Source organism: Pseudomonas cedrina subsp. cedrina (assembly GCF_001983175.1).
GTDB classification, from domain to species: Bacteria; Pseudomonadota; Gammaproteobacteria; order Pseudomonadales; family Pseudomonadaceae; genus Aquipseudomonas; species Aquipseudomonas cedrina.
On record NZ_MNPW01000005.1, the window covers coordinates 230686 to 288356 of the forward strand.

Below are 57671 nucleotides of genomic sequence, written 5' to 3' on the forward strand. Positions count from 1 at the left end.
CGTTGTGCGCTGAAGGGGCTGGACAGCATGGCAAGTGCGCGGCACTCTCTGCGCTTGCCATGGATTCCGGTAACTTTCATGTTCAAGCACCTGCTGCTCGCCCTCGCCAGTACGTCCGTCCTTCTGGCTGGCCCAAGTCACGCCGATGAGCCATCCGGTGGCTCCCTGGTGCTGCTGACCGAGAATTTCCCGCCCTACAACATGGCGAAAAACGGCAAGAACTTCGCCAAGGACGAGAACATCGAAGGCATTGCCGCAGACATCGTGCGCGAGGCCTTCAAGCGTGCGGGTATTTCCTACAACCTGACCCTGCGTTTCCCTTGGGAGCGAATCTACAAACTCGCCTTGGAAAAGCCTGGCTACGGTGTGTTCGTGATGGCCCGCCTGCCGGACCGCGAAGCGCTGTTCAAATGGGTCGGCCCCCTGGGCCCGGATGACTGGGTGCTGCTGGCCAAGGCCGACAGCAAGATCCAACTGGCCGACCTTGAGCACGCTCGCCGCTACAAAGTCGGCGCCTACAAGGGCGATGCCATTGCCGAGACCCTGGAGAAACAGGGGCTCAACCCGATTGTTGCGCTGCGCGACCAGGACAACGCGCAAAAGCTGGTGGATGGGCAGATAGACCTGTGGGCCACGGGTGATCCGGCGGGCCGTTACCTGGCCCGCCAGGTCGGGGTGACCCAACTCAAGACTGTGTTGCGCTTTAACAGCGCCCAGCTTTATCTGGCGCTGAACAAAGAAGTGCCGGATGACGTGGTGGCCAGGCTGCAAGCGGCCCTCGATCAGTTACGGAGTGAGGGTGTCGTCGATCAAATCATGGCCCGTTACCTCTAGATCCGGCTGCGCTTGCGGGGTTTCTACCGTTGGGATTGCCTCATCCGGCAGCGGCTCGATGTCGGGTGACTCGCTCATATAAACGTGATCGCCATTGGTGTAGCTGACGGTCGTTGAAACCTGGCTGCCATCCTGACGCAGCAGGCAGTATTCACTGTGCAACAGGTAAGCCGCGACGGCCTTCCTCGGCGGCACATAAGTGATGATTTCCAGGGGCGAGGAATGACTCCAGCCTTTCGCGGAGCGTTGGGTATGGGTGAAATCACGATCCAGCTGCGCCGAAAAATTCAACTCAAACGCCTGTGGATGCGCAGACCACTCTTTGCTCAAGTCGACGCTGGTGTTGAATGCCAACGCCCTGGCATTCCCGCCCAGTTCGCCCTTGGCAGCCGTCCACATGAACGGCTGAGGGGTCGCCCCGGTGTTGTGTCCGAAGCCGCCGAGGCGGTGCCGGTCCGTGCGTTCGAGTCGATAGGTGGGCGAGGACTGAAGCTGTTCGACGGCGCTCAGTTCCGGGTCTTTTACACAAAACCACGGCAGCTCGCAGACTTGCAGCGTGGCGCTGCTTTCATCAGCGGGTGGGCTTTCATACCCGCTGAGCGCGGGAGGTGGCGGCAAGTCGCTCAACTGCGCGGTCAACGCCAGGCGCAGCGAGTAGGTCTCGATACCTGGCTTGGCATAAGTGTCATGGCCCAGAAAGGTACCGGGCGCCAGGTAAGCTTCACCGGCGGGCGCATCGGGAGGAGTGACCGACCAGATGCTTAAATCGTTGGCGCAGCCGCTGCCTTTATCGTTCCAGATCAGCTCGCCCACTCGCGCCGTCACGACCAGGTCTTCTCGCACACAGCGCACGGCATGGCGCGAGGGTTTGTCGTAGCCGACGCCACACACCAGCCCCATCGTGACGTAGCCCTGCGGGGCAAGCGGGCGCCAGATGGAAAAGTTGGCATGCGCTCCAGTCCCTTCATCGTGCCACACCAGATGATAGTCAACGGGCGGACGCAGCGCCGTGCCGTCGACCTTGTTCGCGTCGCTCACGACGGCGACGATCCTGCCTTGATTGATATTGCGATAGTGACCGACCGCAATATCACCCAAGGCGTAAAACGGGCTCAGTACATCCGACGTTGTGCTCGGCCGCCAGAAGCCGACGGCCTTGTGCGCGTTGGATCCCTTGTCGTTCCACAGCGGCAGGAACTCGCTGGTAAAGCTGATGAGCAGGTCGTTGAATTGCAGAGGTTTCATGGAAATCGCTCCAGTTGATTGGAGCATCAACTGTCGAGCAGTGAGCGCGTGGGCGGGCTGTATCTATCTATGCGCAGGAAGGTAGGTGCCGTTTTTGCCGTGACCCGCCATCGCCTGGTTGCTGCGCACACTGATCATCAACCTGATATCGATCCACTCCACGCCCTGGGCCTTGAGTTTGGGCAACTCGCGCTCCAGGACCGCAAGGGTTTGCGGGTAAGGGTGGCCGATCATCACCGCCGAGCCCTGTTTGTGGGCCAGCTTGATTGCGGTTTGCAGTTGGGTGGTGATCGCCGCTTCGGTGCGTTCGTCATCCAGGAATACATCCCGCGAAACATGGGCCAGACCAATCTTCTGTGCCTCTGCCGCCGCGACGGTTTGCGCGCTGGTGCGGCTGTCGACAAAGAACTTGTTGCGTCGTTGCAGCTCGCTCATCAACCAGGCCATGGCTTGTGGTTGCGCGGTCATGCGGCTGCCCATGTGGTTGTTGATGCCGGCGGTGAAGGGCACGGCCTGGAATGCAGCGTCCAGGCGCTTGCCGAGTTCTTCGATGGGAAGCTCGGGGTGCCAGGCGAACGGGCCGGTGGCCGGGTCCATGGGCATGTGCAGGATCACGATCTTGCCGGCCTTGTGCGCCTCGCGGGCAAATTCGGCGGCGTGGGGCGTGTCGGGCATGATTGCCGCGGTCACCGGCCCCGGCAGGGCCAGCACGCGACGATCCCGGGGCAGGTTTTGCCCGAGGTCGTCGATAATCAGGGTCAGGTAGGCTTTGTGCGGCGCTTCGGCCGTCGTCGCATGGGCGACGCCGGCCAGGCTGCACAGCAAGGCGATGATCAGGGCCGCGCGCATATCAACGGCTGCGCGTGATGCTCAGGCCCTTGAGCAGGCTCAGCGCCTGGGCCAATTGGTAGTCATCGTCCTGTGGCATCGGCTTGGCTTTTTTGCCGCTGCCGGTCGGTTGATCGGCGCCGCCGTTGCCATTGCCCAGATGACCTTGCAGGTCCGCCTCCTTGTAGTACTCGCTGTCGATCTCGTTGGTGATCTTGGCCTTGCGCACCTCGATGTCCGGCACGATGCCCTGGGCCTGGATCGAGCGGCCGTTCGGCGTGTAGTACAAGGCCGTGGTGATCTTCAGCGCACGCTCGTTGTTCAGCGGCAGCACGGTTTGCACCGAGCCTTTGCCGAAGCTGGTGGTGCCCATCAGTACACCGCGTTTCTGGTCTTGCAGGGCGCCGGCAACGATCTCCGAAGCCGAGGCACTGCCGCCGTTGATCAGCACCGCCAGCGGCACGTTCTCGCTCAGGTCGTTGCCGGTGGCCGAGAAGCGCAGCTCGGAGTTGGCGATGCGGCCTTTGGTGTAGACAATCAGGCCCTTGGTGATGAAGTGGTCGACCACTTCCACCGCCGACTGCAGCACGCCGCCTGGGTTGTTACGCAGGTCGAGCACGATGCCGTTGAGCTTCTTGCCGTTGTCTTTGCGCAGCTTGGCGAGGGCCTTGGCCACTTCGTCGCCGGTCTTGACCTGGAACTGGGTGATGCGGATGTAACCGTAGCCCGCCTCCAGCAACTGGCTCTTCACGCTCTTGACCACGATGGTCGCGCGGGTCAGCGTCACGTCGAACGGGTTGCCGCCGTCGCGCACCAGGGTCAGGGTGATCTTTTGGCCGATCTTGCCGCGCATCTTGTCGACGGCTTCGGTCATGGTCTGGCCACGGGTCGGCTGGCCGTTGATCTTGACGATAAAGTCACCGGCCTGGATGCCGGCCTTGGACGCCGGCGTGTCGTCGATCGGCGACACCACCTTGATGTTGCCGTCTTCGGCGCCGACTTCGATGCCCAGGCCACCGAATTCACCGCTGGTGCTTTCCTGCAGCTCGGCGAAATCTTCCGGGCCCAGGTAGGCGGAGTGCGGGTCGAGGTTGCTGAGCATGCCCTTGATGGCATTTTCCAGCAGGGTCTTGTCGTCTACGGGTTCGACATAGGCTGCCTTGATCCGGTCCATGACCTCGGCAAAGGTGCGCAGCTCGTCCAGCGGCAACGGCGCCCTAGTGGTCGCGGCAGAGGTCGCGGCCGTGGCGGCGGGTGCGGACGGTGCGGCCTGATCGGCGAAAGCCAGGGGCGCGCCGATCACCAGGGCGATCGTCAGGGCCAGCGAAGTGAGGCGGGACAAATGCAGCATGTCGAACGAACTCCTAATGTAGATGCGATCCTATCCTTGGGAACGGCACCATTGTGCGGGATCGCTCGGGCGACCCTGCTGACGAATAGCGAAGTACAGCGCCGGAGTTTCCTGGCCACCACTGTTACCGACAGTGGAGATGGACTCACCGGCTTTTACAACATCACCTGCCGACTTGAGTAATGTCTGATTGTGGCCATAAAGGCTCAAATAGCCATTACCGTGGTCGAGAATTACCAACAAACCGGCGCCGCGCAGCCAATCGGCAAACACCACACGGCCACCATGCACGGCGTGGACCGCGCTGCCGGCCGAGGCGCTGATCATCACCCCATCCCATTTCGCGCGGGTGTCGTCGCCACGGGTTTCACCAAAGCGTGCCAGTAATCGACCATCAACCGGCCATGGAAGTTTGCCGCGTGCTGAAGCAAAAGGACCGCCGAACGACTCACCGGCACTTGAAACCAGTGGGCCAGGGGCTGCATGCGCCGGTTTGCGCGGTGCCGGGGCGTCCGAGGTGGCTGCCAGCTCGGCCTCACGCTGGCGCTTTTTTTCGGCTTCCTGCTGGGCGATCAGCGCTTTCTGCCGCGCTTCCTCCGCCTCGCGTGCCTGGCGCGCCAGGGTTTCCTCGATGGTCTTGAGTACTTTGGCCAGGTCGGCCTGGTCCTGCTCGCGGGCCTGCAGCTTGGCATCGCGGGCCTTTACGTCGTCATTGAGCTTGGCCAGGGCCAGCTGGCGCTCCTTGCGCACTTTGTCCAATTCGTTGCGCTGGGTGTCGAGGGCGCTCTTCTGGTCTTGCAACTGCGACTGCTGGTTGGCGATTTCCTGCTCGACGTTGACCAACTGGCGCAGCGTCTCGTTGAAGCTTTTGAGTTGCTCCAGGCGAGCTTTGCTCAGGTAGTCGTAGTAGGTCAGGGTACGTGCGAATTTCTCGGGGTTCTGCTGGTTGAGCAGCAGCTTGAGGTATTCCTGGCGGCCGTTCTGGTAGGCGGCACGGGCCTGGATCGCGATCAAGCGTTGCTGTTCAACGCGTGCGCTCTGGAGTTTTTTTTTCTCAGCGTCGAGTCGCTCCAGTTCCGACTCGCTCTTCTTTAGTTCTTTTTGCAGCTCCTGGACCTGCTTCTCCAGCTTGCCCATTTCGGTTTCCGTGCCGCGCAGGTCTTTCTGCACCCCGGACTTTTCTTCCTGGAGCTTGCCGAGCAGCTTTTTCAGCTCGGTAATGTCCTGACGCGTAGCGTCCAACTGTTGTTGGGTTTGTGCACGCTCATCGGCAAACGCCGGTTGGAGCAGGCAGACAAGAGCAAGGGTAATCAAGGCGCGAAGCATAGAGGCGGGCGACACCAGGGAAAGGGACGGTCTAGTATGCCCGGCCCACGCTGCAAAAAAAACGCCTCAAAGCCAACTGCTTTGAGGCGTTCGTCATAAAAAGCTGTTTATGGCGATTTAATCGAGCGGTTTAGTGGTTAAACCGTCATCGAAGAAACGCTTTGAAATGCTCCGCTTGAACGGGTTGTTGCGTCCGGGAATAGACTCTCGGGCCCACTGGTCAGGTAGTTGGCACCACCGGCAATGTCCCGTATTCATGAGTTGAAAGGCCAGCAAACATGGTTGGATTATGGTTTGCCCGATCTGCGTAGCCTCGACCGGGCTCTTCGCTCCTCTGCGCTTGAGGAAATGGCTGCGGGTGAGGGAATTACCGATGCACTGCAAATTTTGGCTTCGAACCTGGGGCTCACCGATGCGGCCTGCTCTCAGGTTCATATTACTTCTCCATTGGGAGATATTTTGATCCAGCGGTCATCTCTACGGCATATCGTTGAAAAACGGCAGGATGCCAGAGAGCGATATGTAAGATTTGCTGTGGATACGTTGACAGGGCCTTTGGAAATTTGGCGCGTTGCGTACAGCAATGGATCGGCTCGGCTGGCGTTCATCGGCGCCTATGAAACCAAGCGACAAATGCTGGTGGTCGTGAATATCCAGGCAGGCAGTGTGTTATGGAATTTCATGCAGACCGATGCGAAGGCATTGAACAAGCACCGTCATGGCGAGCTGCTCTACAAGCGCTATCAGCTTTTATAACGGCCAAAGAAAAGGGCAGTTCTCTCGAACTGCCCTAAGGTACCTGCTTGATATTCATATACACACCCTCAAGCGGGGGTGTGGAGGTCTCACCCTACGCTGATGTCCAGCCATCAACGGGGTTCCTACGCCAGTTATTGCCGCTGGAGGCAACTGGTTTCGCGCTCGGGTCCATTATTGACGGGCCACTCGCTTTGAGCAACCCCCGAAATATTCAGACCAGAATCGACGTCCCCGTCATCTCCACCGGCTTCTCCAGCCCCAGCAACATCAGCATAGTCGGCGCCACATCCGCCAGCACCCCGCCTTCGCGCACCTTGAAATCACGCTTGCCGACGTAGATGAACGGCACCGGTTCGGTGGTGTGGGCGGTGTGGGCCTGGCCGGTGGATTCGTCGGACATTTGCTCGCAGTTACCGTGGTCAGCAGTGATCAACGCTTCGCCGCCAACTTTTTCCAGGGCTTCAACGATACGGCCGACGCACAGGTCCAGGCATTCCACTGCCTTGGTCGCGGCTTCCAGGTTGCCGCTGTGGCCGACCATGTCGCCGTTGGCGTAGTTGACCACGATGACGTCGAAGCGCTGGTGCTCGATGGCGTCGACGATCTTGTCGGTGACTTCCGGCGCGCTCATTTCCGGTTGCAAATCGTAGGTGGCGACTTTCGGCGACGGGATCAGGATGCGCTCTTCGCCCGGGAACGGCTCTTCGCGCCCGCCGGAGAAGAAGAAGGTCACGTGGGCGTATTTCTCGGTTTCGGCGATGCGCAGTTGGGTCTTGCCGTTTTTCGCCAGGTAGTCGCCCAGCACGTTGTCCAGGCTGCCGGCTGCAAACGCGGCCGGGGCCGGAATGCTGGCGGCGTACTGGGTCAGGCCGACGTACTGCACCTTCGGCTGGCGCGCACGTTCGAATTCCTTGAAGCCGTCTTCCACGAACACACGGCTCAGCTCGCGGGCACGGTCGGCGCGGAAGTTCATGAACACCACGGCGTCGCCGTCTTCAACCTTCACCGGCTCGCCGATGGTGGTGGCTTTGACGAACTCGTCGCTCTCGCCACGGGCGTAAGCGGCTTCCAGGCCCTCCTGGGCGGTGGCGGCGTTGAATTCGGCCTGGCCGTCGACGATCAGGTTGTAGGCCTGGGATACGCGGTCCCAGCGATTGTCGCGGTCCATGGCGAAGTAACGCCCCACGATGCTGGCGATGCGGCCCTTGCCCAGGGCGGCGAAGGTGGTATCGAGCAGTTCGATGGACGATTGCGCGCTTTTCGGCGGGGTGTCGCGGCCGTCGAGGAAGGCGTGCAGGTAGATCTTGTCGGCGCCGCGCTTGAACGCCAGTTCGGCCATGGCCACCAGGTGGTCCTGATGGCTGTGCACGCCGCCGTCGGACAACAGGCCCATGAAGTGCACGGCCTTGCCGGCCGCCACTGCTTTATCTACCGCCGCGCAGATGGTCGGGTTCTCGAAGAACTCGCCATCGCGGATCGCTTTGGTCACGCGGGTGAAGTCCTGATAGACCACTCGTCCGGCGCCCAGATTCATGTGGCCGACTTCCGAGTTGCCCATCTGGCCGTCCGGCAAGCCCACGTCCATGCCGGAGCCGGAGATCAGGCCGTTGGGAACGGTGGCGGTCAGGCGGTCCAGCACGGGCTTGCGCGCCGCGTATACCGCGTTGTCGTGGTGGCTTTCACTGTGTCCGAAGCCATCGAGAATTATCAGGACCAAAGGTTTAGGCGTGGTAGTCATAGATCCTCTCGCGGCGGTAATAAAGGAAGACAATTGAAAAGGGAGTGGCAGTTTAAAGCGAAGTTCCGACCACGTCACCGCTTTACGGGGGTTGGCCCCCCCTGGCGGCTGTGTATACTTACCGCCATTTTAACGCCCTGGAACCTCCTTGATGGTTGATCACCTGATTGCATTTGCCACTGCCCACTACCTGCTTGTGGGTGCCTTCGTCATCCTGCTCGCGCTGCTGATCGCTCATGAAATGAGCCGTGGTGGCCGCAGCCTGAGCACGGCGGAGCTGACCGCGCTGGTCAACAAGGATGAAGCCGTTGTCGTCGACATCCGCCCGGCCAAGGATTTTGCCACCGGCCATATCGTCGGTGCCCTGAATATTCCGCAGGACAAGCTGATCGCGCGCCTGGCCGAGCTGGAAAAGCACAAGGCCAAGACCATCATCCTGGTCGACGCCCAGGGCCAGCACGCCGGCACTCACGCCCGCGAGATGCTCAAGACCGGCTTCACCGCCGCCAAGCTGTCCGGTGGTATCAGCAGCTGGCGCGCCGATAATCTGCCTTTGGTGAAGTGATATGAGCCAGGTTGTCGTGTATTCCAGCGATTGGTGCCCTTACTGCATGCGGGCCAAGGCCCTGCTTGAGAAGAAGGGCGTTGCCTTCGAAGAAATCAAGGTCGACGGCAAACCCCAGGTGCGTGCCGAAATGGCCCAGAAAGCCGGCCGCACGTCGGTCCCGCAAATCTGGATCGGCGACAAGCATGTCGGTGGCTGCGATGACCTGTTTGCTTTGGAGCGCGCCGGTAAACTCGATGCGCTGCTCGCCTGAAGCCCAACCCTTATAGACCCCAAGATAGACAAGGATCTGCGATGACTGACCAACAGAATACCGAAGCAGCAGAAGCTCAAGGCCCACAGTTTTCGCTGCAGCGCATCTACGTGCGTGACCTGTCGTTCGAAGCGCCGAAAAGCCCGGCCATCTTTCGCCAGGAATGGACCCCAAGCGTTGCGCTGGACCTGAACACCCGCCAGAAAGCCCTGGAAGGCGACTTCCACGAAGTCGTGCTGACCCTGTCGGTCACCGTCAAGAACGGCGAAGAAGTGGCCTTCATCGCTGAAGTGCAACAGGCCGGTATCTTCCTGATCCAAGGTCTGGACGAAGCGTCCATGAGCCACACCCTGGGCGCGTTCTGCCCGAACATCCTGTTCCCGTATGCCCGCGAGACCCTGGACAGCCTGGTCACCCGTGGCTCGTTCCCGGCGTTGATGCTGGCTCCGGTGAACTTCGATGCTCTGTATGCGCAAGAGCTGCAGCGCATGCAAAGTGAAGGTTCGTCGACCGTTCAGTAATCTCGAACCCGACGCAGAACTAAATGTGGGAGCGGGCTTGTGTGGGAGCTGGCTTGCCTGCGATAGCATCACCGAGGTGTGCCTGACACACCGAGGTGCCTGCATCGCGGGCAAGCCCGGCTCCCACACAAGCCCGCTCCCACATTTGTTATGCGGTGTTATTTAAAACCGAGTTGGCGCCAGCCTTCATAGACGGCAACGGCTACGGTGTTCGATAAGTTCAAGCTGCGGCAACCCTCGCGCATCGGCAAGCGCAGGCGATGCCCATCAGGCAATGCATCAAGCACCTCGGCCGGCAAGCCGCGACTTTCCGGGCCAAACAGAAACGCGTCGCCCTCGGCAAAGCTGGCATCATGGAACGGCCGCGAACCCTTGGTGGTGAATGCGAACAAGCGTGGGTGCCCCAGGCTTTCCAGGCAGCTGGCCAAATCGGCATGGCGCTTGAGGGTGGCGTACTCGTGGTAGTCCAGCCCGGCGCGGCGCAGGCGCTTGTCGTCCATGTCGAAGCCCAGGGGCTCGATCAAATGCAGGTGGCAGCCACTGTTGGCGCACAGCCTGATAACGTTGCCGGTGTTCGGCGGAATTTCTGGTTGAAAAAGGATGACGTGAAACATGCACGGCTCCGAAGGCAAAGATGCGCTGCATTCTACCCCTGAAGAAGACCCGAGGCCGAAGCTATTGCCGAGGGTCATGGGTTCATTGGCGATTGTCGGCCTCATGGTCGGCCTGATGATCGGCCGCCTGACCACCCCCGACCCGGTCGAGCTGCAACAGGTCGAAACCGCAGCGGACGGCGTGGTGGTGTGGTTCAACAGCGAGCCCAAGCTGCACGGCGAGCACATCGACGGCACCGTGGCGCTGCTGTTCGACGCGCAAGGCCAGGCTGCCGGTGGGCAACTCAAGGTCAATGAAAAGGACGTGAACTGGCGTGTGCGCAAGACCGATGCGGGCCTGTTGCTGAACCTGGTGGCGGCTCGGCCCTTGCACGGAGTGTGGAGTGGGGAGGCGGTCGATGGCCGCTGGCGGTTGGAGATCCATCTCCAGGAGCAATAAAAGAGGGAGTTCCCGGCCTGCCTGTACCAGGGCTCCCAAAACGGGGTGAAGCCTTAAGGCTTCGGTGTTAAAGAGGGGATTCTCGGCCTGCCTGTACCAAGGTCCCCGAAACTGGGTGGTACTGGGGTTATTGCAGGGTGCGTGCCAGAGTTGTTGGATCGTCCCAAAAGAATCTTGCAGAAAGCACTAAGCCCCGGAATACGGGGCTTTGGTGGTTTTGGCTTTAAGGTTTTTCTGGGCGAAGCTCAGGTTTCAGGCCTTGGACCCGTGCCCAATGCCGGTTCATGGTGCATTGAAGCGGTGCATATTCTTCGTCCCGGAACAAAACCAAATGTGGGAGCTGGCTTGCCTGCGAAAGCGGTGGGTCAGCTACACATCGGGTGACTGACACTTCGCCATCGCGGGCAAGCCCGGCTCCCACATTGGATCTTCAGTGGATCAAGGGTTGGGAATCAGCCCTCAGCCCTCATCCCCCTCATCATCATCCCCACCATCAACCTTCATCCCCAACTCCTTGATCTTGCGCGTCAGGGTATTGCGGCCCCAGCCCAGCAGCACGGCGGCATCGCGGCGGCGCCCGGCGGTGTGCTTGAGGGCGGTTTCGATCATGATCCGCTCGAACGCCGGCACGGCGCTGTCCAAAAGGCTCGACTGGCCGCGTGCCAGGGCCTGGTCAGCCCATTGGCGCAGCGCCTGCTCCCAGTTGGTCACCGGTGCCGAGTCTTGTGGCAGGCTCAACAGCTCCGGCGGCAGATCGCTGATGTGCACTTCGCGCCCGGAGGCCATCACGGTAATCCAGCGGCAGGTGTTTTCCAGCTGACGCACGTTACCCGGCCATGGCAGGTTCTTGAGGTATTCCTCGGTCTCACTCTTGAGCAGCTTAGGCTCCACGGCCAGCTCCAGAGCGGCGCGGCTGAGGAAGTGGCGGGCGAGGGTCGGGATGTCTTCGCGGCGGTCCGACATACGCGGAATATGGATGCGGATCACGTTGAGACGGTGGAACAAGTCCTCACGGAACTTGCCCGCGTGCACCAGGGTTTCCAGGTTCTGGTGGGTCGCCGCGATGATGCGCACGTCGACCTTGACCGGCGTATGCCCGCCCACGCGGTAGAACTCGCCGTCCGCCAGCACCCGCAGCAGGCGCGTCTGGGTGTCGGCCGGCATGTCGCCGATTTCATCGAGGAACAGCGTGCCACCGTCGGCCTGCTCAAAGCGGCCGCGACGCAGGTTGGCCGCGCCGGTGAACGCGCCTTTTTCATGGCCGAACAGCTCGGACTCCATCAAGTCCTTCGGAATCGCCGCCATGTTCAGTGCAATGAACGGCGAGGCCGCCCGTGGACTGTGACGGTGCAGGGCGTGAGCGACCAGTTCTTTGCCGGTGCCCGACTCGCCGTTGATCAGCACCGTGATGTTGGAATGGCTCAAACGCCCGATGGCGCGAAACACTTCCTGCATCGCCGGCGCTTCACCGATGATTTCCGGCGTGCGGGTCAGTGCCGGTGGGGCTTGCTGGTTCTGCTGTTCCTGGGCGTGCTGGTTGGCGCGCTTGACCAGCGCCACCGCCTCGTCCACGTCGAACGGCTTGGGCAGGTACTCAAAGGCCCCGCCCTGATAGGACGCGACAGCGCTGTCCAGGTCCGAGTGCGCGGTCATGATGATCACCGGCAGGCGCGGGTGCTGCTCACGGATCCGCGCCAACAGGTCGAGGCCGCTGGCGCCGGGCATGCGGATGTCGGAGATGATCACGTCGGGCTGCTGGCGCGCCAGGCGGCTCATCACCCCGTCGGCGCTGTCGAAGCTCTGGGTGGTCATGCCTTCCTGTTGCAAGGCTTTCTCCAGGACCCAGCGGATAGAACGGTCGTCGTCAACGATCCAGACAGTTTCACTACGGCTCATGTCGAGGGGGCTCCTTGTTCCAATGGCAGGAAGATCGAGAACGTGGTGTGGCCAGGGTGGCTCTCACATTCGATCAGGCCCTGATGCTGGCTGATGATGTTCTGGGTAATGGCCAGGCCCAGCCCGGTACCGTCCGGGCGGCCGCTGACCATGGGAAAGAAAATGGTTTCCTGCAGTTCCGCAGGAATGCCGGGGCCGTTGTCGATGATCTCGACCTTGGTCACCAGGCGATGGCGCACATGGCCAATGGTGAATTGGCGCAGGGCGCGGGTGCGCAGGCTGATGCGGCCCAGGCGCAGCTCGTTCTGGCTGCTGATGGCCTGCATGGCGTTGCGCACGATATTGAGCACCGCCTGGATCATCTGCTCGCGGTCGATCAACACGTCGGGAATGCTCGGGTCGTAATCGCGCACCAGGGTGATGCAACCCTGGCTTTCAGCCTCGACCAGTTGACAAACACGCTCCAGCACCTCGTGAACGTTGGTCATCGCCAGGGACGGCAGCTTGTTGGAGCCGAGCATGCGGTCCACCAGGTTACGCAGGCGGTCGGCCTCTTCGATGATGACGTTGGTGTAGTCCTTGAGGTGCTCTTCCGGCAGCTCGCGGGCCAGCAACTGCGCCGCGCCACGAATGCCGCCCAGCGGGTTCTTGATCTCATGGGCCAGGCCGCGCACCAGCATCTTGCTGGTTTCCTGCTTGGACAGCTGCGCCTCTTCCTTGGTGATGCGCAGCAGGCGGTCGCGGGGATGCACTTCGAGCAGCAGCAGGGTCGCGCCATTGCTCAGGATCGGGGTCACGGCGTAGTCGACGGTCAGCGTCTGGCCGGTGAGGGCGGTGAGCATCGCTTCGCGCTTGGTGAACGGGTGAGCCTGCTCCACGGCCTGGCGCAAGGAACTCAAGGCCTCGGCCGACTCGGTGAACAATTCGCTGATGAACTGCCCATGGCTGCGCTGGCCGCTGATGGCCAGGAGCATCTCCGCCGCCGGGTTCATGTACTCAAGGCGCAGGTCGTCGTTGAGCAGGATGGTCGCGGTGGTCAGGTTGTCGAGTAACAAACGGTGCAGTGCATCGCTGATGGTCATCAGGACCTCTTTTGGAGCAAGGCGCGGGCTTGAGGCACACGCTGATACAAGGAAAATGCAAAAACCAAACCAAGGCTCCGAAAAGAAGCGCAAAGGCGCTGAAATAGGGGTTTTAAGCGCGAAACTGTGGCGTTCTGCCAGCCTTGGCGGGAAGTTTCGAACCAAAATGGTGTGAGTCGGTGGGAAGGGTGCAGGCTTGCGCACCAATATAGTGCTTTTTTTTGAGGGGCGTTCAGGAAGCAAGAATTGCATTGAATCGCCAGGAAGGTTGCGGTCAGTGTGGGAGCTGGCTTGCCTGCGATAGCGGCGGCACGTTCAAAGCCGCTATCGCAGGCAAGCCAGCTCCCACAGTGTTTGATCGGGTTTGCAGATTTAGCCTTTGAAGATGCAGAGTTCGGCCGTGGCGCGGATCATCGCCAACTGCCGCAGCGGGTCATTCAGCGGTTCATGCACCGCTTCGGCCAGCCACTTGGGGCATTGCGGGTCGGTGCGCTGCGGGGTGAAGTCCGCCAGTTGCTGCAGCAGGCTTTTTTGCAGTTGGTCCAGTTGCGGACGAATCTGCTTCACCAGGTCCGGGCGCGGATCATCAGGCGCCTTGCCCTGGAACTGCCAGTCGGACAGATGGGTGTACTGCACCAGTTTGTTCGCCTCGATCTGCGCCGAAAAAAACTGCTCGGCGGCGGCGGGGTCCAGTTTGTAGCTCGGTGCCTGGGCAACGACACTGGCGATCACCTCCTGCTCGCGCTTCTTGTCCTCTACGGGCTTGTGGCTGTCCCATTTGCTCAGGGCAACCTGGTCGGCGATCTCCAGGCGTTCGGCGATGCTGTTGAGCAGCGGCTCAAGGGTGGGCGGCGCAGCGCTCGCACTGGCGCTGACAAATAACAAAGCGAACACAAGTCGATGTTTCAAAGCGGATCTCCTGTGGGAGCTGGCTTGCCTGCGATGCAGGCAACTCGGTACATCAGGTATACCCAGCTGATGCCATCGCAGGCAAGCCAGCTCCCACATTTTTGATTGGGTTTGCAGATTGGGCAGTGTGTCAGTCAGAGGCTACCTTAACTTGCGTGCTTGCCTACAGGTGCGCCAGAATCCGCCGGCTTGTACGGCTGGCTTGTCGTCTCTAAGGTTGCTCGGTCGCTGCTCATCAGCGATCAGGTTTAGTAGCCTGAGGGTCAAGTTAAGCGTGTACCGCACCGTTCTTTATGGCGGCTGTGTGCAGGGCATCTTCGGATGCGCCGGTTTTTGCTTAACTTCCCCGGTCTACTAACCTGCGGACAGCTGCCACCTAATCGTTTAGTAGCGAGTCGATGGCGGCCTCATTCGAGGAAGTTAAGACATGTTCAAGCCAACCCCAAATCCACCCCCATCCGTCTTCACCATCGCCGCCGATATCGACGACGAAGCCCTGATGATCAACAGCTTCGAAACCTTCTCCTCGGTCAGCACCCTGTTGCTGGGCCTGTCCGAAGACCTGGACGGCAAGCACCGCGATGTCGCGCTGGCCATTCACCAATTGAGCGCCATGGGCACGCTGATGGTCAGCCGCATGCTCGACCGCCAAGCAGCCACCTGACAATTCCCAGGCAAAAAAAGACCTCCCGAGGGAGGTCTTTTCGCATCACGCCACCTTAAGCAGCGCTACCGGATCAGCAGCTGTAGTACAGCTCGTATTCCAGTGGGTGTACGAAAGTGCGAACCTTGATTTCTTCTGCGCTTTTCAGCTCGATGTAGGCATCGATGAAGTCGTCGCTGAACACGCCGCCTTTGGTCAGGAACGCACGGCCCTTGTCCAGCTCTTCCAGGGCTTCTTTCAGGCTGCCGCACACTTGTGGGATCTCTTTGGCCTCTTCAGGCGGCAGGTCGTACAAGTTTTTGTCGGCGGCGTCGCCTGGGTGGATCTTGTTCTGGATGCCGTCCAGGCCGGCCATGACCAGGGCAGCGAAGGCCAGGTATGGGTTGGCCGCCGGGTCCGGGAAGCGTGCTTCGATACGGCGAGCGCGCGGGCTGGACACGTAAGGAATACGGATCGAGGCAGAGCGGTTGCGCGCCGAGTAGGCCAGCATTACCGGCGCTTCGAAACCTGGGACCAGACGCTTGTAGGAGTTGGTCGACGGGTTGGTGAAGCCGTTCAGGGCCTTACCGTGCTTGATGATGCCGCCGATGAAGTACAGGGCGGTGTCGGACAGGCCGGCATAACCTTCGCCGGCGAAGGTGTTCTTGCCATCTTTGGCGATGGACAGGTGAACGTGCATACCCGAGCCGTTATCGCCGTACAGTGGCTTAGGCATGAAGGTCGCGGTACGGCCGTAGGCAACGGCAGTGTTGTGTACGCAGTACTTCAGGGTCTGGACTTCGTCAGCCTTGGCGACCAGGGTGTTGAACTTCACACCGATTTCGTTCTGGCCGGCAGTCGCCACTTCGTGGTGATGCACTTCGATGACCAGGCCCATGTCTTCCATGGCGTTGCACATGGAGGTACGGATTTCGTGGTCATGGTCGAACGGTGGAACCGGGAAGTAGCCGCCTTTGATACCTGGACGGTGGCCATGGTTGCCGCCTTCCACGTCCTGATCGGACATCCACGAACCTTGTTCGGAGTAGATCTTGAACATGGAGCCGGAGATGTCGGACTTGAACTTCACCTGGTCAAAAATGAAGAACTCTGGCTCCGGGCCTACGAATACGGTGTCGCCGATACCGGTCGACTTCAGGTATTCCTCGGCACGCTTGGCGATCGCACGTGGGTCGCGGTCGTAGCCTTGCATGGTCGACGGCTCGATGACGTCGCACACCAGGATCAGGGTCGGCTCTTCGGTGAACGGGTCCAGCACGGCAGTGCTGTCGTCCGGCATCAGGATCATGTCGGAGGCTTCGATGCCTTTCCAGCCGGCAATGGAGGAACCGTCGAACATTTTGCCTTCTTCGAAGAACGCATCATCCAGCGCATCGCGAGCCGGCATGGTCACGTGGTGCTGAGTGCCTTTGGTGTCCGTGAAGCGCAGATCAATCCATTTGACGTCATGATCTTTGATGAGTTGAACCGACTTCGACATAGTGTCCTCCGGGTGGCTTCGGGCTGGGGTAGTGGAGTTAGCCCTTAGAATTTGGGTGATGCCGGCGCGGATAGTCCGCCATGGCAACCTGCCTCACAAGAGAGCAAATTGCATGCCAGTGCGCCAACATGGGTTTTGTGCTCCAAAAGCGACCCTATAAAGGTGCATTGCGACAAAAGCCAAAAAATAGCGCACTGCAATGTGGCGCGACTACCTGCAAATGCACTGCTTTAGTGCGCGATGGTTGCTGTGCATATTAACTGGTTAAACCTTGAGCGATTTCCGCTATAATCCGCGCCCCCCTTTTTCGGCAGGTCCGGCACGCGCTGTTTCCATGAAATTAATCGTTAAAGTCTTCCCCGAAATCACCATCAAGAGCCGACCGGTACGGATGCGTTTCATCCGTCAGTTGGCCAAGAACATCCGTGCCGTGCTCCGCGATCTGGACCCGGCTGTGGTGGTGAATGGCGTGTGGGACAACCTCGAGCTGGAAACCCGCCTGACCGACGTCAAAGCCTTGAAGGACATGACCGAGCGCCTGAGCTGCATGCCGGGTATCGCGCATTTCCTGCAAGTAGACGAGTACCCGCTGGGTGACTTCGACGACATCACCGAAAAGTGTAAACAGCACTTCGGTAATGAGCTGGAAGGGAAGATTTTTTCAGTGCGCTGCAAGCGCGCCGGCAAGCACCCGTTCAGCTCCATGGATGTGGAGAAATACGTCGGCAGCAAGCTGCGTCGCGAATGCGGTGCCGCCGGAATTTCCCTGAAAGCGCCGCAAATTGAAGTGCGCATGGAAATTCGCGACCAACGGTTGTTTGTGATCCACAGCCAGCACAACAGCATCGGCGGCTACCCGCTGGGCGCCCTGGAACAGACCCTGGTCTTGATGTCCGGCGGTTTCGATTCCACGGTCGCGGCCTACCAGATCATGCGGCGTGGCCTGATGAGCCACTTCTGCTTCTTCAACCTGGGCGGGCGTGCACACGAATTGGGCGTGATGGAAGTGGCGCACTTTATCTGGAAGAAGTACGGCAGCTCCCAACGCGTGTTATTTGTAAGCGTACCGTTCGAAGAAGTGCTGGGCGAAATTCTCGGCAAAGTCGATAACAGTCATATGGGCGTGGTATTGAAGCGTATGATGTTGCGCGCCGCGTCCCGGATCGCCGACCAACTGCAGATCGATGCGCTGGTGACCGGTGAAGCGATCTCCCAGGTGTCCAGCCAGACGCTGCCGAACCTGTCGCTGATCGACTGCGTGACCGAAAAACTGGTGCTGCGCCCACTGATCGCCAGCCATAAACAGGACATCATCGACCTGGCAGAAGAAATCGGCACCGCCGACTTTGCCAAGCACATGCCTGAATATTGCGGGGTCATTTCGGTGAACCCCAAGACCCACGCCAAGCGCAACCGCGTGGAGTACGAAGAACAACAGTTCGACATGGCGATTCTGGAGCGTGCGCTCGAGAACGCCAAACTGGTCCCGATCGATCGTGTCATCGACGAGCTGGGCCAGGATGTGCAGATCGAAGAAGTCAGCGAAGCCCTGGCCGGCCAGATCATCATCGACATCCGTCACCCGGATGCCGCTGAAGACGAGCCGCTGGAAATTCCTGGCATCGACGTACAAACGCTGCCGTTCTATGCATTGAACGCGCGTTTCAAGGAACTGGATGACAGCCGTCAGTACCTGCTGTATTGCGACAAAGGCGTGATGAGTCGCCTGCATGCCCACCATTTGCTCAGTGAGGGGCATGCCAATGTGCGCGTTTATCGACCGAGCTAAGAGCCCGGGGCTGTTTGCCTGTGGCCTGCGTCACCGGCCCCCCGACTCTGCCGTAAAGCTGTAACGGCAAGGCCTGACTCTACTGTAAATCGCTGCCACGACCTGTCAGCACACCGAATCCTCTGATCGAGATACACAAGTGATCGAAAATCTACGTAACATCGCCATCATTGCTCACGTTGACCATGGTAAAACCACCCTGGTAGACAAACTCCTGCGTCAATCCGGCACCCTGGAGCGCAACGAGCTCAACGACGAGCGCGTGATGGACTCCAACGACCAGGAAAAAGAGCGCGGCATTACCATCCTGGCCAAGAACACCGCTATCAACTGGAACGGCTACCACATCAACATCGTGGACACCCCGGGCCACGCCGACTTCGGCGGCGAAGTAGAGCGCGTAATGTCGATGGTTGACTCCGTTCTGCTGCTGGTTGACGCTCAAGACGGCCCTATGCCGCAAACCCGTTTCGTGACCAAGAAGGCTTTCGAAGCCGGCCTGCGTCCGATCGTGTGCATCAACAAGGTTGACCGTCCAGGCGCGCGTCCGGACTGGGTTCTGGACCAGATCTTCGACCTGTTCGACAACCTCGGCGCCACTGAAGAGCAACTTGATTTCCAGGTGATCTACGCCTCGGCCCTGAACGGCATTGCCGGTCTGGAACACACCGCCATGGCGGAAGACATGACCCCGCTGTACCAGGCGATCGTTGACCACGTTCCACCACCGAAGGTTGACCGTGAAGGCCCGTTCCAGATGCAAATCTCGGCACTGGACTACAACAGCTTCCTGGGTGTTATCGGCGTTGGCCGTATTGCCCGTGGCAGCGTCAAGCCGAACACCCCGGTTGTCGCCATTGGCGCCGACGGCAAGAAGCGCAACGGTCGTATCCTGAAGCTGATGGGTCACCACGGTCTGCACCGCATCGACGTTGAAGAAGCTTTCGCCGGCGACATCGTGTGCGTGAGCGGTATGGACTCGCTGTTCATCTCCGACACCCTGTGCCAGCCGGACACCGTCGAGGCGATGAAGCCTCTGACCGTCGACGAGCCGACCGTTTCCATGACCTTCCAGGTAAACGACTCGCCATTCTGCGGTAAAGAAGGCAAGTTCGTGACTTCCCGTAACATCAAGGAACGTCTGGACAAAGAGCTGCTGTACAACGTTGCCCTGCGCGTTGAAGAAGGCGATACCGCCGACAAGTTCAAGGTCTCCGGCCGTGGTGAGCTGCACCTCTCGGTACTGATCGAAACCATGCGTCGCGAAGGCTTCGAAATGGGCGTTGGTCGTCCGGAAGTGATCATCCGTCAGGTTGACGGCGTGAAGCAGGAACCGTTTGAAGACGTGACCATCGACACCCCGGAAGAATCCCAGGGCAAGGTCATGGAAGAAATGGGCCTGCGTCGCGGCGACCTGACCAACATGGTGCCGGATGGCAAAGGCCGTGTACGTCTGGAATACAACATCCCTGCTCGCGGTCTGATCGGTTTCCGTAACCAGTTCCTGACCCTGACCAACGGTGCTGGCATCCTGACCTCGATCTTCGATCGCTACGACACCATGAAGTCCGGCGACATGTCCGGCCGTCAGAACGGTGTTCTGGTCTCGGTAGAAACCGGCAAGGCGCTGACCTACTCCCTGGAAACCCTCCAGGCGCGTGGCAAGCTGTTCGTTGAGCACGGTCAAGAGATCTACAACGGTCAGATCGTTGGCTTGAACAGCCGTGACAACGACATGGGTGTGAACCCAACCAAAGGCAAGAAGCTCGACAACATGCGTGCTTCGGGCAAAGACGAAACCATCGCTCTGGTTCCACCGGTGAAGTTCACCCTGGAACAAGCCCTGGAATTCATCCAGGACGACGAGCTGTGCGAAGTTACGCCTAAGTCGATCCGCCTGCGTAAGAAGATCCTGGACGAAGGCGAGCGTACCCGCGCTGCCAAGAAAGCCAAGAACTGAGTTAACTCAGGCTGAATGAAAAACGCCCCCGGTCGAAAGGCCGGGGGCGTTTTTTTATGCCTGCAGGATTTGTAGTGACTGTGCTGGCTCCATCGCGGGCAAGCCCGGCTCCCACAGGGGAATGCATTCCAACTGTGGGAGCTGGCTTGCCTGCGATAGGGCCCTCAAGAACCCTGCAAAAATCTGGATCAGAACTTATCGAGCGTCTTGAACTTGGTCTCGCGCACCACTTCCTTGGGCTTATACGCGCAATACCCCGGCCGCGGCCCGATCTTCGGGTGATTGCGGCAAGTATCCGGGCGCTTGTCGTAAATGGTGCAGAAGCGCGTCTTGCGATCCAGGTACAAGCAGTCGTTGTTGCTCATGCGCTGCAGAGTAAAAATCTCGGACTTGGAATTGTAGCGCTCGACGATGCCTTCCTTCTGCAAGCGCTTGGCGATGTTCTTCGGCGGGTCGCCGCGCTCGAACTCATCAACGATGCCAATGCGGATCAGGTCCTTGATCTTCACTTCGACCGGCAGCGTGCAGCAGCTGGACACGCAGCCGCCGCACATGTGGGCGGAATATTTCTGCCAGGTCTCGAGACGGTCGAGTTCCGCGGCGGCGATCAATTGAGGCTTCATCAGGGTTCCAGGGTGGGGCGGTGTCCGGGCGCGCGATCATACCGGGATTGATGATTTTTTGAACAATATTTTCAAGATTTCATCTTTGCCGGAGATCGGGCACGACCCCTGCATCTAATCCTTTCAACAGTGAATGAGTTAAAAAACTGACGAACCAGCGCCTACGCCGTGTGTCAGAGCGTCTAGGCTCTAGCAACTCCTTCTATCTCGCCCGAGGTCGCATTTGATGTCTCAGGAACCACTTGCACGAGAAGCAGAGGTAGCCGCGTTCCGCGATGCCGTCTTGACCAAGCTCACCTATGCGGTGGGCAAGGACCCGGATCACGCCTTCGACCATGACTGGTTCGAAGCCATTGCCTTGGCCGCCCGCGACCAGATGGTCGACCACTGGATGGACCATACGCGGCGTATTTACCGCAAAGGCCAGAAACGGGTCTATTACCTTTCCCTGGAATTCCTCATCGGCCGCCTGCTCTATGACAGCCTGAGCAATCTCGGCGTGCTCGAGATCGCACGCGACGCGCTGTCCGAGTTGGGCGTGGACCTTGAGCGCATCCGCCTGCTGGAGCCCGATGCGGCGCTTGGCAACGGTGGCCTGGGGCGCTTGGCTGCCTGCTTTATGGAAAGCATGTCGACACTGGGCATTGCCGGTCACGGCTACGGCATTCGGTATGAGCACGGCTTGTTCCGCCAGGCGATTGTCGATGGCTGGCAACAGGAGCAGACCGAACGCTGGCTGGATTTCGGCAACCCGTGGGAGTTCGAGCGGGCCGAAGTGATTTACCCGATCGGTTTTGGCGGCAGCGTCGAAACCCTGCCGGACGCTTCCGGCAAGCTGATCCAGGTGTGGACGCCCAGCGAAACGGTACGTGCCGTTGCCTACGACACCCCGGTGGTCGGCTGGCGCGGCGCCAGCGTCAATACCTTGCGCCTGTGGCGCGCACGGGCGGTCGAAGACCTGCACCTGGAACGCTTCAACGCCGGTGACCACCTGGGCGCCGTCGCCGAAGTGGCGCGCGCCGAGAGCATCTCGCGCGTGCTGTACCCGGCTGACAGCACGGAAGCGGGGCAGGAACTGCGCCTGCGCCAGGAATACTTCTTCGTCGCGGCCTCCCTGCAAGATCTGCTGCGTCGCCACAAGAACATGCACGGCTCGGTGCTGAGCCTGGGCGAACACGCGGCGATCCAGCTCAACGACACCCACCCGTCCATCGCGGTGGCCGAGCTGATGCGTCAATTGGTTGACCTGCACGACATCCCGTGGGAAGCCGCATGGGACGTCACCGTCGAAACGCTTTCCTACACCAACCACACCCTGTTGCCCGAAGCCCTGGAAACCTGGCCGGTCGGGCTGATGGAGCGCATGTTGCCGCGGCACATGCAGATCATCTACCTGATCAACGCCCAGCACATCGACTCGCTGCGCGCCAAGGGTGTGCACGATTTCGACGTACTGCGCGCGGTATCGCTGATCGAAGAAGACAACGGCCGTCGCGTGCGTATGGGCAACCTGGCGTTCCTCGGTTCCCACAGCGTCAACGGCGTGTCCGGTCTGCACACCCAGCTGATGCGCAGCACGGTGTTCTCCGAATTGCACAAGCTGTACCCGGAGCGCATCAACAACAAAACCAACGGCATCACCTTCCGTCGCTGGTTGTACCAGGCCAACCCCAAGCTCACCTCGATGCTGGTGGAGGCATTGGGCCCGGACATCCTCGACACCATGGAAACCCGCCTGAGCGAGCTGGAAACCTTTGCCGAGAAGCAAACGTTCCGCAAAGCCTTCGCCGATCAGCGCCTGCACAGCAAACGCGCGCTGGCCGAGATCATCCACGAGCGCCTGGGCATTTCGGTGAACCCGGCGGCGATGTTCGACGTGCAGGTCAAGCGGATCCACGAATACAAGCGCCAGTTGCTCAACTTGCTGCACACCGTGGCGCTGTACCAGGCGATCCGTGCCGAGCCTGAGGTCGACTGGGTGCCGCGCGTGAAGATCTTCGCCGGCAAGGCGGCGGCGAGTTATCACCAGGCCAAGCTGATCATCAAGCTGACCAACGATATCGCGCGCACCGTCAACAACGACCCGACCGTGCGTGGTTTGCTCAAGGTGGTGTTCCTGCCCAACTACAACGTCAGCCTGGCGGAAAGCATCATTCCGGCGGCGGACTTGTCGGAGCAGATCTCCACCGCCGGCTTTGAAGCGTCGGGCACCAGCAACATGAAGTTCGGCCTCAACGGCGCGCTGACCATCGGCACCATGGACGGCGCCAACGTGGAAATGCACGAGCGTGTCGGCGCCGAGCACATGTTTATCTTCGGCCTGAGCGCGCAGCAGGTGGAAGCCCGCAAACAGGCCGGTGAGTTCAGTGCCGGGCCGGATATCGCGGCGTCGCATCGCCTCAACGATGTGCTGCAAGCGATCCGTGGCGGGGTGTTCTCGCCGGATGATCCGGGTCGCTACGTGGGGTTGATCGACGGGCTGATCGACTACGACCGGTTCCTGGTGTGTGCCGACTTCGATTCGTACTGGGACGCCCAGGCCAAGGTCGAAGCGCATTGGCATGACTCCAAGGCCTGGTGGCGCTCGGCGGTGCTGAATACGGCGCGGATGGGCTGGTTCAGCTCGGACCGGACAATCCGCGAATACGCCACCGAGATCTGGAAAGCTCTCGACTAAACACTGCAATACCCCTCTGTGGGAGCGGGCTTGCCCGCGATGGCGGCGTGTCAGTTTGCAAATATGTCGACTGATACACTGCAATCGCGGGCAAGCCCGCTCCCACATTGGTTTCGCGTCGATATACTGAGCGCCGGTTTGCTCAGGGAATATCGACCATGCAATGGATTTTCATGCTGCTGGGCCTGGTGCTCGGTTGGACGCTCGATGAGTCGTTCAGCGATGCGGGTATCGGTGCGCTGTTGGGGCTCGGCATCGGCCAGGCAATCCGCCTGGCCAAGCTGTCGGCCCAGGCGGATCAGCAAGCGCTTGCGTTGGAAACCACCCAGAAGGCCCTGATCGCGCTGGGCGAGCGTCTGCGACAACTGGAAGTGCCTGCGCCGTCGAGCAACTTCGTTGTCGAAGCATCCACCCCTGAACTTACCCCTGAACCCGTACCTGTCGCTGAGGCGCCCGACCTTGTCTGGGAGCTGCCTGCCGCATTGGCGCCCGTCGCGATGGTCGCCGAACCGAGCCAGCCGTTACCGGACGACGTCTGGACACCTGCTCCAACCCCCCGCCCACCGCAAGAACCAGCCATCCCGCGCGGCCCCAACCTGATCGAACGTGCCATCAGCGGCGCGCGCAATTGGCTGTTCGGCGGCAACACGGTGCTGCGCGTCGGTGTGGTGCTGTTGTTCCTCGGCCTGGCCTTCCTGCTGCGCTACGCCACCGAAGGCATGGTGGTGCCGATCGAGGTGCGTTACGCAGGCGTAGCCGCAGCCGCCCTCGGCCTGCTGGGCCTGGGCTGGTGGCTGCGGCTGCGCAACAGCAACTACGGTTTGATGCTGCAAGGCACCGGCATTGCGGTGTTATACCTGACGGTATTCGCCGCGATGCGCCTGCATCCGCTGATCGACCCGAGTGCGGCCCTGGGCCTGCTGGTGGCGGTCACGGTGTTTTCGGCGATCCTGGCGATTACCCAGGACGCGCTGGGGTTGGCTTGCGCGGCGGCATTGGGCGGTTTTGCCGCGCCGATACTTACGTCCACCGGCGCCGGCAACCATGTGGCGCTGTTCAGTTATTTCGCCTTGCTCAATACCGGCATCCTCGCCATCGCCTGGTTCAAGGCCTGGCGCTTGCTCAACCTGATCGGTTTTGTCGGCACGTTCGGCATCGGCTTCGCGTGGGGCATGCGTTCCTACACGCCGGAACTGCTGTGGAGCACCGAGCCGTTCCTGATCCTGTTCTTCCTGATGTACCTGGCGATCGGCCTGCTGTTCGCCCGGCGCAAGCTGGTGGAAATGGGTGATGCCCCCGAAGGGCGTGATGCGTTGCTGCGTTGGTCGGCGGCCAAAGGTGATTACGTCGACGGCAGTATGCTGTTCGGCCCGCCGCTGGTGGGCTTTGGTTTGCAGTTCGCACTGGTGCAACACTTGGAGTTCGCCGCAGCGTTCAGTGCACTGGGCCTGGGCATTATCTACATGGGCCTGGCGCGGTTGCTGAGCGGCGGTCGTGCCTTGCTGCTGGCGGAAACCTGCCTGGCCCTGGGCGTGATCTTTGCCAGCCTGGCGATTCCATTGGGCCTCGATGCGCGCTGGACCGCTGCGGCGTGGGCGGTGGAAGGCGCCGGGATCTTCTGGCTGGGCCTGCGTCAACAGCGGCCACTGGCGCGGGCCTTCGGCTTGCTGCTGCAAGTGGGCTCGGCGCTGGCGTTCCTCAGCGAGCTGCGCCTTGGCGAGCACACCTTGCTCGATGGCGCCCCATTGGGTGCGCTGATGCTGGGCGCGGCGTTGCTGTTCAGCTTTGATCAGTTGCGCAAAGCGTCCCCTGAACAGGCGACGGCGTCGGAGCGCAAAGGCCTGCCGATATTGGCGAGCCTTGGCTTGAGCTTTTTGTACCTGCTTGCCCCCATGCTGCTCGATACCCAGGGCACGGCGGTCAGTTGGGCGCTCGCGGGCCTGGCGACGCTGTTCGTCGGCCTGCGCATCGGTTCGCGTACGTTCCTGTTCACGGCGTTTGGCGTGCAGTTGCTCGGCGGTGCGTTGTTCCTGCTGCGCCTGCAAGGTGGCGACGGGACGGCCGTGTTCAATGCCGGTTGGAGTGGCTTGCTCACGGCCTCGCTGATCGGCCTGGCCTTGATCGGCGGCATGCTGATGGCGGCGCGCGATGACCAGGTGCGCGGCGATGTGCGCCTGTTGCGCGGCTTGTCGGTGGTGCTGCTTGCGGGCCTCGTCCTGATCAATCTCGCCGTGCTGTTCGTGCTGCCTTGGCAAAGCGCCAGCGGTGTGTGGGCGGCCAGCGGTTTGTTGATCATCTGGCTGAGCCTGTACCTGCAGCAGCGCGTCAGCTTTGTGTTCGGCTTGCTGCTGCAACTGATTGGCGGCGGCTCATTCCTGCTGTCGGTACCGGAGCTGCTTGGGCCGTTGACCGGTGAAGGATTACGCCCGTTGGCCCACAGTGGTTTCTGGACACCGATGGTGCTGGGCCTGGCCGCATTGGTCGGTGCCTGGCGCCTGCAGCGTGAACCTCATGCGCCCGTGTTTGCCGTGCTGAAGCTGCAACGCTTGTCCGACCTGCTGCTGGTGTGGGGGGCGGCGTGGTGGACGATGGCGCTGGCCGGCGAAGTGCTGCAGTTTGTTCCCGGTGAACTGCGCGGTGCTTTCCTGCTCGGCATCGCGGCCGCCAGCGTGGCGATCTGGACGCTGTTGGCGGCACGCCTGCGTTGGGCGTCGCTGGGCATGCTTTGCACCATGCTGATGCCGGCGGCGGGCTTGGTGCTGCTGGTCTCGGCGCACACCTATTACCACCCGGCGGCGCAGTACGGCTGGCTGGCGTGGCCGGCCGTGTTCCTGGTGCATTTCGTCTCCCTGCGGCGCTTGGCAACGGTGGTGGCGAGCAGGGCGCTGGGCATCGCCCATGTGCTGGGCTGCTGGATGTTGATCGGCCTGCTGGCGCTGGAATTGCGCTATGGCCTGCTGCGTTTCTCGGCCGAATACAACGCCTGGCGCTGGTTGGGCTGGGCAATTCTGCCAAGTCTCTACCTGGTACTGGCCGCCGCGCCGCGCAACTGGCCGTGGCCGGTGTCGGCCTATCCGCGCGAGTATCGAGTGGTCGCGGCACTGCCATTGGCCGTGCTGATGCTCGGTTGGTTCTGGCTGGCGAACAGCTTCAGCGACGGCACGGCCGACCCGTTGCCCTATGTGCCGTTGCTAAACCCGCTGGACCTGGGCCTGTTGTTCGCGTTGCTGGGGGTGTACGTGTGGTCGCGCAGCGTGGCGCCGCAACGCGGGCCACGGGCCGAGTTGCTCGCCCAGGGCGTGGCGGGGCTTTCACTGTTCGCGTTCTTCACCGCACTGGTGATGCGCACCGCGCACCATTGGGGCGGGGTGCCGTTTGCGCTGGACGCCTTGCTCGAATCGATGCTGGTGCAAGCCGGCCTGTCGATCATATGGACCTTGATCGCCCTGGGCCTGATGATCGGCGGCCACCTGCGCCATCGTCGCGAGGTGTGGTTGATCGGCGCGGCGCTGATTGCGGTGGTGGTGGCCAAGTTGTTCTTTGTCGAACTGAGCAATCGTGGCGGCCTGGCGCGGATCGTGTCGTTTATTGGCGTCGGCGGCTTGTTGCTGGTGGTGGGCTATTTTGCGCCGCTGCCGCCCAAGCGTGCCGAACCTGTGCTGGAAACTGAAGGAGCAGCCTCTTGATCGGTAAGTTGAGCGTGGCCCTGTTGGGCGTGTGTGCGATGTGGTCGGCGTGGGCCCAGGAACGCCCGGCGGATTTCGCCAGCCAGGTGCCACTGAGCATCAGCGGCAACGGCCCGTGGTATCGCCTGGAATTGCCGTTGGACGTGCAATTGAATGCGCGTCAGGCCGACCTGAGCGATGTGCGTGTCTTCAACGCGGCCGGGGAACCCCAGGCGTATGCGTTGTCGCGCCAGTCGTCCCAGCGCACAGAAAGCCGCAACGTCACGGACGTGAAGTGGTTCCCGCTGTACGCTGCCGACACCCGGCAGGCCTTGCCCGGCGTGGTGATGAAAACCACCCGCGAAGGCACCCTGGTGGAAATCAAGCCGGGCACGGCCGCGAAGACCGGCAAGCAGGTCCTGCGCGGCTGGGTGCTGGACGCCAGCGCGATCAAGGCGCCGTTGCAGCAACTGAGCCTCGACTGGAGCGGCGAGCAAGATGGCTTCCAGCGTTTCAGCATTGAAGCCAGCGACGACTTGCAGCACTGGCAATCCTGGGGCGATGGGCAAGTGGCGCGCTTGTCGTTTGCCGACGAGCGGGTCGAGCAGCATGACGTCAGCCTGCCGGGGCAATCGGCGCGGTACCTGCGCCTCGTCTGGCAAGGCCAGGCCGCGCCGCTGCTGTCCTCCGCCAAACTGGCAAGCGCCACCAGCAGCAGCCTGCCGGCACCGCTGGTGTGGTCGCAGCCATTGGCCGGCACGCGGCTCAAGGCCGGCGAATACAGCTGGCAGTTGCCCATGGGGCTGAATATGGAGCGCGTGCGTATCGAGCTGAAGCAACCCAACACGCTGGCGCCGGTGACGGTGTCGGGGCGCAGTGATGCCAAGCAAGCGTGGCAGCCCTTGAGCAATGGGTTGTTGTACCGCCTGTCCCAGAACGGCCAGGACCTGGTGCAGGATGAGTTGCAGTTGCCGGGCCAGGTCGTCAGCCAGCTCAGGGTGCAGGTGGACGAGCGCGGCGGTGGCCTGGGCGCGCAAGCGCCGGCCTTGCGTTTCGCGGTACGCACAACCCAGTTGGTGTTCCTGGCGCGGGGAGAGCCGCCGTTCAGCCTGGCATTGGGGAGTGCCTCGGTGAAGGCCGCCAACCTGCCGCTGTCGACGCTGATCCCGAACTACAGCGCCGAGCGCCTCAAGGCGCTCGGGCAGGCCAGCATTGCGGGGGCGGTCGCCGTCACATCGCCTGCGGTTGTGGCGCCTGTCGAGAGCGGGCCGAACTGGAAAAAACTCGGCCTGTGGGCCGTATTATTGCTGGGCGTGGCCGCGCTGGGCGCCATGGCCTACAGTTTGCTGCGCAAGCCGCCGGCGGCAGGTTAAATAAAGTCCATGAACTCTATTGGGTTTAAATCCTCTGATAGGAGGAAATACGCCCAGACTCGCGCTAAACTGCGCGGGTTTTCAAGCCCCCTATTGTCCGGAGCCTTACATGTCCCGCGTTACCTTGAGTCGCTATTTGATCGAGCAGACCCGCAGCAACAACACGCCTGCCGATCTGCGCTTCCTTATCGAAGTGGTGGCGCGTGCCTGCAAGGAAATCAGCCACGCCGTGTCCAAAGGCGCACTGGGTGGTGTCCTGGGCAGCATGGGCACTGAAAACGTGCAGGGCGAAGTGCAGAAGAAACTCGACGTGATCTCCAACGAGATCCTGCTCGAAGCCAACGAATGGGGCGGTCACCTGGCCGGCATGGCGTCCGAAGAAATGGACAATGCCTACCAGATCCCGGGCAAATACCCCAAAGGCGCCTACCTGCTGGTGTTCGACCCACTGGACGGCTCGTCCAACATCGACATCAACGCCCCGGTCGGCACCATTTTCTCGGTACTGCGTTGCCCGAACGAATACCTGAGTCAGAACGAAGCCCTCAACGAAAAGGCCTTTTTGCAGCCAGGCACCGAGCAGGTCGCTGCCGGCTACGCGATCTACGGCCCGCAGACCATGCTGGTGCTGACCCTGGGCGACGGCGTCAAGGGCTTCACCCTGGACCGTGAAATGGGCAGCTTCGTGTTGACCCACGAAGACATCACCATTCCTGCGTCCACCCAGGAATTCGCGATCAACATGTCCAACCAGCGCCACTGGGAAGAACCTGTCACCCGCTACGTGGGCGAACTGATGGCCGGCGAAGAAGGCCCGTTGAAGAAAAACTTCAACATGCGCTGGGTCGCCGCGATGGTGGCCGACGTGCACCGCATCCTGACCCGTGGTGGCTTGTTCATGTACCCACGCGACAGCCGCGAGCCGTCCAAGCCGGGCAAGCTGCGCCTGATGTACGAAGCCAACCCGATGTCCTTCCTGGTCGAACAGGCCGGCGGCGCATCCACCGACGGCCACCAGCGCATCCTTGACATCCAGCCCGAAGGCCTGCACCAGCGTGTGGCAGTGTTCCTGGGTTCCAAGGAGGAAGTTGAGCGTGTGACGGGTTACCACAAGAAGTAAAACTTTGTGGCGAGGGAGCTTGCTCCCGCTCGGGTGCGCAGCGCCCGCAAGCTTTTGGGGCTGCTTCGCAGCCCGGCGGGAGCAAGCTCCCTCGCCACATAAGCGTTCAGACCTGAAGGTTTGAACCACAAGAAGCCCCGAAACGTTTCAGCGTTTCGGGGCTTCTTTATTTTTGCGGGTATAGGCGGTTTGGCTCTGGTCAAGTTCTTTGAATACCTCGTCAAGGTCCTGATAATGCCCCAACTCGATTTCCCGACCGCCTGAAGCAAGTAGTTCCAACATCGCTTTGGTTTCCGGAGCGTAAAGCTCGGATTTGTTTTTTTCACTCATAAGCTTGGGTCCTCATCCAAGTGCGAACATTGCTATTTTTGCAGGACAGCGCAGTCCTTGCGCAGAAAAAATAAATACCACCCCTCGTCGGGAACCAGACACCTCTTTTCCCTTCTAAGCTTCTGGCAGATACCCACGCTGCTTCGTCCCTCCAGGAGTTTTTCCATGTCGTTACGCCGTCTCGCTCTGCTGGCTTTTTGCGTGCTGTTGGCCGCTTGCAGCAAGGTCAATCAAGAAAACTACGAAAAATTGTCGGCTGGCATGGCCAAGGCTGAGGTGGAGTCGTTGTTGGGCAAGCCGACCGATTGTTCCGGCGCACTGGGCATGTCCAGCTGCACCTGGGGCGATAAAAACAGCTTTATCAGCGTTCAATATGCCGGTGACAAGGTTCTGATGTTTTCCGGGCAAGGCCTGAAGTAAACCGGGGCGAGAGCCTGCGGGAGAAGAAGAATGATGCGTTTTGTTTTGTTCCTTTGCGCCAGCCTGTTTTTGGCGGGCTGCGCCAGCCATTCTGGCGATGATCTGCAACCCAAGACCGCGACCAACGTCAACCTCAAGCGTTACCAGGGCACCTGGTATGAGTTGGCGCGATTGCCGATGTACTTCCAGCGCAACTGCGCGCAGTCCGAAGCCCGCTACACGCTGTTGCCCGATGGCGACATGTCGGTGTTCAACCGCTGCCTGACGACTGAGTGGAAGTGGGAAGAAGCCAAGGGTACCGCCACGCCGCAAGTGCCGGGTAAGACCGATAAGCTCTGGGTGGAATTCAACAACTGGTTTACCGCGTTGTTGCCGGGCGTCGCCAAGGGCGATTACTGGGTGCTGTATGTGAGCGACGACTACAAGACCGCGCTTGTCGGCAGCCCGAGCCGACGCTACATGTGGATCTTGTCGCGCACGCCGACGGTGAGCGCCGATACTCGCGAAGACTTGCTGAGCAGGGCGCGGCAGCAGGGGTATGACACTACGCGATTGATCTGGCGTACGTCGGACAAGCAGATGGCGAAGACTTCGCAATAATCGGAAAACACTGCCGTTCAAATGTGGGAGCTGGCTTGCCTGCGATAGCATCACCTTGGTGTGACAGACACACCGCGGTGCCTGCATCGCAGGCAAGCCAGCTCCCACATGTGTTTTAGGCTGTTCTTAACTCAGCAAATCTCTCAGGACCTGGGTAAACGCTCGGCTGCTTTCTTCCTCGCCGGCATGCCGCCCATCGCGCACCACCCACTTGCCGTTCACCAGCACATCACGCACTTGCCGATCACCGCCGGCAAACAGCCAACGATTGAGAATCCCGTCTTCCGTTGCCGTCGCCAGGTACGGATCGTTGCCGTCCAGCACAATCCAATCCGCACGTTTACCCACTTCCAATCGACCCACCGGCTGCCCTAACGCCTGGGCTCCACCGTCCAGCGCGGCATCGAATAGCGTACGGCCAACCATCGGCTGATCATTGCGATACAGGCGATTGCGCCGTTGATCGCGCAGGCGCTGGCCATATTCGAGCCAGCGCAGTTCTTCCACCACACTCAATGACACATGGCTGTCGGACCCGATGCCCATGCGCCCGCCCTGTGCGAGAAAATCCACCGCCGGGAAAATCCCGTCTCCCAAATTGGCCTCGGTGGTCAGGCACAACCCTGCAATCGCGTGGCTCCTGGCCATGCGCGTGACTTCATCGGCATCGGCGTGAGTGGCATGCACCAGGCACCAGCGTTCATCCACGTCGACATTGTCATATAGCCATTGCAGCGGGCGCTTGCCGCTCCAGGCCAGGCAATCGTCGACTTCTTTCTGCTGCTCGGCGATGTGGATATGCACCGGGCAGGCTTTATCGCTGGCGGCCAGCACATGATTGATCTGTTCGGGCGTGACCGCACGCAACGAGTGAAAGCACAGGCCTAACTGCTGGGCCGGCTGGGCGGCAAGGATCGGCTTCAGGCGCGCCTGCAGGTCCAGGTAATGCTCAGTACTGTTGATGAACCGCCGCTGGCCTTCATTCGGCGCCTGGCCACCGAACCCCGAGTGGGTATAGAGCACCGGCAGCAGCGTCAGGCCGATGCCGCTGCCGGCCGCCGCCTGGCTGATCTGTCGCGACAGCTCAGTGCCATCGGCATACGGCTGGCCGTCGGTATCGTGGTGCACATAGTGGAATTCAGCCACCGAGGTATAGCCGGCCTTGAGCATCTCGATGTACAGCTGACGCGCGATGACCTGCAATTGCTCCGGGCTGATCTGGCCGACCATGCGGTACATCAAGTCGCGCCACGTCCAAAAGCTGTCATTCGGGTTACCGGCCACTTCGGCCAAACCGGCCATGGCACGCTGGAATGCATGGGAATGCAGGTTCGGCATGCCCGCCAGCACCGGGCCTCTGAGCCGTTCGGCGGCATCAGAGCTGGCATTGGCTTCGACCTTTGTCAGCAGGCCTTCGGCACTGACTTCAAGGCGTACATCATTGGCCCATCCACTAGGCAGCAGCGCGCGCTCGGCGAAAAAAGCGGACATGATCAGAACACTCCGGTCGTGTGTTTATTTGTATATACATATACAGACGTTTGCCTGCTCGGTAAACTCCGGCAATCTATGCATCTTTTTCCCCTTGCAAGGATTCCCTGTGCCGACTCCGCCCGCCAAGTCTTCGCTGGCTGCCCACATGGACGAAAGTCCGGCGCCCTTGTATGCCCGCGTCAAACAGATGATCAGCCAGCAGATCCTCAGCGGCAACTGGCCACCCCATTACCGTGTACCGTCCGAGAGCGAATTGGTCAGCCAGCTGGGTTTCAGCCGCATGACCATCAACCGCGCCCTGCGCGAGCTCACCGCTGAAGGTCTGCTGGTGCGCATGCAGGGCGTCGGCACCTTCGTCGCCGAGCCCAAGAGCCAGTCGGCGTTGTTCGAAGTGCACAACATTGCCGATGAGATCGCTTCGCGCGGTCACCGGCATACCTGCCAGGTCATCCACCTGGGCGAGGAGGCTGCCGGCTCCGAGCGCGCGGTCGCCCTGGAGATGCGCGAAGGCGGGCGGGTGTTTCATTCGTTGATCGTGCACTTCGAAAACGATATCCCCGTGCAAATCGAGGACCGTTTCGTCAACGCCCTGGTCGCCCCAGAATACCTGCAACAGGATTTCACCCAGCAAACGCCGTACGCCTACTTGAACCAGGTTGCACCGCTGACCGAAGGCGAGCACGTGGTCGAAGCCATTCTCGCCGATGCGGCCGAGTGCAAGCTGTTGCAGATCGAGCCCACCGAACCGTGCCTGTTGATCCGCAGGCGTACCTGGTCGGGCCGTCAGCCGGTGACTGCCGCGCGTTTGATCCACCCCGGTTCCCGCCACAGCCTGGAAGGACGGTTCAGTAAATGAGTACGCTAAACATCTGGCGCGCAGCCGACTACGTGCGCATGCCGTGGAAAAACGGCGGCGGCAGCACCGAAGAAATCACCCGCGATGCCGGCGATGGCCTTGAGGGCTTTGGCTGGCGCCTGTCGATCGCCGACATCGCCGAGTCGGGCGGTTTCTCCACCTTCGCTGGTTACCAGCGCGTCATCACCGTGATCAAGGGCGCGGGCATGGTCCTGACCGTGGATGGCGAAGAGCAGCGCGGCTTGTTGCCGTTGCAGCCCTTTGCATTCAAGGGGGACAGCCAGGTGTCATGCCGCTTGATTACCGGGCCGATCCGCGATTTCAACCTGATCTATTCGCCACAGCGCTACCACGCGCGCTTGCAGTGGGTGGATGGCGTGCAGCAGTTTTTCAGCACGGCGCAGACGGTGCTGGTGTTCAGTGTGGCGGATGAGGTGAAGGTGTTGGACCAGACGTTGGGTCATCACGACTGCCTTCAAATTGACGATAACACCGGCTTGCTCGATATCTCTGTCAGCGGCCGCTGCTGCATCATCGAACTGACCGCACGCGGTTAAAAATGTGGGAGCGGGCTTGCTCGCGAATGCGGTGTATCAGTAGCAGATAAGCTGGCTGACCCACCGCATTCGCGAGCAAGCCCGCTCCCACATTGGGTTCTACATCGCTCTCACGTCCTGTTTCCAGTGCGCACCATTTTGTTACCGAATGCCCCAGCGTGGCGCAAACCCGCGCTGACGTGACAAGCCTCCCCTCCAGCAAAACTCCTCCGCAAGAAATTTCATCCAGCCTCAAAGCCCTGACTTCCAAGGCTCGCACGCACTTTCCCAAAAAATCCTCTCCGCTCCCCGCAAAAGTTGGCCGCTTGATTGCATATGCTTGTATGTACAAGTAAAGGTGTGTGCGTAAGAGTCGTCTTCGCACCAAAGCATGCGCATCGATCGAGGAGTTTTTGTTGTGACCAAGCCTATTAAGTACCGTGATGTCGAAATCCGCGCCGCCCACGGTAACAAGCTCACCGCCAAAAGCTGGCTGACCGAAGCGCCGCTGCGCATGCTGATGAACAACCTCGACCCGCAAGTGGCCGAGAACCCCAAGGAACTGGTGGTATATGGCGGTATCGGCCGGGCCGCGCGTAACTGGGAATGCTACGACCAGATCGTCGAGAGCCTCACGAACCTGAACGACGACGAAACCCTGCTGGTGCAATCCGGCAAACCGGTCGGGGTGTTCAAGACCCACAGCAACGCCCCGCGTGTGCTGATCGCCAACTCCAACCTGGTACCGCACTGGGCCAGTTGGGAGCACTTCAACGAACTGGATGCCAAGGGCCTGGCCATGTATGGCCAGATGACCGCCGGCAGCTGGATCTACATCGGCAGCCAGGGCATCGTCCAAGGCACTTACGAAACCTTCGTCGAAGCCGGTCGCCAGCATTACGACAGCAACCTCAAAGGCCGTTGGGTGTTGACCGCGGGTTTGGGCGGCATGGGCGGCGCACAACCGTTGGCCGCCACCCTGGCCGGCGCGTGCTCGCTGAACATCGAGTGCCAACAGGTCAGCATCGATTTCCGCTTGAACAGCCGCTATGTCGACGAGCAAGCCACCGACCTCGACGACGCCCTGGCGCGCATCGCCAAGTACACTCAGGAAGGCAAGGCCATCTCCATCGCCCTGCTGGGTAATGCGGCTGAAATCCTGCCGGAACTGGTCAAGCGCGGTGTGCGCCCGGACATGGTCACCGACCAGACCAGCGCCCACGACCCACTTAACGGCTACCTGCCGGCCGGTTGGACCTGGGACGAGTACCGCGCCCGCGCCAAGACCGAACCGGCAGCCGTGATCAAGGCCGCCAAGCAGTCGATGGCGGTGCACGTCCAAGCCATGCTGGACTTCCAGAAGCAAGGCATCCCGACCTTCGACTACGGCAACAACATCCGCCAGATGGCCCAGGAAGAAGGGGTGCAGAACGCCTTCGACTTCCCTGGCTTCGTACCGGCCTACATCCGCCCGTTGTTCTGCCGTGGCATCGGCCCGTTCCGTTGGGCGGCGCTGTCCGGCGACCCGCAAGACATCTACAAGACCGACGCCAAGGTTAAAGAGCTGATCCCGGACGACGCCCACCTGCACAACTGGCTGGACATGGCCCGCGAGCGCATCAGCTTCCAGGGCTTGCCGGCGCGGATCTGCTGGGTCGGCCTGGGCCAGCGCGCCAAGCTGGGCCTGGCCTTCAACGAAATGGTACGCAGCGGCGAATTGTCGGCGCCGGTAGTGATCGGCCGTGACCACCTCGACTCCGGCTCGGTCGCCAGCCCCAACCGCGAAACCGAAGCCATGCAGGACGGCTCCGACGCCGTGTCCGACTGGCCGCTGCTCAACGCCTTGCTCAACACCGCCAGCGGCGCGACCTGGGTCTCGCTGCACCACGGCGGCGGCGTGGGCATGGGCTTCTCCCAGCATTCGGGCATGGTCATCGTTTGTGATGGGACCGACGATGCGGCTGAACGAATTGCCCGTGTGCTGCACAACGACCCGGCGACCGGGGTGATGCGCCACGCGGATGCCGGTTACCAGATCGCGATCGACTGCGCCAAGGAGCAGGGCCTCAATCTCCCGATGATCAAATAACTCACCTTTGATCTGCTGTGAACCAGAAAACAATCCACCAGAGGTTGAACACACATGGCTGCAAACGACACCACCCCGTTGATCGAAAGGCGTTCGATCGACTACATCCCGGAAGCGGAAAGACACGGTCGTCTCTTGAGCCAGTTCACCCTGTGGATGGGCGCCAACCTGCAGATCACCGCGATTGTCACCGGGGCCCTGGCCGTGGTGCTGGGCGGTGATGTGTTCTGGTCGTTGATCGGTCTGTTGATCGGCCAACTGATCGGCGGCGGGGTCATGGCGTTGCACGCCGCGCAAGGGCCCAAGCTTGGCCTGCCGCAGATGATCTCCAGCCGCGTGCAGTTTGGTGTGTATGGCGCGGCTATTCCGATCGTGCTGGTGTGCCTGATGTATCTCGGCTTCACCGCCACCGGCACCGTATTGTCCGGCCAGGCGCTGGGCCAGTTGTTCGGGGTCAGCGACAGCGTGGGTATCCTGATCTTCGCCAGCGTCATCGTGCTGGTCACGGTGCTCGGTTACCGGGTGATCCATTTCATTGGTCGTGTCGCCAGCATCATTGGTGTGATTGCCTTTGTTTATCTGTTCAGCCGTCTGATCAGCCAGACCGACGTTGGCGCACTCCTGCAAATCCGTCACTTCAGTTGGAGCAGCTTTCTGCTGGCGGTATCGCTCGCGGCCTCCTGGCAAATCGCCTTCGGTCCTTATGTGGCGGACTATTCACGCTACCTGCCGAGTAATACGTCCTCGGTCAAAACCTTTCTCGCCGCCGGCGCGGGTTCGGTCATTGGCGCGCAGGTGGCGATGGTGCTCGGCGTGTTTGCCGCGGCCATGTCCAACGGCCAATTCGCCGGTCATGAAGTGGCCTACATCGTCGGCCTGAGTGGCACGGGGGCAACCGCTGCGCTGCTGTATTTCAGCATTGCGTTCGGCAAGGTCACCATCTCGACGCTGAATTCCTACGGCAGCTTCATGTGCATCGCGACCATCATCAGCGGCTTTCGCGGACGGCTGGAGGTCACACGGTTGCAGCGCCTGGTGTTCGTGCTGGCCATCGTCGGTACGGCGACCCTGATCGCGTTGCTCGGCCAGCACTCGTTCCTCGGTGCGTTCAAGTCGTTCATTCTGTTTCTGCTGGCGTTCTTCACGCCCTGGAGCGCGATCAACCTGGTCGACTACTACTGCATTACCCGCGAGCGCTATGACGTGCCGGCGCTGGCCGACCCGAACGGTCGCTATGGCCGCTGGAACCTGCTGGGTATCGGCGTGTACGTCTTCGGTGTGCTGGTGCAGTTGCCGTTCATCTCCACCAAGTTCTACACAGGCCCCCTGGTGGCCGCGCTGGGTGACGTGGATATCTCCTGGATCATCGGCCTGGTGCTTCCCGCCGCCGTGTATTACCTGTGCGCGAAAAAATGGCACAGCGCTGTACCCGATCAACTGATCCTGCCGCCAGAGCAGGGCGCTACACCCATAAAAGCCGGGCTGGCCGTACAAGCCTGATGGGACGTGGACAGGGCAGGACGCCTACTGACTGCCGTAATCCATTTCAAGATTGGGAGCGTCACAACAATGAAAATGACTAAGACCCTGTTGGCCACACTGTTCGCTACGGGCTTGCTGGCCTCTGCGGGCGCCCAGGCGGCCGGTTGGTGCGAATCGGGCAAGCCGGTGAAATTTGCGGGCTTGAACTGGGAAAGCGGCATGTTGCTCACCGACATCCTGCAGACCGTGCTGGAAAAAGGCTACGACTGCAAAACCGACAGCCTGCCGGGTAATTCCATCACCATGGAGAACGCCCTGAGCAGCAACGACATCCAGGTGTTTGCCGAAGAATGGGTCGGCCGCAGTGAAGTCTGGAACAAGGCCGAGAAGGCCGGCAAGGTCGTCGGCGTCGGCGCCCCGATTGTTGGCGCGATCGAAGGCTGGTACGTACCGCGCTATGTGATCGAAGGCGACGCCAAGCGCAAGCTTGCGCCTAAGGCACCTGACCTGAAAAACATCGCAGACCTGGCCAAGTACGCCTCGGTGTTCAAGGACCAGGAAGAGCCATCCAAGGGCCGCTTCTATAACTGCCCGGCCGGCTGGACCTGCGAGCTGGACAACAGCGAAATGCTCAAAAGCTACGGCCTGGAAAGCACTTACACCAATTTCCGCCCAGGCACCGGCCCGGCGCTGGATGCGGCGGTGCTGTCGAGCTACAAGCGTGGCGAGCCGATCCTGTTCTACTACTGGTCGCCCACGCCGCTGATGGGCCAGGTCGACCTGGTCAAGCTGGAAGAAAAACCCGGCGTGGATAAAACCGTGAGCATCAAGGTCGGCCTGTCCAAGACCTTCCACGAGCAGGCCCCGGAACTGGTGGCCGTGCTGGAAAAAGTCAACCTGCCGATCGACCTGCTCAACCAGAACCTGGGGCGCATGGCCAAGGAGCGCATCGAATCGCCGAAACTGGCGAAGATCTTCCTCAAGGAACATCCTGAAGTCTGGCACGCCTGGGTCAGTGAAGACGCCGCCAGGAAAATCGACGCGGCCTTGTAGGTAGAGTGCGTCCGGCTACCCTCAGGGGTGGCCGGGCGACTGGCCGCACCCCACTGGATCGAGAGCACGCTATGTTCCCTGAGAGTTTTACGTTTTCCATCGCCGACTGGGTCAACGGTTGGGTGGACTCGCTGGTCACCAACTACGGTGATGTGTTCCGGCATATCTCCGACACCCTGCTATGGGCCATCGTCAACCTGGAAGGCCTGCTGCGCGCAGCGCCCTGGTGGCTGATGCTCGCCATCGTCGGTGCCGTGGCCTGGCATGCCACGCGCAAGGTGGTGACCACGGCGGTGATCGTCGGTCTGCTGTTCCTGGTCGGCGCGGTCGGCCTGTGGGACAAGCTGATGCAGACCCTGGCCTTGATGCTGGTCGCCACGGTGATCTCGGTGCTGATCGGCATTCCGCTGGGCATCCTGTCGGCGCGCAGCAATCGCCTGCGTTCGGTGCTGATGCCGCTGCTGGACATCATGCAAACCATGCCCAGTTTCGTGTACCTGATCCCGGTGCTGATGCTGTTCGGCCTGGGCAAGGTCCCGGCGATCTTCGCCACGGTGATCTACGCCGCGCCGCCGCTGATCCGCCTCACCGACCTGGGCATTCGCCAAGTCGACGGCGAAGTCATGGAAGCTATAAACGCCTTCGGTGCCAACCGCTGGCAGCAACTGTTCGGTGTGCAACTGCCGCTGGCGCTGCCGAGCATCATGGCCGGCATCAACCAGACCACCATGATGGCGTTGTCGATGGTGGTGATCGCCTCGATGATCGGCGCCCGTGGCCTCGGTGAAGATGTACTGGTCGGCATCCAGACCCTCAACGTTGGCCGTGGCCTCGAAGCCGGGCTTGCGATCGTGATTCTCGCTGTGGTCATCGACCGCATTACCCAGGCCTATGGTCGTCCACGGCACGAGGCGAACAAATGACTACTGTCAGCAAAATCGAAGTCAAGAACGTCTTCAAGATCTTCGGCAACCGCGCCAAGGATGCGCTGGCCCTGATTGGTCAGGGCAAGACCAAGGACCAGGTGCTGGCCGAGACCGGTTGCGTGGTCGGCGTCAACGACCTGTCGCTGAGCATCGCCACCGGAGAGATCTTCGTGATCATGGGCTTGTCGGGCTCCGGCAAGTCGACCCTGGTGCGCCACTTCAACCGGCTGATCGACCCCACCAGCGGCGCGATCCTGGTGGACGGCGAAGATATCCTGCAATTGGACATGGAAGCCCTGCGCCAATTCCGTCGGCACAAGATCAGCATGGTGTTCCAGAGCTTCGGCCTGCTGCCCCACAAGAGCGTGCTCGACAACGTCGCCTACGGCCTCAAGGTGCGCGGCGAGACCAAGCAGGTGTGCGCCGAGCGCGCATTGCACTGGGTCGAAACCGTGGGCCTCAAGGGCTACGAAAACAAGTACCCGCACCAGCTATCCGGCGGCATGCGCCAGCGCGTCGGCCTGGCCCGCGCGTTGGCGGCGGATACCGACATCATCCTGATGGACGAGGCCTTCAGTGCCCTCGACCCGTTGATTCGCGCCGAGATGCAGGACCAGTTGCTGGAGCTGCAAAAGACCTTGCACAAGACCATCGTGTTCATCACCCACGACCTCGACGAAGCGGTGCGCATCGGTAACCGCATTGCGATCCTCAAGGACGGCAAGCTGATCCAGGTCGGCACCCCGCGCGAGATCCTGCATTCGCCGGCGGATGAGTATGTGGATCGGTTTGTCCAGCGGCGGGCGGCGGTGGTCTGACCCGGTTTTTGTGGTGAACCGGCTGGCGCCATCGCGGGCAAGCCCGGCTCCCACAGTTGAACTGTGTGAACCCGATCAAATGTGGGAGCTGGCTTGCCTGCGAAGAGGCCGGTAAGGCTGCACAAGAACTGAAGAAGGTACGAAGATGCCCCAGGCAACAACAATCACCATCGCCGACGCCCGGCTACATTGGCAGGACGTGGTCGCCGTCGCCCGCCACGGTGCATTGCTCGAACTCTCGGGCCAGGCTTGGGCGCGTATCGACAATGCCCAGGCCATCGTGCAACGCATCGTCACCAGCGGCGAGCGCGCCTATGGCGTGAACACCGGCCTGGGCGCGCTGTGCAATGTGTCGCTGCAAGGCGAGCAACTCAGCCAACTGTCGCGCAATACCCTGCTCAGCCATGCCTGCGGCGTCGGGCCGGTGCTCAGTGATGAGCAGACCCGCGCGATCATCTGCGCCGCCATCATCAACTACAGCCACGGCAAATCCGGGCTGCATCCGCAGGTGGTGCACGCGCTGCTGGCGCTGCTCAACCATGGCATCACGCCACAGGTGCCGTCCCAGGGGTCGGTGGGGTATCTGACCCATATGGCCCACGTTGGCGTGGCACTGCTCGGCGTCGGCAATGCCAGCTATCGCGGCCAGGTGGTGACAGCGCAAGCGGCATTGGCCGCCGAAGGTTTGCAGCCGGTGGTCCTGGGCGCCAAGGACGGCCTGTGCCTGGTCAACGGCACGCCGTGCATGACCGGCCTGAGCTGCCTGGCCCTGGCTGACGCGCATCACCTGCTGCAATGGGCCGACGTGATCGGCGCCATGAGTTTCGAAGCCCTGCGCGGTCAGATCGATGCCTTCGATGCAGAAATCATCGCGCTCAAGCCGCACCCTGGCATGCAACAAGTGGGCGCCAATTTGCGCGCCTTGCTCGATGGCAGCGAAGTGATCGCCAGCAGCAAAGGCATCCGCACCCAGGACGCCCTGAGCCTGCGCTCGATCCCGCAGATCCACGGCGCGGCCCGCGATCAGGTTGAACACGCGACCCGCCAGATCGAGACCGAACTCAATAGCGCTACCGACAACCCGTTGTTGCTCGGCACGCCGGAGCATTACCGCGTCGTGTCCCAGGCCAACCCCCACGGGCAGTCCGTGGCGCTGGCGGCCGACCTGCTGGCGATCGCCATGGCCGAAATCGGCTCGGTGGCCGAACGGCGCCTTGACCGCCTGATCAACCCGCACGTCAGCGGCTTGCCGGCGTTCCTGGTCAGCAACCCTGGGGTCAATTCCGGGATGATGATCGTGCAGTACGTCGCCGCTTCGCTGTGCGCGCAGAACCGCCAGTTGGCGCAACCGGCGGTGCTCGACAACTTCGTCACCTCGGGCCTGCAGGAAGACCACCTGAGCATGGGCACCAATGCTGCGCTCAAGCTGCACCAACTGCTGGCCAACGTTACGCAGATCCTCGCTATCGAGTACTTGCTGGCGGCCCAGGCGTTCGAGTTCCTCAAGGACCAGCGCTTCGGCGCCGGCACCGACCGCGCCTGGCGCTTGCTGCGTGAAGGGGTCCCCGCTTACGAACAGGACCGCTGGCTGGCGCCGGATATTGCCAGCGCCGCCGACGTGATCAAAAACACCGCACTGCCGGATGTGCACTGAACGCTGATTTATTCAAAAGAAGTATTCACAAGAACAATTCACAAGGAGAACGAATGTGACTGCGCTAAACCTGATTCCAGGCCAACTGAGCCTCGCCCAACTGCGTGCCATCTACCAGCAGCCGGTAACCCTCAGCCTGGACGACAGCGCCACGGCGCAGATCGACGCCAGTGTTGCCTGCGTAGAACAGATTCTCGCCGAGAACCGCACCGCCTACGGCATCAACACCGGTTTCGGCCTGCTGGCCTCGACCCGCATTGCCAGCGCCGACCTGGAAAACCTCCAGCGTTCGCTGGTGCTGTCCCATGCCGCCGGCGTCGGTGAGCCGATCAGCGACGCGCTGGTGCGCCTGGTCATGGTGCTCAAGGTCAACAGCCTGAGCCGTGGCTTCTCCGGGATTCGCCGCCAGGTGATCGACGCGCTGATCGCACTGATCAACGCCGAGGTCTACCCGCACATTCCGTTGAAAGGGTCGGTCGGTGCATCCGGCGACCTGGCGCCGTTGGCGCACATGTCCCTGGTGCTGCTGGGCGAAGGCAAGGCGCGCTACAAAGGTGAGTGGCTGGAGGCGCCCGAAGCGCTGAAAGTCGCCGGCCTCACGCCGCTGACCCTCGCCGCCAAGGAAGGCCTGGCGCTGCTCAACGGCACCCAGGTGTCGACTGCCTATGCCTTGCGTGGCCTGTTTGAAGGCGAAGATTTGTTCGCCGGCGCTTTGGTGTGCGGCGGCCTCACCGTCGAAGCCGTGCTGGGTTCGCGCTCGCCATTCGATGCGCGTATCCATGCCGCTCGCGGCCAGCGCGGGCAGATCGATTCCGCGGCGGCCTATCGCGAGCTGCTGGGCGAAAGCAGCCAGGTTTCCCAATCGCACCAGAACTGCGACAAGGTGCAGGACCCTTACTCCCTGCGCTGCCAGCCCCAAGTCATGGGCGCCTGCCTGACCCAGTTCCGCCAGGCCGCCGAGGTGCTGGTGGTGGAAGCCAACGCCGTGTCGGACAACCCGCTGGTCTTCGCGGCCGAAGGTGATGTGATCTCCGGCGGCAACTTCCACGCCGAACCGGTGGCCATGGCCGCCGATAACATGGCGTTGGCGATCGCTGAGATCGGTTCGCTGAGCGAGCGGCGTATCTCGCTGATGATGGACAAGCACATGTCACAACTGCCGCCGTTCCTGGTCGGCAATGGCGGGGTCAACTCCGGTTTCATGATCGCTCAGGTGACGGCCGCCGCGCTCGCCAGCGAGAACAAGGCGCTGGCCCACCCCCATAGTGTCGACAGCCTGCCGACGTCCGCCAACCAGGAAGACCACGTGTCCATGGCCCCGGCGGCCGGCAAGCGCTTGTGGGAAATGGCCGAGAACACCCGTGGCGTTCTGGCGGTTGAATGGCTGTCAGCCTGCCAGGGCCTGGACCTGCGCGACGGCCTGAAAACCTCGCCGGTGCTTGAACAGGCACGCGGCATCCTGCGCAACAAAGTGGCGTTCTACGACAAGGACCGTTTCTTCGCCCCGGACATCATCGCCGCCAGCGAACTGCTCGCCAGCCGCTGTCTGAATGAACTGGTGCCGGCCAAGTTGCTGCCAAGCCTGTAACCCCTGTGGGAGCTGGCTTGCCTGCGATAGCTATCTGTCAGTTGAAACATGTGTGACTGATACACCGCCATCGCAGGCAAGCCAGCTCCCACATTTGATCTTCTGCGGACTCAGTTTTTCTCGGGATAAAAATAACTAGGGAAGAGAAATGCACCAGCAAGAAAAGGGTTTGAAACGTGGCCTGAGCGCCCGACATATTCGCTTCATGGCCCTCGGTTCCGCCATCGGCACCGGGCTGTTCTACGGCTCCGCCTCCGCCATCCAGATGGCCGGTCCCGCCGTGCTGCTGGCCTACCTGATCGGCGGCGCGGCGGTGTTCATGGTGATGCGCGCCCTCGGCGAGATGGCCGTGCACAACCCGGTAGCGGGTTCCTTTGGCCAGTACGCCAGCACCTACCTGGGGCCCATGGCCGGTTTTATCCTCGGTTGGACCTATGCCTTTGAAATGATCATCGTCTGCCTGGCCGATGTCACCGCCTTTGGCATCTACATGGGCTTCTGGTTTCCCGAGGTCGCCCGCTGGGTCTGGGTGCTCGGCATCGTGTTTTTGATCGGCGGCCTGAACCTGTGCAACGTCAAAGTGTTTGGCGAGATGGAGTTCTGGCTGTCGCTGCTCAAGGTCGGCGCGATTGTGGCGATGATCCTCGGTGGCTTCGGCATCATGCTGTTCGGCATTCATTCGGCGGGGGAAACCCAAGCCAGCGGCCTCAGCAACCTGTGGGCCCACGGCGGCTTCATGCCCAACGGCATCGGCGGCCTGATCGCCTCGTTCGCGGTGGTGATGTTCGCGTTTGGCGGCATCGAAATCATCGGCATCACCGCCGGCGAAGCCAAGGACCCGCAGCGTGTGATCCCCAAGGCGATCAATGCGGTGCCGCTGCGTATCCTTTTGTTCTATGTGCTGACCCTGTTTGTGCTCATGGCCATTTATCCGTGGCCGCAGATCGGCAGCCAGGGCAGCCCGTTCGTGCAAATCTTCAGCAACCTGGGCATAGGCTCGGCGGCGACCATTCTCAATATCGTGGTGATCTCGGCGGCGGTCTCGGCCATCAACAGCGACATCTTCGGCGCTGGCCGCATGATGTACGGCCTGGCCCAGCAAGGGCAGGCACCCAAGGGCTTTGCACAGTTGTCCAGACACGGCGTGCCGTGGATGACCGTGCTGGTGATGGGCGCGGCGTTGCTGGGCGGCGTGGTGCTCAACTACCTGATCCCGGAAAACGTATTCCTGCTGATCGCCTCGATTGCCACCTTCGCCACCGTGTGGGTGTGGCTGATGATCCTGTTCACCCAGGTTGCCATGCGCCGCTCCATGACCAGGGAACAGGTGGCCGAGCTGAAATTCCCGGTACCGTTCTGGCCCTATGCGCCTGCGGCCGCCATCGTATTCATGCTGTTCGTATTTGGCGTGCTGGGTTACTTCCCGGATACCCAGGCCGCCTTGCTGGTCGGTGCCGTGTGGATCGTGCTGCTGGTCGTTGCTTACCTGTTGTGGGTCAAACCCGCTGCCGGGCAAGCGGCCAAGGTTCATTACGATTCGGCTTTGTCTCATCAATAATTTTGGGAGGTGTTGATGAACACCCTTTGGCAACACTGCCACGTCGCAACCATGGCCCACGGCAACTACTCGATTATCGAGGACGCCGCCATGGTGACCGCCGGTTCGCTCATCGAGTGGATCGGCCCCCGCAGCCAGCTACCCACGGCGGATTACGCCCAGGTGCATGACCTGCAAGGCGCGTGGGTCACGCCCGGGCTGATCGACTGCCACACGCACACGGTGTTTGGCGGTAACCGCAGCGGCGAATTCGAGCAGCGTCTGCAAGGCGTGAGCTACGCCGAAATCGCGGCCAAGGGCGGCGGTATCGCCAGCACCGTGCGTGCAACCCGTGCCGCGACTGAAGATGAGCTGTTCGTCAGTGCTGAAAAACGCTTGCGCAGTCTGTTGCGCGATGGCGTTACTACCGTGGAGATCAAGTCCGGCTACGGCCTGGACCTGGTCAATGAGCGCAAGATGCTGCGGGTAGCGCGGCGTCTCGGCGAAGCGCTGCCGGTCAGCGTGCGCGCCACGTGCCTGGCGGCCCACGCGTTGCCGCCGGAGTACAAGGATCGCGCCGACGACTACATCGAGCACATTTGCGCCGAGATGCTGCCCGCATTGGCAGCAGAAGGGCTGGTGGACGCGGTGGATGCCTTCTGCGAATACCTGGCTTTTTCCACCGAGCAGGTGGAGCGCGTGTTCAAGGTGGCCCGGCAACTGGGCCTGCCGGTGAAGCTGCACGCCGAGCAACTCTCATCGCTGCACGGCTCCAGCCTGGCCGCGCGCTACCACGCGTTGTCGGCGGATCACCTGGAATTCATGACCGAGGAAGACGCCATCGCCATGGCCGCCGCCGGCACCGTCGCGGTATTGCTGCCGGGCGCGTTCTACTTCCTGCGTGAAACTCAAGTGCCGCCGATGGAGGCCCTGCGCAAGCACGGGGTGAAGATCGCCATCGCCAGCGACCTCAACCCCGGCACCTCGCCGGCCTTGTCGGTGCGCCTGATGCTCAACATGGCCTGCACCCTGTTCCGCATGACCCCGGAAGAAGCCCTGGCCGGCGCCACGCAACATGCGGCTACCGCGCTGGGCATGGGCGACACCCATGGCTCCCTGGAAGCCGGCAAGGTCGCAGATTTCGTGGCCTGGCAGATTGATCGCCCCGCCGACCTGGCTTACTGGCTGGGTGGCGAGCTGGATAAACGCGTCGTGCGCCACGGCGTCGACGTCACTGTTTAAACTGCCTTGTGAATAAGGAGACTGTTGTGGATAAGGTCCTGAATTTCCAACAAGGCCGCGTGCCGCTGCTGATCAGCATGCCCCACGCCGGCCTGAGTCTCACGCCCGCGGTCGAGGCCGGGCTGATCGCCGAGGCGCAAAGCCTGCCGGACACCGACTGGCACATCCCCACGCTGTATGACTTTGCCCAAGGGCTGGGCGCCAGCACCCTGGCGGCGGAGTACTCGCGGTTCGTCATCGACCTGAACCGGCCGTCCGATAACAAGCCGCTCTACGCGGGGGCCACCACCGGCCTGTACCCGGAGACGCTGTTCGACGGCGTGCCGTTGTTTCGTGAGGGGCATACCCCGAGCGAGACCGAACGCGCCAGTTACCTGCAGAAGATCTGGGGCCCGTATCACCGCACGCTGCAGGAAGAACTCGCCCGCCTCAAGGCCGAGTTCGGTTATGCGCTGCTGTTCGATGCGCACTCGATCCGCTCGGTGATCCCGCACCTGTTCGACGGCAAGCTGCCGGACTTCAACCTCGGTACCTTTAATGGCGCGGCGTGTGATCCTGAACTGGCCAGTCAATTGGAAAACATCTGCGCCGCGCATCCGCAGTACACCCATGTATTGAACGGGCGCTTCAAGGGCGGCCATATCACTCGGCACTATGGTGATCCTGCGCAGGATATCCACGCGGTGCAGCTGGAGTTGTGCCAGAGCACTTACATGGAAGAGGTTGAGCCATTTCGCTATCGCCCGGATCTGGCCGAGCCGACGCAGGTGGTGTTGAAGCAGTTGCTGGAAGGGTTGCTGGCCTGGGGCCGGAAGCACTACCGGTAGTCTTTGGTGCTGCTGCAATAGCTTTCGCGAGCAAGCCCGCTCCCACATTGACCGCGTTCAACCATGAGAATGCGGTCAAATGTGGGAGCGGGCTTGCTCGCGAAGACGGCCTCACAGTCGCCGCAGTGCAACTGCCGGTCGCCACAGGTCGTGTTGCCCAAGGCCTCACTGGGTAAGGTTGTGAACTGAAAACCGCCGAGTGAGCCGCCACCCATGAGAAAACTGTTGTTGACCCTCACCGGCGCCGCACTGTTCAGTGCGCAAGCCATGGCCGCCGAACCGGCCTCTTGCAAGAACATCCGCATGGGCGTGGTCAGCTGGACTGACGTAGTCGCCACTTCCGGCATGGCCGACGTGCTGCTCAATGGCCTGGGTTACAACAGCAAACAGACCAGCGCCGTGCAGCAAATCATCTTTGCCGGCATCCGCGACAAGCGCCTGGATATCTTCCTCGGCTACTGGAAACCGGCGATGGACAACAACATCGCGCCGTTCCTGGCGGCCAGGCAGGTCAAGGTATTAGCCGCCCCGAGCCTCGCCGACGCCCAGGCCACCCTGGCCGTTCCGCAGTACGTGGCCGATGCGGGCTTGAGGACCTTTGCCGACATTGCCCGTTTCAGGGACAAATTGGGCGGCAAGCTCTATGGCATCGAGCCTGGCAGCGGCGCCAACACCGATATCCAGAACATGATCGACACCAACCGCTTCGGCCTTGGCGGCTTCAAGTTGGTAGCCTCGGGCGAAGCAGGGATGCTGGCCGCTGTGCAGCGAGCGGTGAACCGCAAGGAGTTCGTGGTGTTCGTTGGCTGGACCCCGCACCCGATGAACATCAACATGAAAATGGCCTATCTCACCGGCAGTGAAGGCGTGTTCGGCCCTGACGAAGGCCGGGCCACCGTCTCCACCGTCACCGCGCCGGACTTTGCCGAGCGCTGCCCCAATGCCAACCGCTTGCTGGAAAACCTCACCTTCACCGCTGCCCAGGAAAGCCAGTTGATGGTACCGATCATGGAGCGTGAATCGCCCCAGGACGTGGCCAGGCAATGGTTGCGCGATCATCCCGGGGATTTGCAGCGTTGGCTCAAAGGCGTAACGGCGTTCAACGGCGAGGACGGCATGGCAGCCGTGCAGGCCAGCCTCGAACTCTGAGCCGAACGTTCCAGCCAGAACAACACTGGATACCTGTGGGAGTCGGGCTTGCCCGCGATGGCGGTGGGCCAATCACCGGACATGTCGGCTGAAAGGCCGCTATCGCAGGCAAGCCAGCTCCCACATTGAATCCCGGCGCTCAGGAGATTCGTGCATGTACCCGATTTCTGCGCAACTTGCCGCCTTCGTCGCCCAAACCGAGTCTTTCATCGGTGATGATTCCTCCCTGGCCGGCCTGCGCCAGAACTACAACCGCATGTGCCAGGCCTTCACCCCGCCCATGCCTGGGGGCGTGCGCGTGTCGGACTTTTCACTTGCCGGCGTGGATGTGCGTAGTTATCTCCCCGAGGGCCCCGCCCCGACGGCGGGCTGGCCATGCCTTCTCTATATACACGGCGGCGGCTGGGTCGTTGGCGGCCTGGAATCCCACGACTTCATCTGCTTCGAGCTGGCCGCTGCGTTGCACATACTGGTCATCGCCGTCGATTACCGGCTGGCTCCCGAACACCCGTTTCCGGCCGCCTATCAGGATTGTCGCGCCGTATGGCAGGCCATCCACGCCGGGCATGGGCCACATGCCATCAACCTGCAGCGCCTGTTGGTGGCGGGCGACAGCGCGGGCGGCAATCTGGCGGCGGCGTTGTGCCTGGGCTTGCGCGACGACGGGCAACCGCAGCCTCGGGCCCAGGTTTTGATTTACCCCGCGTTGGGCGGCCCCTGCGACTTGCCGTCGCGGCGTGACTGCAGGGACGCGCCATTGCTCAGCAGCGCTGACAGCGACGCTTACCTGGCGCTGTACCTGTCGGGTAGCGGCGAGCCGTCGCCCTACGCCATGCCACTGCTGGCCGAAAATTTCAGCGGCTTGCCCAAGGCCTTCATCGCCGTGGCCCAGTTCGACCCGCTGCGCGACGACGGCATGCTCTACGCTGAACGCCTGCAAGCATCTGGCGTGGCCACCGTGTTGCACCCCGGCAAGGGCCTGGTCCACGGCTGCCTGCGGGCGAGGCACCAGGTGCCCGAGGTGGACCGGCTCTATGATGACCTGTTGAATTACCTGAGGAACGAAGGGCTGACACAGGTCTAAGCGCTCAAGAACATGCTCATTGCACAATTCGGGTTTATAGTGCCAAACGGCAAAATAAAAGACGTCCCCCCAGGGATGAACCCGACCCCCTACGGAGCGCGCAATGCAGACTTGGTACCCGCAGATCAAACCCTACGCCCGGCATGATCTGGCAGTCGATGACACCCACACGCTGTACGTCGATGAAAGTGGCTCCCCCGAAGGCTTGCCCGTCGTATTCATCCATGGTGGTCCTGGCTCCGGTTGTGATGCCCAGAGCCGCTGCTATTTCGACCCGAACCTGTACCACATCGTCACGTTCGACCAGCGTGGCTGCGGACGCTCCACCCCCCGCGCCAGCCTGGAAAACAACACCACCTGGGACCTGGTCGCCGACCTTGAGCGCATCCGCGAGCACCTGGGCATCGAGAAATGGGTGCTGTTCGGCGGTTCCTGGGGCTCGACCCTGGCCCTGGCCTATGCGCAAACCCACCCGGAGCGCGTGCACGGCCTGATCGTGCGCGGTATTTTCCTGGCGCGCCCGCAGGATATCGAATGGTTCTACCAGTGCGGCGCGAGCCGCCTGTTCCCGGATTACTGGCAGGACTACATCGCGCCGATCCCTGTCGAGGAGCGCCACGACATGATCGCGGCCTACCACAAGCGCCTCACCGGAAACGACCAGATCGCCCAGATGCACGCGGCCAAGGCCTGGTCGGGCTGGGAAGGGCGCATGCTCGGCCTGTGCCCGAGCCCGCAGCACGTGGAGCGGTTTTCCGAGCCGCAGCGCGCCCTGTCCATCGCGCGGATCGAGTGCCACTACTTCACCAACAACTCTTTCCTGGAGCCCAACCAGCTGATTCGCGACATGCACAAGATCGCCCATCTGCCTGGCGTCATCATTCATGGGCGCTACGATATGATCTGCCCGCTGGACAACGCCTGGGAGTTGCACCAGGCCTGGCCCAACAGCGAGCTGCAGGTGATTCGCGAAGCCGGCCATGCGGCGTCCGAACCCGGCATCACCGATGCCCTGGTGCGTGCGACCAGCGAAATGGCGCGGCGCTTGCTCGACCTGCCGCCAGAAGAAGCATGAAGGGCCTGTTGCAACGGGTGCGAGGCGCCCGGGTCGAGGTGGCGGGCGAAATCGTCGGGGCGATCGACCAGGGATTGCTGGTGCTGGTGGCCGTCGAGCCTTCAGATACGCCCGAGAGCGCCGACAAACTGTTGCACAAGCTGCTGAATTACCGGGTTTTCAGCGACGACGAAGGCAAGATGAACCTGTCGTTGAAGGACATTGACGGCGGTTTGTTGCTGGTCTCGCAGTTCACGCTGGCGGCGGACACCAAAAGCGGGCTGCGGCCGAGCTTCTCCACAGCGGCCCCGCCGGCCCTGGGAGCGGCGCTTTTTGATCACTTGCTGTTACAAGCGCAACAATTGCATGGCAAGGTGGCGTCGGGGCGTTTTGGCGCCGATATGCAGGTGCATTTGGTCAATGACGGGCCTGTCACCTTCCTCCTACAGACGTGAATGTATTGAAAACGACTTTAAATGCCTAAAAACGCAGGGTTTCGCTACAAATACTTCGTTATCCCTGATGCGTTGTTTCGCGGGCTACTAGATAATCGCGCGCTACGGTGATCAGCGTTGTTTGGTCCATTTTTGACTTAGGTAGAGACTTGTCCGACGACCGATGGGGAATCATTTTGCCCCGCAAGAGTCGGAACAATGCTCGCCAACCTGGCATATAGATAGCTGGCCGTTGGTTTTTTGATCTGTTTTCGGCGAGGGTTGCTCGTGATTGTTAGTCCCTGTAATGCACCAAAATTGTCTGCCAAACGGTTACGAAACGCACTGGTGACGGGCTCTGCCCTGTTTTGCCTGTTCGGCGCGGGTCAACTGTGGGCATTCAGTCTGGATGATGTGTCGGCCAAGGCGAAAGAGCTGGCCGGGCAGAAATACGAAGCTCCGCGCAGCAATCTGCCGAACGAATTCCGCGAAATGAAATTCGCGGACTACCAGAAGATTCGTTTCCGCAACGAAAAAGCCGAGTGGGCCGATCAGAACACGCCGTTCAAGCTGTCCTTCTATCACCAGGGTATGCATTTCGATACGCCGGTGAAAATCAACGAAGTGACCGCCGACAGCGTCCAGGAAATCAAATACGACCCGTCGCGTTTCGATTTCGGCGACGTGAAGTTTGATCCAAAAGCCACCGAACAGCTGGGTTATGCCGGTTTCCGTGTGCTGTACCCGATCAACAAGGGCGACAAGCAAGACGAAATCATGACCATGCTCGGCGCCAGCTATTTCCGCGTCGTCGGCAAAGACCAGGTCTATGGCCTGTCCGCCCGTGGCATGGCGATCGATACCGCGCTGCCGTCCGGTGAAGAATTCCCGCGGTTCACCGAGTTCTGGATCGAACGTCCAAAGCCGGGTGACAAGCACCTGGTGATCTTCGCCCTGTTGGACTCGCCGCGCGCTACCGGTGCTTATCGCCTGATCCTGCGCCCGGGCACCGACACGGTCGTCGACGTAAAATCCCAGATGTTCCTGCGCGACAAGGTCAGCAAGCTGGGCGTTGCCCCGCTGACCAGCATGTTCTTGTTCGGCGCCAACCAGCCGTCCAAGGTCCTCAACTACCGTCGCGAACTGCACGACTCCAGCGGCTTGTCGATCCATGCCGGTAACGGTGAGTGGATCTGGCGCCCACTGAACAACCCTAAACATCTGTCGGTCAGCAATTTCAGCGTCGAAAACCCGCGCGGTTTCGGCCTGCTGCAACGTGGCCGCAACTTCAGCCACTACGAAGACCTGGACGACAACTACGACAAGCGCCCAAGCGCCTGGATCGAGCCTGAAGGCGATTGGGGCAAGGGTTCCGTCGATCTCGTCGAAATTCCGACCGCCGATGAAACCAACGACAACATCGTTGCCTTCTGGAGCCCGGAAAAACTGCCGGAAGTCGGCCAGCCACTGGACGTAGCCTACCGCCTGCACTGGACCCTGGATGACGCCGCGTTCCATTCGCCGGACAGTGCCTGGGTCAAGCAGACCCTGCGCTCCACCGGTGACGTCAAGCAGTCCAACCTGATCCGTCAGCCGGATGGCAGCGTCGCGTACCTGGTGGACTTCGAGGGCCCGTCCCTGAAAAAACTGCTGCCGGACGCTCCGGTGCGCAGCCAGGTGAGTGTCGGTGACAATGCTGAACTCGTTGAAAACAGCGTGCGTTACAACGAACACACCAAAGGCTGGCGCCTGACCCTGCGCATGAAGATCAAGGACGCAGGCAAGCCGACCGAGATGCGTGCCGCGCTGGTGCAGGATATTCCTCAGTCCGAGCCTGAAAGCGCCTCGACCCATGTGCTCAAGGCTGACAAAGTCCTGGCCAAACAGCACGAGAAACAGGCCAAGAAAGACGCCAAGGACAAGGAAGCCAAGCAGCCAGAAGCTGTCCCAGCCACGCCGGAGCCGATCAAGACCGAACAAGTCCTGACCGAGACCTGGAGCTATCAGTTGCCTGCCGATGAGTAACTCTCAAGTAACGCCCGAGACTCTGTCCGAGTATCTGGCGCATCTTCCGATGACCGCTGAGCAGCGCGCCGAACTGGCGGGCTGCTCATCCTTCAGCGAATTGCACGAGCGCTTGTCGTCGAAGGCATTCGACGCACCTGCCGATGCCGCCCAGGCCTCGGTGGGCCGGCGCTTGACCCTCAACACCGCCGAAGAGCTGCAAGACGCCGAAATGCTGGCGCTCGACGCCAGTGGCCGTGTGTGCCTCAAGGCCACGCCGCCGATTCGGCGTACCCGCGTGGTACCGGAGCCGTGGCGCACCAATATCCTGGTGCGCGGCTGGCGCCGTATTACCGGGCGCAGCAACCCGCCGAAACCGCCGAAGGATGAACGGGTATTGCCGGCTGCGCGCTGGCGCACCGTCGGTTCGATCCGCCGTTACATACTGCTGGTGCTGATGCTTGGCCAGACCATCGTGGCCGGCTGGTACATGAAAGGCATCATGCCGTACCAGGGCTGGTCGCTGGTCGACTTCGACGAGATCCGCAACCAGACCCTGCTGCAAACCGCGACCCAGGTACTGCCCTACGCCCTGCAAACCAGCATCCTGATCATGTTCGGGATCTTGTTCTGCTGGGTGTCGGCGGGTTTCTGGACCGCGTTGATGGGCTTCCTGGAGTTGCTCACCGGTCACGATAAATACCGGATTTCCGGTAAAAGTGCCGGCGACGAGCCGATTCCGAAAGACGCCCGCACCGCGCTGGTGATGCCGATCTGCAACGAAGACGTGCCCCGGGTATTCGCCGGTCTGCGCGCCACGTTCGAATCGGTGGCCGCCACCGGTGACCTGGATCGCTTCGACTTCTTCGTGCTCAGCGACAGTAATGACGCCGATATCTGCATCGCCGAACAGCAAGCCTGGCTCGACGTGTGCCGTGAAGCCGGTGGTTTCGGCAAGATCTTCTATCGCCGTCGTCGCCGTCGCGTAAAGCGCAAGAGCGGCAACCTCGACGACTTCTGCCGTCGCTGGGGCGGCGACTACAAATACATGGTCGTGCTCGACGCCGACAGCGTCATGAGCGGCGAGTGCCTGACCAGCCTGGTGCGCCTGATGGAAGCCACGCCGGACGCCGGGATTATCCAGACCGCGCCACGTGCGTCGGGCATGGACACCCTGTATGCGCGCATGCAGCAGTTCGCCACGCGCGTGTATGGCCCGCTGTTCACCGCCGGCCTGCACTTCTGGCAGTTGGGTGAATCCCACTACTGGGGTCACAACGCGATCATCCGCATGAAGCCGTTTATCGAGCATTGCGCTCTGGCGCCATTGCCGGGTAAAGGCGCGTTTGCCGGCTCCATCCTGTCCCACGACTTCGTTGAAGCAGCGCTGATGCGCCGTGCCGGCTGGGGCGTATGGATTGCCTACGACTTGCCGGGCAGCTACGAAGAGTTGCCGCCGAACCTGCTGGACGAACTCAAGCGTGACCGTCGCTGGTGCCACGGCAACCTGATGAACTTCCGCCTGTTCCTGGTCAAGGGCATGCACCCGGTGCACCGCGCGGTGTTCCTGACCGGCGTGATGTCCTACCTGTCGGCGCCGTTGTGGTTCCTGTTCCTTGTACTATCCACGGCCTTGCTGGCGGTGAACACGCTGATGGAACCGCAGTACTTCATGGCCCCGCGCCAGTTGTACCCGCTGTGGCCGCAATGGCATCCGGACAAGGCGGTGGCGCTGTTCTCCACCACCATCGTGCTGCTGTTCCTGCCCAAACTGCTGAGCATCATCCTGATCTGGGCCAAGGGCGCGAAAGAGTTCGGCGGCAAGTTCAAGGTGACGATGTCGATGCTGCTGGAGATGCTGTTCTCCATGCTGCTGGCGCCGGTGCGGATGATTTTCCACACCCGCTTCGTGCTCGCGGCGTTCCTTGGCTGGGCCGCCACCTGGAACTCGCCCAAGCGTGACGACGACTCGACCACCTGGGGCGAAGCGTTCAAGCGTCACGGCACCCAGACCCTGCTTGGCTTCCTGTGGGCGCTGCTGGTGGTGTGGTTGAACCCGAGCTTCCTGTGGTGGCTGGTGCCAATCGTCGGTTCGCTGATGCTGTCGATCCCGGTATCGGTGATTTCCAGCCGCGTGAACCTGGGCCTGAAGTCGCGCGACGCGAGCCTGTTCCTCATCCCTGAGGAATACAACCCGCCGCAGGCGTTGCTGTCCACCGACAAGTACACCCACGAAAACCGTTGGCACGCGCTGCACGACGGCTTTGTGCGCTCGGTGGTCGACCCGCAGCAGAACGCCCTGGCCTGTGCCCTGGCGACTTCGCGTCACGGTAAAGCCGAGCCGATCGAGTACCTGCGTGCCGAGCGCGTGCGCCATGCGTTGAAAGTCGGCCCTGCCGGCCTTAACAATGCCGAGCGCGTAGCCTTGCTCAGCGATCCGGTCGCCCTGGCCCGTCTGCATGAGCAGGTCTGGAGCGAAGGTCACCCCGAGTGGCTTGCCGCCTGGCGCGACTCGATCAAGGCTGACCCGCACGCGCCGTTGCTGCCGCTGCAACCGCAATTGGCCCTGGCCCAACCAGCCTGATTCAGACACCCCCGAGGGCTCACCTCGGGGGTGTTTGACGCCGCGTTCCTACAGCGTCCCCTGCGCTTTCCGCGCCGCCCTAACCCCTTGTTATTTCGAAACAAAAGACCCTCGCCCGAGGTGTATTGCCGTGCCTGCCGCTGAGTTAGCATCGCCCCGAATTTGACTTGGCCACGGGGATATTCATGAGCAAGGGCTTTTGTTCGGCGCTGCTGATAAGCGCTGTCGCATTGATTCACATGGGCCTCGCGCAGGCGGGCGCGATTGACGACGCCGTTCGGCGTGGCGTGCTGAAAGTCGGCACCACGCCCACCTACGTTCCTTTCGAAATGACGGATAAACAGGGGCACATCGTCGGCTTTGAAATTGACCTGCTCAAGGTCATGAGCCAAGCGCTCGGGGTGGAGCTGGAGTTGGTCGCGGTGCCTTACACCGAGTTGGTGGCGGGGTTGCTGGCGAAAAAATTCGACCTGATCGGCAGCGGCATGACCGTCACCCAAGAGCGCAACCTCAAGCTGAACTTCAGCGATTCGTTCATCGTGGTCGGCCAGTCGGTGCTGTTGCACCCGCGCCTTGCGGGCAAGGTCAGCAGTGTCGAAGACCTGGACGACGCCACCTACCGGATCGCAACCACCGAAGGCACCACCGGTGAGTCAGCCGCGCGACGGTTCCTGGGCGCGGCCCGGCTCAGCACCTTTGCAACGCCGGAGGAGGGCGTGCGCCAAGTGGTGCTGGGCCAGGCCGATGCCTTCATTCATGACGCGCCCTATAACCTGATCGCCTTGAGCCGCCCGGAAAACGGCGCGCTGCTGGCGCTCGAGCAACCCTTCACCTTTGAGCCGCTGGCCTTCGGCTTGAAGAAAGGCGATTTCGACAGCCTCAACTGGATCAACCATTTTCTCAATCAGGTCGCCCAGGACGGGACCTACGATCACCTTCACGACAAGTGGTTCAGGGACACCGCCTGGATGAAAGAAATCGATTGAAAGTCATAACTGCTTACACATCAATCCGTTGCGGCCGCCCTTGGCGCGCGCGTCTACGCCTGCGTTCTGCCGCACCTTTGTGGGGCTTTCCGACATACGCTGATAACAAATAGCCGTGAAACCTTTGTGGCACGAGACGAGTGGGTTAGGATCGCACCCCGAAATGGTGCAGCCCTTTTTGCGCGCCGACCTTACAAGAATCGTTCAGGGGACTTGATGATGAAAAAGTATCTTTCGATGCTGCTGCTTGGCGTCACCGCGCTGGTCGCAGCCAACGCGGCCCAGGCCGGTGCGATCGATGATGCGGTCAAGCGCGGCACGCTCAAGGTCGGCATGGATCCGACTTACATGCCGTTCGAAATGACCGACAAACGCGGTGAAATCATCGGCTTTGAAGTGGACATCCTCAAGGCCATGGCCAAGTCTATGGGCGTCAAGCTGGAGCTGGTGTCCACCGGCTACGACGGCATCATCCCGGCCTTCCTGACGGGCAAGTTCGACATGATCGGCAGCGGCATGACCCTGACCCAGGAACGCAACCTGCGCCTGAACTTCAGCGAACCCTTCATCGTGGTCGGCCAGACCCTGCTGATTCGCAAGGAGCTGGAAGGCACCATCAAGTCCTATAAAGACCTGAACGACGAGAAATACCGCCTCACCTCCAAGCTCGGCACCACCGGTGAGATGGTCGCCAAGAAGCTGATCTCCAAAGCCAAGTACCATGGCTACGACAACGAGCAGGAAGGCGTGCTGGACGTGGTCAACGGCAAGGCCGATGCCTTTGTGTATGACGCGCCGTACAACGTGGTGGCCGAGAAGAAAGTCGGCAACGGCAAGCTGGTGTTCCTGGAAGAACCCTTCACCTTCGAACCCTTGGCGTTCGGCCTGAAGAAAGGCGACTACGACAGCGTCAACTTCATCAACAACTTCCTGCACCAGATCAAGAACGACGGCACCTACGATCGTATCCATGACAAGTGGTTCAAGAGCTCCGAGTGGCTCAAGGACATGGAATAAAGGCTGACACCCTGATCGTTCCTACGCTCCGCGTGGGAATGCAGCCCGTGACGCTCCGCGTCACAAAGCGGACGCAGAGCGTCCAGTGATGCATTCCCACGCAGAGCGTGGGAACGATCTCAGATCCCGGAACTTGAAATGAAACAGAAAAAAGCCCAATGGCCCTGGCACCTGCTGACCGTGGTCGTGCTGGTCG

General features: G+C 61.3%; 50 protein-coding genes (2 of these 50 only partly in view). 37 read left to right on the forward strand and 13 right to left on the reverse strand.

The window, feature by feature from the left end:
• Both hisF and BLL36_RS12080 read left to right on the forward strand, forming a co-directional pair.
• Positions 1–13: the 3' end of an imidazole glycerol phosphate synthase subunit HisF gene (hisF, locus tag BLL36_RS12075; protein WP_003171107.1), read on the forward strand. It extends 758 nt beyond the left edge of the window; 13 of the gene's 771 nt are visible here — the last part of the coding sequence; the start codon falls outside the window, past its left edge; it ends in the stop codon at positions 11–13.
• Between the two features lie 65 nt (positions 14–78).
• Positions 79–834 (forward strand): substrate-binding periplasmic protein, encoded by a 756-nt coding sequence (locus BLL36_RS12080; protein WP_076951652.1) that lies wholly within the window; start codon positions 79–81, stop codon positions 832–834.
• Here the strand turns inward: BLL36_RS12080 and BLL36_RS12085 are convergent.
• The 4 genes from BLL36_RS12085 to BLL36_RS12100 form a co-directional block, all read right to left on the reverse strand.
• A complete protein-coding gene (locus BLL36_RS12085) occupies positions 787–2079 on the reverse strand; it encodes a Vps62-related protein (RefSeq protein WP_076951653.1) in 1293 nt (430 codons plus the stop codon). The genes BLL36_RS12080 and BLL36_RS12085 overlap by 48 nt on opposite strands.
• A gap of 63 nt (positions 2080–2142) precedes the next feature.
• A complete protein-coding gene (locus tag BLL36_RS12090; protein WP_076951654.1) occupies positions 2143–2928 on the reverse strand; it encodes a divergent polysaccharide deacetylase family protein in 786 nt (261 codons plus the stop codon).
• Between the two features lies 1 nt (position 2929).
• The gene (locus tag BLL36_RS12095; protein ID WP_076951655.1) at positions 2930–4258 is read right to left on the reverse strand and encodes a S41 family peptidase; all 1329 of its coding nucleotides are present in this window, start codon (positions 4256–4258) and stop codon (positions 2930–2932) included.
• A gap of 30 nt (positions 4259–4288) precedes the next feature.
• Complete coding sequence (locus tag BLL36_RS12100; RefSeq protein WP_076951656.1) at positions 4289–5584, reverse strand: murein hydrolase activator EnvC family protein; 1296 nt, start codon at positions 5582–5584, stop codon at positions 4289–4291.
• 243 nt (positions 5585–5827) lie between these two features.
• Here BLL36_RS12100 and BLL36_RS12105 point away from each other — a divergent pair, with 243 nt between their 5' ends.
• Entirely contained in the window at positions 5828–6340 is a 513-nt protein-coding gene (locus tag BLL36_RS12105; RefSeq protein WP_076951657.1) for a PBECR2 nuclease fold domain-containing protein, read from the forward strand.
• A 214-nt stretch (positions 6341–6554) separates the two neighbouring features.
• On the opposite strand, the gene gpmI is transcribed toward BLL36_RS12105, so the two are convergent.
• Entirely contained in the window at positions 6555–8081 is a 1527-nt protein-coding gene (gene gpmI, locus BLL36_RS12110) for a 2,3-bisphosphoglycerate-independent phosphoglycerate mutase (RefSeq protein ID WP_076951658.1), read from the reverse strand.
• 151 nt (positions 8082–8232) lie between these two features.
• Between gpmI and BLL36_RS12115 the strand changes: the two genes are divergently transcribed.
• From BLL36_RS12115 to secB, 3 genes are read left to right on the forward strand one after another with little or no spacing between them, the layout of a single operon-like run.
• The gene (locus BLL36_RS12115; protein ID WP_076951659.1) at positions 8233–8646 is read left to right on the forward strand and encodes a rhodanese-like domain-containing protein; all 414 of its coding nucleotides are present in this window, start codon (positions 8233–8235) and stop codon (positions 8644–8646) included.
• A 1-nt stretch (position 8647) separates the two neighbouring features.
• A complete protein-coding gene (gene grxC, locus BLL36_RS12120; RefSeq protein ID WP_076951660.1) occupies positions 8648–8899 on the forward strand; it encodes a glutaredoxin 3 in 252 nt (83 codons plus the stop codon).
• A gap of 41 nt (positions 8900–8940) precedes the next feature.
• Positions 8941–9420, forward strand: a complete 480-nt coding sequence (gene secB, locus BLL36_RS12125; RefSeq protein WP_003237490.1) for a protein-export chaperone SecB — start codon at positions 8941–8943, stop codon at positions 9418–9420.
• Positions 9421–9578: 158 nt separating this feature from the next.
• Here secB and BLL36_RS12130 read toward each other — a convergent pair whose 3' ends face one another.
• The gene (locus BLL36_RS12130; RefSeq protein ID WP_003171120.1) at positions 9579–10034 is read right to left on the reverse strand and encodes a tRNA (cytidine(34)-2'-O)-methyltransferase; all 456 of its coding nucleotides are present in this window, start codon (positions 10032–10034) and stop codon (positions 9579–9581) included.
• Here BLL36_RS12130 and BLL36_RS12135 point away from each other — a divergent pair.
• Positions 10033–10473, forward strand: a complete 441-nt coding sequence (locus BLL36_RS12135; RefSeq protein WP_076951661.1) for a hypothetical protein — start codon at positions 10033–10035, stop codon at positions 10471–10473. The genes BLL36_RS12130 and BLL36_RS12135 overlap by 2 nt on opposite strands.
• Before the next feature lie 459 nt (positions 10474–10932).
• Here the strand turns inward: BLL36_RS12135 and ntrC are convergent, their stop codons facing one another.
• From ntrC to BLL36_RS12155, 3 genes are all read right to left on the reverse strand, one after another.
• Positions 10933–12369, reverse strand: a complete 1437-nt coding sequence (ntrC, locus tag BLL36_RS12145) for a nitrogen regulation protein NR(I) (RefSeq protein WP_076951662.1) — start codon at positions 12367–12369, stop codon at positions 10933–10935.
• Entirely contained in the window at positions 12366–13451 is a 1086-nt protein-coding gene (gene glnL / locus BLL36_RS12150; RefSeq protein WP_056860661.1) for a nitrogen regulation protein NR(II), read from the reverse strand. Before glnL ends, ntrC begins: the two co-directional genes overlap by 4 nt.
• A gap of 372 nt (positions 13452–13823) precedes the next feature.
• Positions 13824–14360: a chorismate mutase gene (locus tag BLL36_RS12155; RefSeq protein ID WP_231998943.1), complete on the reverse strand. Its 537-nt coding sequence runs from the start codon at positions 14358–14360 to the stop codon at positions 13824–13826.
• A 427-nt stretch (positions 14361–14787) separates the two neighbouring features.
• Here BLL36_RS12155 and BLL36_RS12160 point away from each other — a divergent pair, with 427 nt between their 5' ends.
• On the forward strand, positions 14788–15024 hold the full coding sequence (locus BLL36_RS12160) for a DUF6124 family protein (protein ID WP_076951663.1): 237 nt from the start codon (positions 14788–14790) through the stop codon (positions 15022–15024).
• A 73-nt stretch (positions 15025–15097) separates the two neighbouring features.
• On the opposite strand, the gene glnA is transcribed toward BLL36_RS12160, so the two are convergent.
• The gene (gene glnA / locus BLL36_RS12165) at positions 15098–16504 is read right to left on the reverse strand and encodes a type I glutamate--ammonia ligase (RefSeq protein WP_012721762.1); all 1407 of its coding nucleotides are present in this window, start codon (positions 16502–16504) and stop codon (positions 15098–15100) included.
• A 334-nt stretch (positions 16505–16838) separates the two neighbouring features.
• Here glnA and thiI point away from each other — a divergent pair, with 334 nt between their 5' ends.
• Together thiI and typA are read left to right on the forward strand one after the other, a co-directional pair.
• A complete protein-coding gene (gene thiI, locus BLL36_RS12175) occupies positions 16839–18293 on the forward strand; it encodes a tRNA uracil 4-sulfurtransferase ThiI (protein WP_076951666.1) in 1455 nt (484 codons plus the stop codon).
• 139 nt (positions 18294–18432) lie between these two features.
• Entirely contained in the window at positions 18433–20253 is a 1821-nt protein-coding gene (gene typA, locus BLL36_RS12180; protein ID WP_076951667.1) for a translational GTPase TypA, read from the forward strand.
• Between the two features lie 188 nt (positions 20254–20441).
• Here typA and BLL36_RS12185 read toward each other — a convergent pair whose 3' ends face one another.
• On the reverse strand, positions 20442–20876 hold the full coding sequence (locus BLL36_RS12185) for a YkgJ family cysteine cluster protein (protein ID WP_003171132.1): 435 nt from the start codon (positions 20874–20876) through the stop codon (positions 20442–20444).
• Positions 20877–21102: 226 nt separating this feature from the next.
• On the opposite strand from BLL36_RS12185, the gene BLL36_RS12190 reads away from it, so the two are divergent.
• From BLL36_RS12190 to BLL36_RS12205, 4 genes are all read left to right on the forward strand, one after another.
• A complete protein-coding gene (locus BLL36_RS12190; protein WP_076951668.1) occupies positions 21103–23553 on the forward strand; it encodes a glycogen/starch/alpha-glucan phosphorylase in 2451 nt (816 codons plus the stop codon).
• A 158-nt stretch (positions 23554–23711) separates the two neighbouring features.
• Positions 23712–27239 (forward strand): DUF2339 domain-containing protein, encoded by a 3528-nt coding sequence (locus BLL36_RS12195; RefSeq protein WP_076951669.1) that lies wholly within the window; start codon positions 23712–23714, stop codon positions 27237–27239.
• Positions 27239–28591 (forward strand): DUF3999 domain-containing protein, encoded by a 1353-nt coding sequence (locus BLL36_RS12200; RefSeq protein ID WP_076951891.1) that lies wholly within the window; start codon positions 27239–27241, stop codon positions 28589–28591. The genes BLL36_RS12195 and BLL36_RS12200 overlap by 1 nt, the downstream gene beginning before the upstream one ends.
• A 109-nt stretch (positions 28592–28700) precedes the next feature.
• Positions 28701–29711, forward strand: coding sequence for a class 1 fructose-bisphosphatase (locus tag BLL36_RS12205; RefSeq protein WP_053253909.1), 1011 nt, complete (start codon positions 28701–28703; stop codon positions 29709–29711).
• 147 nt (positions 29712–29858) lie between these two features.
• Here BLL36_RS12205 and BLL36_RS12210 read toward each other — a convergent pair whose 3' ends face one another.
• Positions 29859–30041 (reverse strand): hypothetical protein, encoded by a 183-nt coding sequence (locus tag BLL36_RS12210; RefSeq protein WP_076951670.1) that lies wholly within the window; start codon positions 30039–30041, stop codon positions 29859–29861.
• A gap of 165 nt (positions 30042–30206) precedes the next feature.
• On the opposite strand from BLL36_RS12210, the gene BLL36_RS12215 reads away from it, so the two are divergent.
• Positions 30207–30461 (forward strand): hypothetical protein, encoded by a 255-nt coding sequence (locus BLL36_RS12215; RefSeq protein ID WP_076951672.1) that lies wholly within the window; start codon positions 30207–30209, stop codon positions 30459–30461.
• 30 nt (positions 30462–30491) lie between these two features.
• Positions 30492–31061, forward strand: coding sequence for a lipocalin family protein (locus BLL36_RS12220; protein WP_076951674.1), 570 nt, complete (start codon positions 30492–30494; stop codon positions 31059–31061).
• A gap of 126 nt (positions 31062–31187) precedes the next feature.
• Here the strand turns inward: BLL36_RS12220 and BLL36_RS12225 are convergent, their stop codons facing one another.
• Positions 31188–32552 carry a formimidoylglutamate deiminase gene (locus BLL36_RS12225; RefSeq protein WP_076951676.1) on the reverse strand — a complete coding sequence of 455 codons (1365 nt, stop codon included), beginning with the start codon at positions 32550–32552 and terminating at the stop codon, positions 31188–31190.
• A 148-nt stretch (positions 32553–32700) separates the two neighbouring features.
• Between BLL36_RS12225 and hutC the strand changes: the two genes are divergently transcribed.
• The 21 genes from hutC to BLL36_RS12330 all read left to right on the forward strand — a co-directional run.
• A complete protein-coding gene (gene hutC / locus BLL36_RS12230; protein WP_197678495.1) occupies positions 32701–33411 on the forward strand; it encodes a histidine utilization repressor in 711 nt (236 codons plus the stop codon).
• Complete coding sequence (locus tag BLL36_RS12235; RefSeq protein WP_076951679.1) at positions 33408–33968, forward strand: HutD/Ves family protein; 561 nt, start codon at positions 33408–33410, stop codon at positions 33966–33968. Before hutC ends, BLL36_RS12235 begins: the two co-directional genes overlap by 4 nt.
• Before the next feature lie 397 nt (positions 33969–34365).
• Positions 34366–36036, forward strand: a complete 1671-nt coding sequence (gene hutU, locus BLL36_RS12240; protein ID WP_162279245.1) for a urocanate hydratase — start codon at positions 34366–34368, stop codon at positions 36034–36036.
• Between the two features lie 54 nt (positions 36037–36090).
• Positions 36091–37536: a purine-cytosine permease family protein gene (locus tag BLL36_RS12245; RefSeq protein WP_076951681.1), complete on the forward strand. Its 1446-nt coding sequence runs from the start codon at positions 36091–36093 to the stop codon at positions 37534–37536.
• Between the two features lie 69 nt (positions 37537–37605).
• Entirely contained in the window at positions 37606–38571 is a 966-nt protein-coding gene (locus tag BLL36_RS12250; RefSeq protein ID WP_076951683.1) for an ABC transporter substrate-binding protein, read from the forward strand.
• A 71-nt stretch (positions 38572–38642) separates the two neighbouring features.
• The gene (locus tag BLL36_RS12255) at positions 38643–39494 is read left to right on the forward strand and encodes an ABC transporter permease (protein WP_076951684.1); all 852 of its coding nucleotides are present in this window, start codon (positions 38643–38645) and stop codon (positions 39492–39494) included.
• The gene (locus BLL36_RS12260) at positions 39491–40315 is read left to right on the forward strand and encodes a quaternary amine ABC transporter ATP-binding protein (RefSeq protein WP_076951686.1); all 825 of its coding nucleotides are present in this window, start codon (positions 39491–39493) and stop codon (positions 40313–40315) included. Before BLL36_RS12255 ends, BLL36_RS12260 begins: the two co-directional genes overlap by 4 nt.
• 145 nt (positions 40316–40460) lie before the next feature.
• Positions 40461–41969: an HAL/PAL/TAL family ammonia-lyase gene (locus BLL36_RS12265; RefSeq protein ID WP_076951688.1), complete on the forward strand. Its 1509-nt coding sequence runs from the start codon at positions 40461–40463 to the stop codon at positions 41967–41969.
• A gap of 55 nt (positions 41970–42024) precedes the next feature.
• Positions 42025–43557: a histidine ammonia-lyase gene (hutH, locus tag BLL36_RS12270; RefSeq protein ID WP_076951690.1), complete on the forward strand. Its 1533-nt coding sequence runs from the start codon at positions 42025–42027 to the stop codon at positions 43555–43557.
• Positions 43558–43705: 148 nt separating this feature from the next.
• Positions 43706–45115 (forward strand): amino acid permease, encoded by a 1410-nt coding sequence (locus tag BLL36_RS12275; RefSeq protein ID WP_076951691.1) that lies wholly within the window; start codon positions 43706–43708, stop codon positions 45113–45115.
• Positions 45116–45130: 15 nt separating this feature from the next.
• A complete protein-coding gene (gene hutI / locus BLL36_RS12280) occupies positions 45131–46336 on the forward strand; it encodes an imidazolonepropionase (protein WP_076951693.1) in 1206 nt (401 codons plus the stop codon).
• A gap of 26 nt (positions 46337–46362) precedes the next feature.
• Positions 46363–47163 (forward strand): N-formylglutamate deformylase, encoded by an 801-nt coding sequence (gene hutG / locus BLL36_RS12285; protein WP_076951695.1) that lies wholly within the window; start codon positions 46363–46365, stop codon positions 47161–47163.
• 213 nt (positions 47164–47376) lie between these two features.
• On the forward strand, positions 47377–48312 hold the full coding sequence (gene choX, locus BLL36_RS12290) for a choline ABC transporter substrate-binding protein (protein WP_076951697.1): 936 nt from the start codon (positions 47377–47379) through the stop codon (positions 48310–48312).
• Positions 48313–48466: 154 nt separating this feature from the next.
• A complete protein-coding gene (locus BLL36_RS12295; RefSeq protein ID WP_076951698.1) occupies positions 48467–49396 on the forward strand; it encodes an alpha/beta hydrolase in 930 nt (309 codons plus the stop codon).
• A 103-nt stretch (positions 49397–49499) separates the two neighbouring features.
• Positions 49500–50471 carry a prolyl aminopeptidase gene (pip, locus tag BLL36_RS12300; RefSeq protein WP_076951699.1) on the forward strand — a complete coding sequence of 324 codons (972 nt, stop codon included), beginning with the start codon at positions 49500–49502 and terminating at the stop codon, positions 50469–50471.
• Positions 50468–50905 (forward strand): D-aminoacyl-tRNA deacylase, encoded by a 438-nt coding sequence (gene dtd / locus BLL36_RS12305; RefSeq protein ID WP_076951701.1) that lies wholly within the window; start codon positions 50468–50470, stop codon positions 50903–50905. Before pip ends, dtd begins: the two co-directional genes overlap by 4 nt.
• Before the next feature lie 324 nt (positions 50906–51229).
• Positions 51230–52909 (forward strand): glucan biosynthesis protein G, encoded by a 1680-nt coding sequence (locus tag BLL36_RS12310; protein WP_394329484.1) that lies wholly within the window; start codon positions 51230–51232, stop codon positions 52907–52909.
• Entirely contained in the window at positions 52902–55472 is a 2571-nt protein-coding gene (gene mdoH, locus BLL36_RS12315; RefSeq protein ID WP_076951702.1) for a glucans biosynthesis glucosyltransferase MdoH, read from the forward strand. The genes BLL36_RS12310 and mdoH overlap by 8 nt, the downstream gene beginning before the upstream one ends.
• Positions 55473–55657: 185 nt before the next feature.
• Positions 55658–56458, forward strand: a complete 801-nt coding sequence (locus tag BLL36_RS12320) for a transporter substrate-binding domain-containing protein (RefSeq protein ID WP_076951703.1) — start codon at positions 55658–55660, stop codon at positions 56456–56458.
• A 219-nt stretch (positions 56459–56677) separates the two neighbouring features.
• The gene (locus BLL36_RS12325) at positions 56678–57475 is read left to right on the forward strand and encodes a transporter substrate-binding domain-containing protein (protein WP_076951704.1); all 798 of its coding nucleotides are present in this window, start codon (positions 56678–56680) and stop codon (positions 57473–57475) included.
• A gap of 138 nt (positions 57476–57613) precedes the next feature.
• On the forward strand, positions 57614–57671 hold the 5' end (the start) of the coding sequence (locus BLL36_RS12330; RefSeq protein ID WP_076951705.1) for an amino acid ABC transporter permease. Its footprint extends 902 nt past the window's final position; the window shows 58 of its 960 coding nt (coding positions 1–58); the start codon lies at positions 57614–57616; the stop codon falls past the right edge of the window.

Bases quoted from the DNA above. Each gene is read 5' to 3' on its own strand.
- BLL36_RS12210 (WP_076951670.1), bottom strand. From the start codon at position 30,041: ATGAGTGAAAAAAACAAATCCGAGCTTTACGCTCCGGAAACCAAAGCG.
- BLL36_RS12275 (WP_076951691.1), top strand. From the start codon at position 43,706: ATGCACCAGCAAGAAAAGGGTTTGAAACGTGGCCTGAGCGCCCGACAT.
- BLL36_RS12105 (WP_076951657.1), top strand. From the start codon at position 5,828: ATGTCCCGTATTCATGAGTTGAAAGGCCAGCAAACATGGTTGGATTAT.
- mdoH (WP_076951702.1), top strand. From the start codon at position 52,902: ATGAGTAACTCTCAAGTAACGCCCGAGACTCTGTCCGAGTATCTGGCG.
- BLL36_RS12205 (WP_053253909.1), top strand. From the start codon at position 28,701: ATGTCCCGCGTTACCTTGAGTCGCTATTTGATCGAGCAGACCCGCAGC.
- BLL36_RS12080 (WP_076951652.1), top strand. From the start codon at position 79: ATGTTCAAGCACCTGCTGCTCGCCCTCGCCAGTACGTCCGTCCTTCTG.
- BLL36_RS12160 (WP_076951663.1), top strand. From the start codon at position 14,788: ATGTTCAAGCCAACCCCAAATCCACCCCCATCCGTCTTCACCATCGCC.
- BLL36_RS12220 (WP_076951674.1), top strand. From the start codon at position 30,492: ATGATGCGTTTTGTTTTGTTCCTTTGCGCCAGCCTGTTTTTGGCGGGC.
- BLL36_RS12215 (WP_076951672.1), top strand. From the start codon at position 30,207: ATGTCGTTACGCCGTCTCGCTCTGCTGGCTTTTTGCGTGCTGTTGGCC.
- BLL36_RS12095 (WP_076951655.1), bottom strand. From the start codon at position 4,258: ATGCTGCATTTGTCCCGCCTCACTTCGCTGGCCCTGACGATCGCCCTG.
- BLL36_RS12185 (WP_003171132.1), bottom strand. From the start codon at position 20,876: ATGAAGCCTCAATTGATCGCCGCCGCGGAACTCGACCGTCTCGAGACC.
- pip (WP_076951699.1), top strand. From the start codon at position 49,500: ATGCAGACTTGGTACCCGCAGATCAAACCCTACGCCCGGCATGATCTG.
- BLL36_RS12260 (WP_076951686.1), top strand. From the start codon at position 39,491: ATGACTACTGTCAGCAAAATCGAAGTCAAGAACGTCTTCAAGATCTTC.
- BLL36_RS12090 (WP_076951654.1), bottom strand. From the start codon at position 2,928: ATGCGCGCGGCCCTGATCATCGCCTTGCTGTGCAGCCTGGCCGGCGTC.
- BLL36_RS12135 (WP_076951661.1), top strand. From the start codon at position 10,033: ATGCACGGCTCCGAAGGCAAAGATGCGCTGCATTCTACCCCTGAAGAA.
- BLL36_RS12085 (WP_076951653.1), bottom strand. From the start codon at position 2,079: ATGAAACCTCTGCAATTCAACGACCTGCTCATCAGCTTTACCAGCGAG.
- BLL36_RS12130 (WP_003171120.1), bottom strand. From the start codon at position 10,034: ATGTTTCACGTCATCCTTTTTCAACCAGAAATTCCGCCGAACACCGGC.
- glnA (WP_012721762.1), bottom strand. From the start codon at position 16,504: ATGTCGAAGTCGGTTCAACTCATCAAAGATCATGACGTCAAATGGATT.
- BLL36_RS12320 (WP_076951703.1), top strand. From the start codon at position 55,658: ATGAGCAAGGGCTTTTGTTCGGCGCTGCTGATAAGCGCTGTCGCATTG.
- BLL36_RS12195 (WP_076951669.1), top strand. From the start codon at position 23,712: ATGCAATGGATTTTCATGCTGCTGGGCCTGGTGCTCGGTTGGACGCTC.
- secB (WP_003237490.1), top strand. From the start codon at position 8,941: ATGACTGACCAACAGAATACCGAAGCAGCAGAAGCTCAAGGCCCACAG.
- BLL36_RS12115 (WP_076951659.1), top strand. From the start codon at position 8,233: ATGGTTGATCACCTGATTGCATTTGCCACTGCCCACTACCTGCTTGTG.
- BLL36_RS12265 (WP_076951688.1), top strand. From the start codon at position 40,461: ATGCCCCAGGCAACAACAATCACCATCGCCGACGCCCGGCTACATTGG.
- BLL36_RS12250 (WP_076951683.1), top strand. From the start codon at position 37,606: ATGAAAATGACTAAGACCCTGTTGGCCACACTGTTCGCTACGGGCTTG.
- hutI (WP_076951693.1), top strand. From the start codon at position 45,131: ATGAACACCCTTTGGCAACACTGCCACGTCGCAACCATGGCCCACGGC.
- grxC (WP_076951660.1), top strand. From the start codon at position 8,648: ATGAGCCAGGTTGTCGTGTATTCCAGCGATTGGTGCCCTTACTGCATG.
- BLL36_RS12295 (WP_076951698.1), top strand. From the start codon at position 48,467: ATGTACCCGATTTCTGCGCAACTTGCCGCCTTCGTCGCCCAAACCGAG.
- gpmI (WP_076951658.1), bottom strand. From the start codon at position 8,081: ATGACTACCACGCCTAAACCTTTGGTCCTGATAATTCTCGATGGCTTC.
- BLL36_RS12190 (WP_076951668.1), top strand. From the start codon at position 21,103: ATGTCTCAGGAACCACTTGCACGAGAAGCAGAGGTAGCCGCGTTCCGC.
- ntrC (WP_076951662.1), bottom strand. From the start codon at position 12,369: ATGAGCCGTAGTGAAACTGTCTGGATCGTTGACGACGACCGTTCTATC.
- choX (WP_076951697.1), top strand. From the start codon at position 47,377: ATGAGAAAACTGTTGTTGACCCTCACCGGCGCCGCACTGTTCAGTGCG.
- BLL36_RS12245 (WP_076951681.1), top strand. From the start codon at position 36,091: ATGGCTGCAAACGACACCACCCCGTTGATCGAAAGGCGTTCGATCGAC.
- glnL (WP_056860661.1), bottom strand. From the start codon at position 13,451: ATGACCATCAGCGATGCACTGCACCGTTTGTTACTCGACAACCTGACC.
- BLL36_RS12235 (WP_076951679.1), top strand. From the start codon at position 33,408: ATGAGTACGCTAAACATCTGGCGCGCAGCCGACTACGTGCGCATGCCG.
- thiI (WP_076951666.1), top strand. From the start codon at position 16,839: ATGAAATTAATCGTTAAAGTCTTCCCCGAAATCACCATCAAGAGCCGA.
- dtd (WP_076951701.1), top strand. From the start codon at position 50,468: ATGAAGGGCCTGTTGCAACGGGTGCGAGGCGCCCGGGTCGAGGTGGCG.
- BLL36_RS12255 (WP_076951684.1), top strand. From the start codon at position 38,643: ATGTTCCCTGAGAGTTTTACGTTTTCCATCGCCGACTGGGTCAACGGT.
- BLL36_RS12225 (WP_076951676.1), bottom strand. From the start codon at position 32,552: ATGTCCGCTTTTTTCGCCGAGCGCGCGCTGCTGCCTAGTGGATGGGCC.
- hutC (WP_197678495.1), top strand. From the start codon at position 32,701: ATGGACGAAAGTCCGGCGCCCTTGTATGCCCGCGTCAAACAGATGATC.
- BLL36_RS12100 (WP_076951656.1), bottom strand. From the start codon at position 5,584: ATGCTTCGCGCCTTGATTACCCTTGCTCTTGTCTGCCTGCTCCAACCG.
- BLL36_RS12325 (WP_076951704.1), top strand. From the start codon at position 56,678: ATGAAAAAGTATCTTTCGATGCTGCTGCTTGGCGTCACCGCGCTGGTC.